The sequence below is a fragment of the Janthinobacterium sp. GW823-FHT03B06 genome (assembly GCF_058796955.1).
The window spans coordinates 1,006,997-1,064,667 of the sequence record NZ_JBXAJE010000001.1 but is presented as its reverse complement, the minus strand read 5'-3'; the positions used below and the strand labels follow the sequence as shown (position 1 = coordinate 1,064,667).

The following is a 57,671-nucleotide window of genomic DNA, read 5'->3' as shown; positions in this document are numbered from 1 at the left end:
TGGCCTTGCTCGGCGGCAGGGCCGGACGCGCTGATGACGACGGCCAGCAAGCCCGCCTGATTCGCGTCGAGCTGGCCCCGGTCGAAGACGAACTGCCCCCAGTGCTGTTGCTCTGGCGCATCGACGAGCGCGTAAAACGGCAAGTCCAGGCGTACGCTGGCGTCGTATTGCAGGTAACAGGTGCTGATGGCTTCCGGCGTGAAGGCCTGCATTTTGGTAATAACGTCATTGAGGCGCGGGTCGTGCACGCCTTGCAGCAGGCTGGCCGCTTGCACGGATGAGGTGGCGACGATGACGCCGTCATAGTGTTCGCCATCATCGACGCCATCATCGAGTCGCCAGCGGCCATCGGGCAAGGCGTGCAAGGCGGCCACCTTGGCGCCCGTGCGCACCGCGCCGCCATGCTGTTCCAGATAGCGGGCGGCCGCGTCCGGCAACAGGGTGGAGAGGTCCGCCTTCGGGATCAGCATGTCGGAGGCGCGGCGGCGCGATGCGCCCAGGCTGTCGCGCAGCACGTTGATGAAGACGCGGGCCGACGCGCGCTCGGGCGGCGTATTCAATGCTGCCAGGCACAGCGGATGCCACATCAGGCGGTTCAAGGTGTCCGTCTGGTCGAAGCGCTGCAGCAATTCGGTTACCGTGCAATCGTTGTACAACTGCCAGCCCATCCAGCGCATGGCCGTGGAAAAACGCATCAGGGACAGCTTGTCGGCGCGCTGCAGCCCCTTGGCGCGCAGCAAGGCCCATGCCAGGTGCAGCGGCGCAGGCAGGCGCGGCGCGAGAAAATCCATGCCTTTGGTGCCGGGCGGATAGCGCATCTGCAGGGGCAGGGTGAGGATCAGTTCGGCAGGGTCTTGCCCCGCCAGCTTGATCAGGCGCAAGGTTTCCGTGTACGCGCCCAGCAGGATGTGCTGGCCGTTGTCGAGCACCGTCTTTTCCCGTTCGACCCGGCGCGCGCGCCCGCCCAAGGTGCGCGCCGCCTCGTAGACGGTCACGGCATGGCCGGCGCGCGCCAGTTCCATGGCCGCCGCACAGCCGGCCCAGCCGGCGCCGATGACGGCGTAGCGTTGCTTCACGCTACTGTCAGCCACGAACCCAGGTCTTCCAGGCCAGCCACAGTTTGCGGATCGGCGTGAGCGAGATGCGCTGGTTCAGCACGTGATAGCCGTCGCGCTCGACTTCGTTGAGCAGGGTGCGGTAGATGGCGGCCATGATCAGGCCCGGGCGCTGGGCGCGGCGGTCTTCCGCCGGCAGCAGGGCGAACGCTTCGTCGTAGGCTTTTTGCGCGCGCGCCACCTGGAAGCGCATGAGGTTTTCAAAGTTTTCGCTGTGGCGCGCGTTCAGCAAATCGGCCGCCGTCACATTGAATTGCTGCAATTCGCTGATCGGCAGGTAGATGCGCCCCTTGCGCGCATCCTCGCCCACGTCGCGGATGATGTTGGTCAGTTGGAAGGCATGGCCCAGCTTTTCCGCGTACAGCAGGGTTTCCGGGCGGGTCGCGCCGAAGATGCTTGCCGACAAGATACCGACCACGCTGGCCACGTGCCAGCAATAGCGGCTCATGGCCTGGTAATCGAGGTAGCGGGTCTGGTTCAAGTCCATTTCCATGCCGTCGATGATGGCCTGCAAATGCTTTTCTTCCAGCTGATACATGTCCAGGTGCGGCTGCAGCGCGCGCATCACGGGATGTGTGGGGTTGCCCTCGTACATGGCCTTGACTTCCTTGCGCCACCAGACCAGCTTGGTGCGTGCCACGGCTTCGTCCGTGCATTCATCGACCGTATCGTCGACTTCGCGGCAGAAGGCGTACAGGGCCGTGATGGCCTTGCGGCGCTCGGCCGGCAGGAACAGGAAGCTGTAGTAGAAGCTGGAGCCGCTCTGGGCGGCCTTTTGTTGGCAGTATTCGTCGGGAGACATAGTCAAAAGAGCAAGGGTTGCAGATCGAAGCCGCTATTCTATCGTCTTACAGAGTGGGCGACGGGGGAAAAGCCGTTTTTACTTGTGTCTCTTGATGCAGGCTTTTGCGCGACATGCGCAGGGCGCGCCAGAAAATGATCAGCCAGTCACGTTTCTCCAGCTTGGGACGGCGTCGGAACACGTCGTAATTGACGGCTTCGATGCATTCGAGAATGCGCAAGCCCCCTTGCACCACCAGGCGCAGTTCCCAGCCGATGCGTCCGCGCAAGCGCAGGGCCAGCGGCGCGCCGGACAGCATCAGCGCGCGCGCGCGGGCCACTTCGAAGCGCATCAGGGCACTCCACTTGCCGTGCGCCTCGGGCCGCTCGAAGGCGGCGGCGGAGACGGCAAAGCGGCTCAAGTCTTCCATCGGCAGATAGATGCGCTCTTTTTGCTGGTCGATGGCAACGTCTTGCAAGAAATTAATTAGTTGCAAAGATGAACATATGGCATCGGAATCGCGTACATTCTGTTCATCGGCCGCACCGTACAGGTGCAGCATCAGCAGCCCCACGGGGTTGGCGGAGCGGGCGCAGTAATCGAGCACGTCGTCGTAGCTGGCGTAGCGCGTTGTTTCCACATCCTGCTTGAAGGCGGACAATAAATCGTGGAACGGCTTGAGCGGCAGCTGGAACTTGGCGATGACGGCGGCCAGGCGTTCGAACATGGCGGCGTTCTCGCCGGCATGGCCTTCCTGGCGGGCGATGCGGCCCAGCGCCTCTTCGTAGGCGTGTAGAAAGGCCAGGCGTTCGGCCGGTGTGGCGTCGCCTTCGTCGGCCAGGTCGTCGGCGCTGCGGGCGAAGGCATAGATGGCTTCGACGGCGGGCACCAGGCGGCGCGGCAGTAAAAATGATGCAACAGGAAAATTTTCGTAATGGTCTACAGGCATGAACACACTTCTCTAGTCTTGCGTTTGTCCGGCACTCCCGCAAACGCTGGAATGTGGCCGGACGTTGTACGTCTCAAGATTAATGACGCAAAAGTCACTAAAAACTTTTACGCACGATTATAATTAATAACCAGAAAGTCATTAGCGGAAAATCGTCCTCCGCTACGACCAAACTGATATTGTCACAAATTTAAGGATATAGCGTGCGAAAAAGTTTGGCTTGGCCCAAAGGACAGGCAAAAAGTTTCTCCGCATAAAAATATTGCAGCCCGCATAGTAAAGGAAAATACCTTGTTTGCCCTGAAAACCCTGCGCCGCGAGACCGGCGCATCCGCACTTCCTGCCTTGCGGCTGATTGCCGCCGCGGCCCTTGCGACTACCCTGGCGGCCTGTTCCAAGCCTGCCGTCAAAGTGGAAGACGTGCGTCCCGTCCGTGCCATCGTGTTGTCTAGTAGTAATGTTGACGTGAGTGCCGAGCTGTCGGGCGAGGTCGTGCCCCGCGTCGTGTCGCAGCTGGGTTTCCGCGTGGGCGGCAAGATCGTCGCGCGCAAGGTGGACGTGGGCGCCAGCGTGACAAAGGGGCAAGTGCTGATGCAGCTCGATCCCGCCGACTTGCAGCTGTCGCAGGCGCAGGCCAAGGCCTCGCTGGTGAGCGCGGAAACGAGCCGCGACCTGGCCCGCGCGGAACTGAAGCGCTACCAGGATTTGCGCGAGAAGAATTTCGTCAGCCAGGCCGTGCTCGATGGCAAGGATGCCACCTACAAGGCGGCCCAGGCGAACGTGGAAGCGGCGCAAGCCCTGTACCGTGGCCAGGCCAACCAGTCCGGCTATGCCAGCTTGGTGGCTGACGTCGATGGCGTCGTCACGCGCATCGAGGCCGAAGTGGGGCAGGTCGTGGCGCCAGGCGCGCCCGTGGTGCAGGTGGCCAAGAGCGGCGAGAAGGAAATCGTGATCGGCATTCCCGAAGACAAGGTCGAGACCTTGCGCAAGGTCAAGGATGTCACCGTGCGCCTGTGGGCCGACCCGAAGCAGGGTTTGCCGGGCAAGATACGCGAAGTGTCGCCCGTGGCCGATCCTGCCACGCGCACCTACCTGGCCAAGGTCAGCATCCCGGACGCGCCGCAAGCGCGCCTGGGCATGACGGCCGTGGTGCAGTTCGCCTCGCAGACGGCCATGCCGCAGATCAAGGTGCCGCTGACGGCCCTGTTCAATGAAAAGTCGCAAAGCTCCGTATGGGTGGTGGAAAACGGCGCCGTGAAGCTGGTGCCGGTGACGGTGGGCGGCGTGGCGGGCAATGAGCTGCTGCTGACATCGGGCGTGCAAGCGGGGCAGACGGTGGTTACGGCCGGCGTCAACCTGCTCAAGCCGGGCCAGAAAGTGACCATTCTCGGCGCCGAACTGGCCAGCAAGCCCGATGTCGCCGCTGCCGCCGTCAGCGTGGGTGCGGCCAAATGAAGGGCGGCTTCAATCTGTCGCGCTGGGCCCTCGAACACATCCCGCTGACGCGCTACCTGATGGCCGTGCTGCTGATCGGCGGCATGCTCAGCTACGCCAGCCTGGGCCAGGATGAAGATCCGCCGTTTACCTTCCGCGCCATGGTGCTGCAGGCGTACTGGCCCGGCGCCACGGCCTTGCAGATGGCCGAGCAGGTGACGGACAAGCTGGAAAAGAAGCTGCAGGAAACACCGTACATCAATGAAATCACCAGTTATTCGAAGCCGGGCGAAACCCTGATCCTGCTGGAGCTGCGCGAATCGGCGCCGCCCAAGGAAACGGCCGCCGCCTGGTACCAGGTGCGCAAGAAGATCGGCGACATCAAGGGTACCTTGCCGGCCGGCGTCGTGGGCCCGTTCTTCAATGACGAGTTCGGCGACACCTACGGTTCCATCTTCGCCCTGTCCGGCGACGGTTTTACGTATGCGGAAATGAAGGATTACGCGGACAAGGTGCGCCAGGAACTGCTGGCCGTGGGGCAGGTCTCGAAGGTGGAGCTGTTCGGCGTGCAAGATGAAAAGATCAATATCATCTTTTCCCATAAGAAATTTGCCCAACTGGGCATTCCCTTTGACGCCATCGTGCAGCAATTATCCGAGCAAAACAGCATCAACGCCACGGGCGTGCTGGTGACGCCGACGGACAACCTGCAGGTGCGCGTGACGGGCGCCATGCTTACCGTCAAGGACTTGGAAAACCTGGAATTGCGCGCCAACGGCACCACTTTCCGCCTCGGCGACTTTGCCACCGTGAAACGTGAATTCGTCGATCCGCCGAAGGACAAGATGCGCTTCAACGGCAAGGAAGTGATCGGCCTGGGCGTATCGATGGAAAAGGGCGGCAACATCATCGACATGGGCAAGGCATTGCAGGCAACCGTCACGCGCATGAAGAGCGAATTGCCGGTTGGCATAGAATTGCAGCGCGTGTCGAACCAGCCGGAAGCCGTATCGGCCTCCGTGGGCGAGTTCGTGCACACCCTGATCGAAGCCATTTTGATCGTGCTGGCCGTCAGCTTTGTCGCGCTGGGCTTGCACACGAAGCCGCTGCGCATCGACGTGCGCCCAGGCCTGGTGGTGGCGCTGACCATCCCGCTGGTGCTGGCCGTCACCTTCCTGTTCATGCGCCTGCTCGACATCGACTTGCACAAGATCTCGCTCGGCGCGCTGATCATCGCGCTGGGCTTGCTGGTCGACGACGCCATCATTGCCGTCGAGATGATGGTGCGCAAGATGGAAGAGGGCATGTCGCGTTTCGACGCTGCCACGTTCGCCTACACGTCGACGGCCATGCCCATGCTGACGGGCACCCTGATCACGGTGGCAGGCTTTTTGCCCATCGGCCTGGCCAAGTCGGCCGCCGGCGAATACACGTTTTCCCTGTTCTCCGTCAATGCGCTGGCCCTGATCATTTCGTGGGTGGTTGCCGTCGTCTTCACGCCCTACATCGGCTACGTCTTGTTGAAGGTCAAGCCGCACGCGCATAACGACCATGAATTGTTCGATACGCCAAACTTCCGCCGCTTCCGCCGCACCGTGGCCTGGTGCGTGGAATGGCGCAAGACGACGATTGCCGCCACCCTGGCCATCTTCGCGCTGGGCATTTACGGCTTCAACTTTATTGAAAAGCAATTCTTTCCCGATTCCAGCCGTCCGGAACTGATGGTGGAACTGTGGTCGCCCGAAGGCACGACGTTTGCCGCGAATGAAAAGCAGGTCAAGAAGTTCGAAGCGTTCGTCGGCAAGCTCGACGGCGTGGAAAGCGTGACCAGCTACGTGGGCACGGGCAGTCCCCGTTTCTATTTGCCGCTGGATCAGATCTTCCCGCAGACCAACGTGTCGCAAGTAGTGATCCTGCCGAAGAGCCTGGCGGACCGCGAGCAGCTGCGCCAGAAGATCATCGACGTCTTCAAGAAGGATTTCCCGGAAGTGCGGGGCAGGGTAAAACTGTTGCCGAACGGACCACCGGTGCCGTATCCCGTGCAATTTCGCGTCACGGGGCCGGAAGTGGCGGGCGTGCGCGCCATTGCCGACCAGGTCAAGGATATCCTGCGGGCCAATCCGAACACCGTGGGCGTCAATGACAACTGGAATGAATCGGTGAAAGTGCTGCGCCTGGACCTGGACCAGGACAAGATGCGCGCGCTGGGCGTCACCTCGAAAACGGTGATGCAGGCGGCCAATACCATCCTGTCGGGCACCGTCATCGGCCAGTTCCGCGAAGACAACAAGCTGATCGATATCCAGGTGCGCCAGCCGCTGGAGGAACGGGCGACGATTTCCGTGCTGAACGACACGAATATCCCGACGTCAACGGGCAAGTCCGTGCCCATCTCGCAGCTGGCCCGCGTGCATTTTGTGTGGGAGCCGGGCGTCGTCTGGCGCGACAAGCGCGAATGGGCCATTACCGTGCAATCGGACGTGGTCGACGGCATCCAGGGCGCCACCGTATCGACGCAACTGGCGCCGCAGCTCGACGCCTTGCGGGCCAAAATGCCGGACGGCTACCGCATCACCGTGAAAGGCGTGGCGGCCGACAGCGGCGAGGCGGAAGCGTCGATCGCGGCGAACTTGCCGCTGGCCATCTTCATCATCTTCACCTTGCTGATGCTGCAGCTGCACAGTTTCTCGCGTTCCTTGCTGGTGTTCCTGACGGGCCCGCTGGGCGTGGCGGGCGCCGCGTTTGCCTTGCTGCTGCTGCACCGTCCGCTGGGTTTCGTGGCCAACCTGGGCGTCATCGCGCTGTTCGGGATGATCATCCGCAACTCCGTGATCCTCGTCGACCAGATCGAGCAAGACATCAAGGATGGCTCCACGCCGTGGGACGCCATCATCGACTCGGCCGTGCGCCGCTGCCGCCCCATCGTGCTGACGGCCGCCGCCGCGGCGCTGGCCATGATCCCGCTGTCGCGTTCGGTCTTCTGGGGACCGATGGCGGTCGCCATCATGGGGGGATTGATCCTGGCAACGGCCTTGACCTTGCTGTTCCTGCCGGCCCTGTATGCGGCCTGGTTCCGGGTCAAGAAGCCGGAGCCTGCGACAAGGGAAGCGGGTACGCCGGCTGTGTAGTGCCCTGGCGGGTGGCCGCATGCTGCATACGCCATGTACCCGAACGGCGAAAATGCCGGGGTCGTACCCTGAGGGTGCGACCCCAGTGCTTGCTTTAGGGTAAAAATGCCGCCAACTGGCCGGTGGCGCGCTCTGAGGCGCAGCAAAAAAAAGGCGGCATCCCTCTGGGAAATCCAGTAGAATGCCGCCTTTGCTTTACCGCAAGCTTGTCCTGCAAGTCCAAGGTAGCCAGATCGCTCCCGAGTTGTTAAAATCAGGGGCGGCAGCAAAGTGGTATGTACAAGCTGCGTACAAAAGATGCGGATGTGGTGGAATTGGTAGACACGCTGGTCTTAGAAGCCAGTGCTTCGGCTTGGGAGTTCGAGTCTCCCCATCCGCACCAATCCGGGTTGTTCCAGCCCGGAAGTGCAGCACCATCAAAATTTTCCCTGAACTAATTTCATCAGCCCAGTTTCATCAGCCCAGTGCGCCGAGTGCGCCCAGTTGCCGGCTCGACTGTTGCACCATCTGCGCAATCAGTGCCTGCGCCTGCGGGTAGCCGCTTCTTTCCATTAATTTATCATCTTCAGTCAGCGGCCAAAGTGCCTGCAAGACGCGCTGCCGTGCCTGCGGCCAGTTGTACTCCTGCGCATGGGTTGACTGCGGTGCTTCCTGATCCAGCAGGTACAGCGCCTCGCGCGTCATCGCCACCTCTTGCTGCGCCTGGGCGGCCAGCATGTCGCTGCGGGGCGGCGGCTGCCGCGCGAGGAAAGTGTCGAGCTTGCGGCTCTGGCGTTCGTACAGGTCGAGCAGCAGGTGCAAGGTGGCGCCGTCGGGCCGCCGTTGCGTGTCGAGCGCGTCGAGCACGTCCAGCAGCCAGTGCGTCATCTGGCGCCCGGCCAATCCCAGTTCCGGCCAGGTGGTGCTGTGCAATTGTTCGCCCAGGTAGCGGGCGCGGTCGATGGCGCGCCGGCTGCCGCTCATGTGCTGGCCGATGGGGCCGTACTGTGGCGCCAGCGCCGCTTCCTGGCGCTCGGCCAGCAGGCACAGCAACGCCAGGTGGACATATACATGAAAGGCGGCCAGGGTGCGATGGGCATCCCAGTAGTGATTGCCTTCAATATCTGGCGCATTCCACAGCGAACAGACCTTGGCGCCGTCGTCGCGCGCATAGTCGGGCGCCAGCAGGCTGTGGCCGTGGCGGAAGTCGTACAGTTTCTGGTGCAGCGACTCGTGTAGCAAGTGTTCGGCCAGCCACCAGGGGTTGCCGATCAGCTCCTGGTTCAGGAACACGCTGCCATTGACGCGAAATTGCGAGCTGGACGCCTTGCCGCGCCACGTGCCCAGCTTGGGAAACAGGGCGATCAATTGCACGTGAGACAGCGCGCTGGCCGTCAGGCGGGGCAGCAGGGTTTCCAGCAAGCCTAGCCCGCGGCGCAGCAGCGCCCGTTCCTGCGGCGTAGGGGTGGCCAGCGGCGCGCCGTAGTTATCGTCCATCACGGCAAGAAAGGCGCGCGCATACGGCGTGCCTTCCTGCCAGGCATGCCATATGTAGGTGTCACATTCGGTGTCCGCTTCTTCCATGGTGCGCCCCTCGTGCAAGCGTGCCACGGGCGGCAGATGGGCCACCAGCGGGCCGCCGGGCAGGCCCGCGTCCAGGTGCTCGCTGGCCGCCTGGAACAGTGCCGCGCATTGCGGCAGGGGCAGTCCGTACTCGTCACCCAAGTGCAGCTGGCGCATGGCGTGCTGGACGGCGCAGCGCAGCACCGTGTCGCCCAGCAACTGGCGTTGGCGCGCGGGCGGCGCCGTATCGAGCGCGCCGGCCAGCCGTTCGGCCTCGGGCAGGGTGCCGCCCAGCTTGTGCAAGCGCCGCCGGTAGGCGACGGCCAGCTGGTCGCGGATGTAGCCGCTGTCGCCAAAGGCGCGGTGGGTCACCAGCGCCGTTTCCACGGCGGCCAGCACGTCCGCATCCGGTGGAGCGGCTCGCAGGGTAGGCGCAGCCACTGCCGGGTCAGGCGACGGTAGGGTGGTCGTGGTCGTGGTGGCCATCGCCCTTCATGCGCAATTCCATTTCATCGACTTCCGTCTGGATTTTTTGCAGATCGTCGTCCGTGACGCCGTCGAGCAGGCGGCTGAGGACCATTTGCAGCTTGGCTTTGGCGTTGCTGGAACTGCCGGGTGTGCTATCGCTCATGATGTTTTCTCCTTTAAATTCACTTGGAGAGGGGATGCGCGGCTTAGGTTTGCCTGAAAAATGGCCAAATTGAGGTAAATCAAAGGTTTTTTGGCCGAAATCTTCGCCAGGAGCGCATTTCTTTGTTTCGGACGGGGCGCCAGTTCGCATATACTAATGAACGAAGCAGGCTGGAAAGCCTGTCTCTGGCGAAATAAAGAATGCCGGGGCAAGAGTAAAGACAGGGCCATCCAGGCTGTAGCGATTCGTTCGCCGCCGCCGGTATCCTCTGTGGCGTGGCTGCAAAGCCAGCCACTTTCCCGAAGTCCTTTGTTATAATGCCACGCTTTACCGAATGATGGCCGGCCCTGCATTTACTGAGAAGCAGGGTTGGACGCTCGGAGCCCTGTCGCAGTACTGGAAGCGGCGGATTGTTTGGTGCCTGGTGCGGGTTTTTCCCTCCGCCGGGTAGACCAGGTCCATCGTCCTGTTTTCAGTGCTTTTACAGATGAATATGCGAGCGAGTGAAGCTGGACCCATGTCTTGCGCCAGTGATGGCGCAAGGGGTCGGGTCTTCTTTTCTCGCACCAACAGTGTTTATTTTTTGGACGATTTTTTACATGGCAACTGCAGTCGAAACCTTGGGCAAACTCGAACGTCGTATCACGATCTCCTTCCCGCTGACGGACGTCCGCACGGAAGTTGAGAAGCGCCTGAAAGTGCAAGCCCGTACGGCTAAGGCACCGGGCTTCCGTCCGGGCAAAGTGCCGTTGAAAATGGTCGCAGCACAATACGGCTACCAAATTGAATCCGAAGTGCTGAATGACAAAGTCGGCCGCGCGTTCAACGACGCCGCCAACGAAAACAATCTGCGCGTGGCCGGTTTCCCGAACATCGTGCCGAAAGAAGAAGCCGCCGAAGGCCAGCTGGCTTTCGACGCCACGTTCGAAGTGTATCCGGAAGTCGCCATCGGCGACCTGACGGCCGTTGAAATCGAAACCGTGCAAGCCGACGTGTCGGAAGCCGAAATCGACAAGACCATCGACATCCTGCGCAAGCAGCGCGTGCACTTCCACACCAAGGGCGAAGCTGGCGAACACGGCGACGGCGGTGAGGCTATCGCTGCCAACGGCGACCGCGTGACCGTCGACTTCGTCGGCTCGATCGACGGTGTTGAATTCCCAGGCGGCAAAGCTGAAGGCTACGCTTTCGTGCTGGGCGAAGGCCGCATGCTGCCGGAATTCGAAGCAGCGACCCTGGGCCTGAAAGTGGGCGAGTCGAAGACTTTCCCGTTGTCGTTCCCAGAGGACTACCATGGTAAAGACGTGGCCGGCAAAACCGCTTCGTTCACCATCACGCTGCAAAAGCTGGAATGGGCGCACCTGCCGGAAGTCGATGCCGAATTCGCCAAATCGCTGGGCGTTGCCGATGGCGACCTGGCCAAAATGCGCGAAGACATCAAAGTCAACCTGCAGCGCGAAGTCGCTGGCCGCGTAAAAGCACGCAACAAGGAAGCCGTCATGGACGCGCTGATCAAAGTTGCTGAGCTGGAAGTGCCAAAAACGCTGATCGCCCAGGATTCCGAGCGCCTGGCCGAAATGACCCGCCAGGACATGGCGCAGCGCGGCATGAACGTCAAGGACGTGCCTTTCCCAGCAGAACTGTTCGCGGAAAAAGCCGAGCGTCGCGTACGCCTGGGCCTGATCCTGTCGCAACTGGTGGGCGATAACAACCTGCAGGCTACGCCTGAGCAAGTCAAGGCGCAGATCGAAGATTTCGCCCAAAGCTACGAAGATCCGCGCGAAGTGCTGAAGTACTACTACAGCGACCGTCGTCGTCTGGGTGAGATCGAAGCCCTTGTATTGGAAGAAAACGTCGTCACTTACGTGTTGGGCCTGTCGAAAGTCACGACGAAAGCAGTTGCTTTCGACGAACTGATGGGAAGCAACGCACAAGCGTAAACCAGTTGGTATCCGGATGCCGCTCCCGGCCGTCAGGCCGGGGCGGCGCCCTCTAACTGCTTCACAAGGAAATGAAATGACAGGTATGAACCGTAATCCGGCGCTGGACACAGAGATGCTCGGCCTGGTGCCGATGGTGGTGGAACAAAGCGGTCGCGGCGAGCGCTCGTATGATATTTACTCGCGCCTGCTGAAGGAACGCTTGATTTTCATGGTCGGCCCGGTCAATGACCAGATGGCCAACCTGGTTGTCGCCCAGCTGCTGTTCCTGGAAAGCGAAAATCCGGAAAAGGAAATCTCGCTCTACATCAACTCGCCAGGTGGTTCGGTCTCGGCCGGCATGGCCATTTACGACACCATGCAGTTCATCAAGCCGGACGTCTCGACCCTGTGCACGGGCATGGCTGCTTCGATGGGCGCTTTCCTGCTGGCCGCTGGCGCCAAGGGCAAGCGTTTCTCGCTGCCGAACTCGCGCATCATGATTCACCAGCCGTCCGGTGGTTCGCAAGGCATGGCGTCCGACATCGAGATCCAGGCGAAGGAAATCCTTTACCTGCGCACCCGCTTGAACGGCATCATGGCCGAGCGCACGGGCCAGACGATCGAACAGATCGCCAAGGACACCGACCGCGACCGTTTCATGTCCGCCGACGAGGCCGTTGAGTATGGTTTGATCGACAAAGTGTTGACCAGCCGCGCTTGATGAGCCCCTACCGGTATTGCTAAGCAAGTAAGTAAACGCCCGGGCGATCAAACGTTCGGGCGTTTCGCTTTTATTTCGGGTAGCATGGAGCTTGTGCACGTTGTTGACTTGCGCCATGGGTAGCTGCCTTTCCGGCAACTACCGCACTCCGGCTTGCGATTTTGCAATATTGTTAATGCAGTTCCAACCAAAATGCCTTATGTCAGACAAAAAATCCTCTAGCGGCGAAAAATTACTGTATTGCTCGTTCTGCGGCAAAAGCCAGCACGAGGTGAAGAAACTCATCGCCGGCCCGTCCGTGTTCATTTGCGACGAGTGCATCGACCTGTGCAACGACATCATCCGTGATGAAACGTCGAGCATCGAGACGGTGACCGGTACCAAATCCGACCTGCCGACGCCGCAAGAAATTGCCGCCTTGCTCGATCAGTACGTGATCGGCCAGCAGACTGCCAAGCGCATCCTGTCGGTGGCGGTGTACAACCATTACAAGCGCCTCAAGCACCTGGGCAAGAAAGACGACATCGAACTGGCCAAGAGCAACATCTTGCTGGTCGGTCCTACCGGCTCGGGCAAGACCCTGCTGGCACAGACCCTGGCGCGCATGCTCAACGTGCCGTTCGTGATCGCCGACGCCACCACCCTGACCGAAGCCGGTTACGTGGGTGAGGACGTGGAAAACATCATCCAGAAGCTGCTGCAAAGCTGCAACTATGACGTCGAGAAAGCCCAGCGCGGCATCGTCTACATCGATGAAATCGACAAGATTTCGCGCAAGTCCGACAATCCGTCCATCACGCGCGACGTGTCGGGCGAGGGCGTGCAGCAAGCCTTGTTGAAACTCATCGAAGGCACGATGGCTTCCGTGCCGCCACAAGGCGGCCGCAAGCACCCGAACCAGGATTTCGTGCAGATCGACACGACCAACATCATGTTCATCTGCGGCGGCGCCTTTGACGGCCTGTCGAAAGTGATCGCCAACCGTTCCGAAAAGAGCGGCATCGGTTTCTCGGCCACCGTGCGCAGCAAGTCGCAAAGCTCGGCCAGCGAACTGATGTTGCAAGCGGAACCGGAAGATCTGGTCAAGTTCGGCCTGATCCCGGAACTGGTCGGCCGTCTGCCCGTCATCGCCACCCTGGCGGAATTGACGGAAGAGGCGCTGATCCAGATCCTCGTCGAGCCGAAGAATGCGCTGATCAAGCAGTATTCGAAGCTGCTCGAGATGGAAGGCGCGGAACTGGAGATTCGTCCGGCCGCCCTGCATGCGATCGCCAAGAAGGCGCTGGCGCGCAAGACCGGTGCCCGTGGCCTGCGTTCCATCCTGGAACATGCTTTGCTGGACGTCATGTACGAACTGCCGAGCGAACAAAATGTGGTGAAGGTCGTCATCGACGAAAATACCATCACCAGTGGCGCCAAACCTTTGTTGATTTATCAAGAGACTGCCAAGGCCTCCGGAGAAAATTGATTACTGCCGAGACAAATGCATAAAAAGGATTTTGATTCCTTAATGCATGGCAGTACAATTTAAATCAATGAGTGCAGGCTTCAATCGGAAAGCCACTCGCGGCGCTTAGCTGCGCGTGGCTTTTTTACTGTGAAAACTGCATTTATTACCGTCATGCGGGTGTGTTTTGCGAAATAGACAGAAAAATGTTTGTTTCACAGAATTATTTATTCTCGCCGGTCTTGTGTTTTGGCAGCGAGCGCCAACATCGTAAACACGCTTTCTATAAGGTACGCCATGACAACTTCCAAATTAACTGAGCAAACTCAACTGCCGTTATTGCCGTTGCGGGATGTCGTCGTTTTCCCGCATATGGTGATACCGCTGTTCGTTGGCCGTCCAAAGTCGATCAAGGCGCTGGAAGCTGCGATGGAGCAGGGCAAGAGCATCATGCTTGCCGCTCAAAAAGCAGCCGCGAAGGACGAGCCGTCTCCTTCGGATATCTATGAAATTGGCTGTGTTGCCAATATTCTGCAAATGCTGAAGCTGCCCGATGGCACTGTCAAGGTGCTGGTCGAAGGCGCGCAGCGTGCCCGTATCAACCACATCAGCGATGCGCCGACGCACTTCATCGCCGACCTGACGCCGCTCGAGTCCGAGCCGGGCGACGAGTCGGAAGTCGAAGCCATGCGCCGCGCGATCGTGCAGCAGTTCGACCAGTACGTCAAACTGAACAAAAAGATCCCGCCCGAAATCCTGGCATCCTTGTCGGGCATCGACGATGCCGGCCGCCTGGCCGACACGGTGGCTGCGCATCTGCCCCTGAAACTGGAGCAAAAACAAGTCATCCTGGAAATTTTCAGCGTGGCCAAGCGCCTCGAGCACCTGCTGGGCCAGCTCGAAGGCGAGCTCGACATCCTGCAGGTGGAAAAACGCATCCGCGGCAGAGTCAAGCGCCAGATGGAAAAGTCGCAGCGCGAGTACTACCTGAACGAGCAAGTCAAGGCGATCCAGAAAGAACTGGGCGAGGGCGAAGATGGTGCCGACCTCGACGAGCTGGAGAAAAAAGTCGCTTCGGCCAAGATGCCGAAGGAAGCGCTCGACAAGGCCACCAACGAGTTGAAAAAACTCAAGCTGATGTCGCCGATGTCGGCCGAAGCCACCGTTGTGCGCAACTACATCGACACCCTCGTCAACTTGCCTTGGAAAAAGAAATCCAAGGTCAATAACGACTTGTCGAATGCGGAAAAAGTGCTCGAAGGCGACCACTACGGCCTCGACAAGGTCAAGGAACGCATCCTGGAGTACCTCGCGGTGCAACAGCGCGTCGACAAGCTCAAAGCGCCTATCCTGTGCTTCGTCGGTCCTCCGGGCGTGGGCAAGACCTCGCTGGGCCAGTCCATCGCCCGCGCGACGAACCGCAAGTTCGTGCGCATGGCCCTGGGCGGCGTGCGCGACGAAGCCGAGATCCGCGGCCACCGCCGCACTTATATCGGCTCGATGCCGGGCAAGATCCTGCAATCGCTGTCGAAAGTCGGCGTGCGCAATCCTTTGTTCCTGCTTGATGAAGTCGACAAGATGGGCGCCGATTTCCGCGGCGATCCTTCGTCGGCCCTGCTGGAAGTGTTGGACCCGGAACAGAACCACACGTTCTCCGACCATTACATCGAAGTCGATTTCGACCTCTCCGACGTGATGTTCGTGGCCACGTCGAACTCGTACAACATTCCGCCAGCCTTGCTTGACCGCATGGAAGTGATCCGTCTGTCCGGTTACACGGAAGATGAAAAGACCAGCATCGCGCAGCGTTACCTGCTGCCGAAGCAGATCAAGAACAATGGCTTGAAGGAAGAGGAAATCTCGGTGGCCGAGTCGGCCTTGCGCGACATCATCCGCTACTACACGCGGGAAGCCGGTGTGCGTTCGCTCGAGCGTGAAGTGTCGAAGATCTGCCGCAAGGTGGTCAAGATGCTGCTGCTGAAGAAGTCCGACAAGAAAGTCATCGTCAACTCGAAGAACCTGGACAAGTTCCTCGGCGTGCGCCGCTATGATTTCGGTGTCGCAGAGAAAGAAAACCAGGTGGGCCAGGTGGTCGGTCTGGCATGGACGGAAGTGGGCGGCGATCTGCTGACCATCGAAGCCGTGTCGATGCCGGGCAAGGGCGGCATCATCCGCACGGGGACCCTGGGCGACGTCATGAAAGAGTCGATCGAGGCAGCCCGCACGGTGGTGCGCAGCCGGGCACAGCGCCTGGGCATCAAGGCGGACGTGTTCGAAAAGAGCGACATCCACATCCACGTGCCGGAAGGCGCGACACCGAAGGATGGTCCTTCGGCTGGCGCGGCCATGACGGTGGCGATGGTCTCGGTCTTCACGGGCATTCCCGTGCGCGCCGACGTGGCGATGACGGGCGAGATCACCTTGCGCGGCGAAGTGTTGCCGATCGGCGGCCTGAAGGAAAAGCTGCTGGCGGCCCATCGCGGCGGCATCAAGACGGTCCTGATTCCAGAGCAGAATGTGAAAGACTTGGCCGATATTCCGGACAACGTCAAGAACAAGCTGGAGATCGTGCCCGTGCGCTGGATCGACAAAGTGCTGGAAATCGCCCTCGAACGCATGCCTGAAGCGTTGGCGGACGTCGCTGCGGTGGAGGCTGTCACGGCCGCCGCGGCCAAGCCTGACGCGGCCGGCGAGGTAGTAAAACACTAACGTTTTACCCCTGTTTTCCCCAAACAAGCGCTTTTAGAGCGCTTGTTTTATATTGAAACGTGAATTGCGCCCCCAAAGCGCTTGACACATATACAGTGTGGCTTGTTTAATACGCCTGCACATTTTTTTCGCCGGACAGCTGTGGTGCCAAAAGTGCCGCAACGATACGGTAAACGTTTTATACCTTTGTAATTGGGGATGCTAGTGAACAAGACTGAATTGATCGACCACATTGCTGAAAAAGCTGACATTTCCAAAGCCGCCGCTGCGCGCGCACTCGACGCTGTTATCGGCGGCGTGACGGAAACTTTGAAAAACAACGACAGCGTAACGCTGGTTGGTTTTGGCACTTTCTCGGTCAGCGAACGCGCTGAACGTACCGGCCGCAATCCGCGTACCAAAGAAGCGATCACGATCGAAGCAGCAAAAGTTCCAAAATTTAAAGCTGGTAAAGCTTTGAAGGATGCTGTAAACTAACGGACTTCGGTGAGGTGACAATCACCGGAAACATTTGGCGGCGCCTTCGGGTGCCGCGATTTCAAGGTTGAAGTTCTGCGAATCGCAGCCTTGAATGCAAATGCAAGCAGTACTGTGTATTTTTCGGAGTGGTAGTTCAGTTGGTTAGAATGCCGGCCTGTCACGTCGGAGGTCGCGGGTTCGAGTCCCGTCCGCTCCGCCAAAAAAATACGCTCTTAAGGAGTGGTAGTTCAGTTGGTTAGAATACCGGCCTGTCACGTCGGGGGTCGCGGGTTCGAGTCCCGTCCGCTCCGCCAGAATATAGAAGCCCGCGCTGCTGAATAAGTAGCGCGGGTTTTTCTTTTTCAGCGCCAGATTATCTCGGTGCGACGTCTTTTAGAATCCCGTCCTGCCGTTTTGAATAAAACGCACCTCGATTTAAATCCGCTTTAAGCTGCGCCCGGTTTAATGCCTGCCCTGGCGCCTTGCCGTTCAGGCGGCGCCAGGGCAGGGCGCGCGCCCTGATTTACCCTTGCTATAGCGCTATGGGCATTGTAGAATCAGGAGATAATGGCTTGGGCGTCAGAATCCTGCTTTAGTTCCAGCGCCAAGTTGTTGAATCTAAAGGGGAAGTGGACATCTGTCCCGTCCATTCCGCCGAAGAAATCAAGGCGAACGCATGTTCGCCTTTTTTTATAGTGATCCACTCATCCCGAATTGGCTGACCATGTTTGAATTTATTCGTACCCATCGACGCTTGATGCAGTTTCTTCTGATGCTGGTCATCGTCCCGTCTTTTGCACTGGTCGGTATCAGCGGCTACCAAAGCTTCGGCGATGGCGCGAACACCATCGCCAAGGTCGGCGACCAGGTCGTTACGCAGCAGCAATATGAAGAAGCGCAACGCCAGCAGATCGACCGCTACCGCCAGATGATGGGCGAGCAGTTCGACCAGAAAATGTTTGACACGCCGGAAGCCCGCAAGAGCATCCTCGACAACCTGATCGCCGAGCGCGCCGTGGCCGCCGAAGTGGGCCGTAGCCGCCTGGTCATCAGCGATGCCGTGCTGCAAAAGGAAGTGCTGGAAATCCCAGGCTTGACCTTGCCGGACGGTAAATTCGACCTGGAACGCTACAAGGCCATGCTGGCCGCCCAAGGCATGTCCCCACAGCAGTACGATGCGCGCCGCCGCAGCGACCTGGCCCTGCAGCAACTGGCGGGCGCCGTGCAAGGTACGGCCTTCGCCCCGAACACCGTGTCCAAGCGCCTGTCCGACATCACCTCGGAAGAGCGTGAAGTGCAGGAACTGCTGTTGCCGATCGCCCAGTACGTGCCGGAAGTCAAAGTGACGGACGCCATGATCAAGGCCTTCTATGACAAGAACAGCAAGTTCTTCGAAATCCCGGAACAAGCCAAGATCGAATACGTCGTGCTCGACGACAGCGCTGCGGGCGAGCAAGTCGACGTCAGCGACGCCGACGTGACTGCCTACTACGCGAAGAACCAGAAAGCCTACACGACGCCAGAGGCGCGCCAGGCCAGCCACATCCTGGTCGCCGTCAAGAAAGATGCATCGGCCGCCGACAAGGCCGCCGCCAAGGCCAAGGCCGAAGCGATCCTGGCGGAAGTACGCAAGGCGCCTGCCAGCTTCGCCGCCGTGGCGAAAGCCAAGTCGGAAGATCCGGCATCCGCCGAACAGGGCGGCGATCTGGGCGTGATCGGCAAGGATGGCTTGCCGGCACCGCTGCTGAGCGCTGTCGCGAAACTCAAGCAAGGCGAAATCAGCGATGTCGTCGCTTCCGATTTCGGCTACCACATCCTGACGATCACCTCGCTCAAGCCGCAGCACGTGCGTGCGCTCGATGAAGTACGCGGCGAAATCACGGCCGACCTGCGCAAGCAATTTGCCGCCAAGAAGTATTCGGAAATGGCTACCGTCTTTACCGAGACTGTGTATGACCAATCGGACAGCCTGAAACCGGTGGCCGACAAGCTGAAGCTGAAAGTGGAAACCGCCGCCAACCTGTCGCGCACGCCGTCGCCGGCACTGGGCAAGGCGCCGTTCAACAACGCCAAGTTCCTCACCGCCATCTTCTCGAACGACTCGCTGAAAGACAAGCGCAACACGGAAGCCGTCACCGTCGCGCCGAACGTGCTGATCGCCGGCCGCGTGGTAGAATTCAAGCCCGCCTCGAAGCGTCCGCTGGCCGAAGTCGAAGCGATGATCCGTCAGCGCGTGACCATGGAAGAAGCGGAAAAGCTGGCCAGGAAAGCGGGCGAGACCAAGCTCGCCGCCTTGAAAGCCTCGGGTGATGCGAGCGGTTTCGGCGCGGCGCAATGGGTGTCGCGCAGCAAGCTGGACGGTATCAACCGCGCCGCCATCGCGCAAGTCATGAAGGCGGACACGAGCAAGCTGCCAGCGTACGTGGGCGTGGACTTGCCAGCCCTGGGTTACGGCATCTACCGCATCGCCAAGGTGCAGCAGCCGGCGCAAGTGGACGCGGCGCGCCGCCAGCAAGAGAAAGACCAGATCAGCGGCATCCTGGCGCAACAGGAAATGTTCGACTACGTCGAATACCTGAAAGCCAAGGCCAAGGTGAAGATCGTCAAACCGGTCACCGCACCAGCGGCCCCAGCGCCAGCGCCGTAAGATTTAGTTTTCACGCATAAAAATAGCCGCTTTCGAGCGGCTATTTTTTTGTCTGCGAGTCGGGAACTTTATTTAACCCACAGGCGTAAGACTGGGGTCGGACCCTCAGGGTCCGACCCCGGCAGTTCGGTTTTCGGGGTGAAAATTGAGTGAACTTATGAACCGGTTTACTTCGCCCCCAGCAACGGCGCCAGCCGCGGCCAGATATTTTTCAAAATGGTCGGGTGCGCCTGCGCATTCGGGTGCATGCGGTCGGCCTGGAACAGCTGCGGCTGGTCGGCGATGCCCTCGAACATGAAGGGCACGAGCGGCGCCTTCCATTCCTTGGCCAGCTTGCCGTACACGCCATAAAATTGTTCACCGTAGGCGCGGCCATAGTTGGGCGGCATGCGCATGCCCACCAGCACCACCTGCGCCCCCGTCTTTTTCACGGCGTCGCCCATGGCGCGCAGGTTCGCTTCGGCGGCCGCCACGGGCAAGCCGCGCAAGCCGTCGTTGGCGCCCAGTTCGATCAGCACGACGTCGGGCTGGTGCTTGGCCAGCAGGCCGGGCAGGCGCGCGCGGCCGCCGCTGGTGGTCTCGCCGCTGATGCTGGCGTTGACGATGCGCGTGTCGTTCTTTTGCGCTTGCAGCCGCTGTTCCAGCAGCGCCACCCAGCCAGTACCGCGTGCCAGCCCATACTCGGCCGAGAGACTATCGCCGAGCACCAGCAGCGTTTTTGGTGCAGAATAGGCGTTCGTCATGCCTGACACCAGCAGCAGGGCTGCCGCAGGAAGCAGGGACAGCGTGCGCCGCCGCAGGCGGTTGCCGCCCTTGACACTTATTTGTTCACGAAATTTTTTAAGATAGATCAGCATGCCCGAATTCCCTAAAGCGACTTCCACCAGTTTTCTTCCGTCCGACGCGGCGGCCCAGCGGCCCGCCGCACTCAACAGTCAAAACAGCCAAAATGCCCGGCCGGCCATCGAAGTGGTCCAGCTGGCCAAGCGCGTACCCGATGCCGATGGTGAGCTGACCATCCTGCATCAAGTCGATTTTACCGTGCAAACGGCGGAGACGCTGGCCATCGTCGGCGCCTCCGGTTCCGGCAAGTCGACGTTGCTCGGCTTGCTGGCGGGACTGGACACGCCCAGCGACGGCAAGGTGGTGCTTGACGGCACCGATATCTTCGCCCTCGATGAAGACGGCCGCGCCGGTTTCCGCAAGGAAAAGCTCGGTTTCGTGTTCCAGTCCTTCCAGCTGCTGGCCCACCTGACGGCGCTGGAAAACGTCATGCTGCCGCTGGAATTGCGGGGCGACGCCGATGCGAAGGAAAAGGCGCAAGCCATGCTGGGCAGAGTCAACCTGGGTAGCCGCCTGAAACACTATCCGAAATACCTGTCCGGCGGCGAGCAACAGCGCGTGGCCCTGGCCCGCGCGTTCGTGACGGAGCCGCCGCTGCTGTTTGCCGATGAACCGACGGGCAGCCTGGACGCCGCCACGGGCGAGGCCGTGATCCAGCTGATGTTCGAGCTGAACCGCGAACGGGGTTCGACCCTGGTGCTCGTCACGCACGACAGTTCAATTGCGGCCCGTTGCGGCCGCACCATCACGATTGCGGCGGGCAGGTTGGTGTGATTGCTGGTGGTGATTGTCGGATTACGCGCTGCGCGCTAATCCGACCTACCCGACTTCCGGGCCGTAGGTTGGATTAGCGCAGCGTAATCCAACGCCACCACACCGCATGCCTATGCCGACAAGGCATTGATCAAGCTGCGTATCGCCGGGATCAATTCCCCCGCCGTCAAGCCGATCGGGCCGCTGCCTGCCGCCACCAGCGCATCGGCCGCCGCGCCGTGCAGCCAGACGGCGCCGAGCGCCGCTTCCCATTCCGGCCAGCCCTGGGCCAGCAGGCTGCCGCACAGGCCGGACAGCACGTCGCCCGTGCCGGCCGTCGCCAGGGCGGGGCCGCCCGTGTTGTTGACGACCACCTGGCCATCGGGCGCGGCGATCACCGTGCCCGACCCTTTCAATACGACGATCACGCCCAGCTGCGCCGCCAGCTGGCGCGCCGCGCCCAGGCGGTCGGCCTGCACCTCGGCTACTGTCATGTCCAGCAGCCGGGCCGCTTCCAGCGGATGCGGCGTCAATATCGTCGCGCCCGCGCCCGTGCGCACGGCCAGCGCCGATTGCAGCTCCGGCTCGGCCGCCATCAGGTTCAGCGCGTCCGCGTCCAGCAGCAGCGGGCTGTCGCTGTCAATGGCACGCTGCAGCAGTTCCACCGTATCGGCGTCGTCGCCCAGGCCCGGACCCGCCACCAGCGCGGCAAAGTGCAGGCCCGAGAAATCCACGTCCTGCGCGCGGCGGCACATCAGTTCCGGCTGGCCGCTGTCGAAGGCGGGCGGTACATCGGGAAAGGCGATGTAGACTCTTCCCGCGCCCGCATGCAGGGCCGTACGGGCCGCCAGGATGGGCGCGCCGGCCATGCCTTGCGCGCCGCCGATGACGGCCACGCTGCCGTAGCTGCCCTTGTGCGTATTTTGCCGGCGCGGCTGCAACTGGCGCGCGAACAGGTGCAGGCCGCCCAGCTGGGCCCTGGCTTCCGGCAGCAGGGACGGATCGATGGCCAGCGCCGCCACTTCCACTTCGCCCGCGTAGTCGCGGCCATTCGCCGTGTGCAGGCCCGGCTTGTCGCCGATGAAGGTGAGCGTGTGCGTGGCGCGGATGGCGACGCCGTCGACGGCGCCCGTGTCCGCATGCAGGCCGCTGGGCACGTCGAGCGCCAGCACGGGGCAATCGAGATTGTTGACCAGCTGCGCCATGTCGCGGCATTCGCCTTCCAGGGGGCGCGACGCGCCGATGCCGAACAGGCCATCGATGACCAGGTGCCACGGCGCGGCGCCCACGGCGGCCGAGGCCATGGACGTTGCCGCCTCCATGAAGCGCACGGCGCTGTTGCGGGCGCGGCTCAGGGCCTGTTCGCGTTCGGGCGACGTGGCCGGTGCTTCGGGCGCCAGCCAGACGAGCACTTCGAGGCCGCTGGCGGCCAGGTGCGCGGCCGCTTCCAGCGCATCGCCGCCGTTGTCGCCGGGGCCGGCCAGCACCAGCACGCGCCGGTGGCCCGTCTCGTCGCCATCCTCCTGGGCGTGCAGCAGCTTCAGGGCGGCGCTGGCGGCGGCCTGGCCCGCGCGCTGCATCAGCAGCCCTTGCGGCAGGTCGCGCAGGGCCGCTTGTTCGATGGCGCGTAGTTCGGCGATGGAGTACAGCGCGAGGGTGTTACCGGCAGAGTCGATCAGGGTCATGGGGTGTTCCGTTAGTCAGCATGTCTTCAACATAAGGCCGAAGCGGGCGAAAGGCAAGGCGCGCACGCCTGAAACGCGCCCCTGTTTGGCGGCTACAATAGCCATCTCACATAAGCGCGGGGGCAGGGCGATGGACTGGCAATTCTGGATCGACCGGGGCGGCACCTTTACGGACATCGTGGCGCGCCGTCCTGACGGCAGCCTGGCCACGCATAAACTGCTGTCGGAGAACCCGGGCCAGTACCGCGATGCGGCGCTGGCCGGCATGCGCCAGCTGATGGATCTTGCGCCCGGCGCGCCCTTGCCCGTCGAACAGGTGGGCGCCATCAAGATGGGCACGACGGTGGCCACCAATGCGCTGCTCGAACGCAAGGGCGAGCCCACCGTGCTGGCCATCACGCGCGGCTTTCGCGACGCGCTGCGCATCGCCTACCAGAACCGTCCGCAGCTGTTCGCGCGCCAGATCATCCTGCCGGAACTGCTGTACGGCGACGTGATCGAGATCGATGAACGCCTGGGCGCCCATGGTGAAGTGGTCGCGCCGCTCGACGAGGCGGCTGCCCGCGCCGCGCTGGCACACGCGCATGCGCGCGGCGTGCGCGCCATCGCCATCGTGCTGATGCACGGCTACCGCTACCACGCGCACGAGGCGCGGCTGGCGCAGCTGGCGCGCGAAACGGGCTTTACGCAGGTGTCCGTGTCGCACGAGGTCAGCCCCATGATGAAGCTGGTGGCGCGCGGCGACACCACGGTCGTCGACGCCTACCTGTCGCCGATCCTGCGCCGCTACGTCGACCAGCTGGCGATGGAGCTGCCCGGCGTGCACCTGCAATTCATGCAGTCGAACGGTGGCTTGACGGATGCGCGTGCCTTCCAGGGCAAGGACAGCATTTTGTCCGGCCCCGCCGGCGGCATCGTCGGCATGGTGCGCGCCAGCGCGCTGGCCGGCTTCGATAAAGTCATCGGCTTCGACATGGGCGGCACCTCGACGGACGTGTCGCATTACGCGGGCGAGTTCGAGCGCGTGTTCGAGACGCAGATCGCCGGCGTGCGCATGCGCGCCCCCATGATGAGCATCCACACGGTGGCGGCGGGCGGCGGCTCCATCCTGCATTTCGACGGCGCCCGCTACAAGGTGGGGCCGGACAGCGCGGGCGCCAATCCCGGCCCCGCCAGCTACCGGCGCGGCGGCCCGCTGGCCGTCACCGACTGCAACGTCATGCTGGGCAAGCTGCAGCCCGCCTTCTTCCCCCGCGTCTTCGGCCCCGACGCCGATGAAGCGCTGGATGCGGCCACGGTGCGCGCCCAGTTTGAAGCGCTGGCGCGCACGGTGGACTCGACGCCGGAACAGGTGGCCGAAGGTTATATTGCCATCGCCGTGGGCAATATGGCCAACGCCATCAAGCAGATTTCGGTGCAGCGCGGTCACGACGTCACCGACTATACGCTCACCAGCTTTGGCGGCGCGGGCGGCCAGCATGCCTGCCTCGTGGCCGACGCGCTGGGCATGCGCACGGTCTTCATCCACAGCCTGGCGGGCGTGATGTCGGCCTACGGCATGGGCCTGGCCGACCAGAGCGCGATGCGCGAACGGGCCGTCGAGGCGGCCTTGGGCAAGGACTTGGCAAGCGATTTCGCGGTCCTGGGCGTCCTGGCGCGGGGCGACTTGCTGCGCCAGGGCGTGGCGGGGGAGCGCATCGCGCTCGTGCATCGCGTGCACCTGCGCTACGAAGGCACGGATACGGCCCTCGTCGTGCTGTTCGATACGGCCGCCGGCATGCAGGCGCAATTCGAAACTGCATACAAAAAACGCTTTTCCTTTTTGATGCCGGCGCGCGCCCTGATTGTCGAAGCCATTTCCGTGGAAGCCATCGGCGCGTCTGATGCGCCGGAAGCGGCCGCGCCCGCGTATGCGCCCCGTGAAGGCGCTCTGGCGCCCGTGCAGACGGTGGCCATGTACTGCGCCGGCGCCTGGCGCGACAGCGGCCTGTATGGGGCGGACAGCCTGCGTCCCGGCGATACTATCGACGGCCCGGCCATCGTCAGCGACGCCAACGCCACCACCGTCATCGAACCTGGCTGGCGCGCGGACGTGACGGCGCACGGCCATTTGATCTTGCGCAGAGTCGTCGCCGTGCCGGAACGTGTCGCCATCGGGACCAATGCCGACCCCGTGATGCTGGAAATTTTCAATAATCTGTTCATGTCGATCGCCGAGCAGATGGGACTGCGCCTGCAGAACACGGCCCATTCCGTCAACATCAAGGAGCGGCTCGATTTCAGCTGCGCCATCTTCGACGCCCAGGGCCACCTGATCGCCAACGCGCCGCACATGCCCGTGCACCTCGGTTCCATGGGCGAGAGCATTCGCACCGTCATGACGCGCAATGCGGGCGCCATGCGGCCCGGCGACGTCTTCATGCTGAACGACCCGTATCACGGCGGCACGCATCTGCCCGACGTGACGGTGATCTCGCCCGTCTTCGATGAAAACGGCGCGGCCATCCTGTTCTACGTGGGTTCGCGCGGCCACCATGCCGATATCGGCGGCACCACGCCCGGCTCCATGCCGCCCGATTCCACGCGCATCGAGGAAGAGGGCGTCCTGATCGACAATTTCAAGCTGGTCGACGGCGCCACCGGTTTGCTGCGCGAAGCGGAAACACTGGCCCTGCTGGCGGGCGCCAGCTGGCCCGCCCGCAATCCCCGGCAAAACCTGGCGGATCTGCGCGCCCAGGTGGCGGCCAACCAGAAGGGGGCCGACGAACTGCATAACATGGTCGCGCATTTCGGCTTGCCTGTCGTGCAAGCCTACATGGGCCACGTGCAGGACAACGCCGAGGAAGCCGTGCGGCGCGTGATCGGCACCCTGAAGGATGGCGCATACGCGCTGGACCTGGATAACGGCGCGCGCATCGAGGTGGCGATCAAGGTGGACGTGGCGCAGCGCAGCGCCGTCATCGACTTCACGGGGACGTCCGTCCAGCTGCCGAACAATTTCAATGCGCCGTCCGCCGTCTGCATGGCGGCCGTGCTGTACGTGTTCCGTACCCTCGTCGACGACGAGATTCCCCTGAATGCGGGCTGCCTGAAGCCTTTGACCGTTGTTATCCCGACCGGCTCCATGCTCAATCCGCAGTACCCGGCCTCCGTCGTCTCGGGCAACGTGGAAACCTCGACCTGCATCACCAACGCCCTGTACGGCGCGCTGGGGGCGATGGCCGCCTCGCAAGGCACGATGAACAATTTCACGTTCGGCAGCGAGCAATATCAGTATTACGAGACGATATCGGGCGGCTCGGGCGCCGGTCCCGGTTTCGACGGCACGGACGTGGTGCAGACGAACATGACCAATTCGCGCCTGACGGACCCGGAAATCCTCGAGTGGCGCTTCCCCGTGCGCCTCGACAGCTACGGCATCCGCGCCGGTTCCGGCGGCGCGGGGCGCTGGCACGGCGGCAATGGCGGCGTGCGCCGGGTGCGCTTTCTGGAACCGATGACGGCGGCGATTTTGTCGAACAACCGCATTATTCCGCCGTTCGGCATGGACGGCGGCGCGCCAGGCGCGCTGGGGAGCAACTACGTCGAGCGCGCGGACGGCATGGTGGAGAAGCTCGCGCATATCGGCAAGACCGCCATGCTTCCTGGCGACGTGTTCGTGATCGAGACGCCGGGCGGCGGCGGTTACGGCAAGACGGAATAGGCCAGGTCAGCGCTGGCACTGGCTCCGCTCAGCTGCGCGCGCACCTGACCCACGTCGCGCATGGGTGCGCGGCCGAACTGGCGGCTGTATTCGCGGCTGAACTGCGACTCGCTGGCGTAGCCGACGCGGTAGCCGGCCGTGCCCGCGTCGATCTGCTCGACCAGCATGAGGCGCCGCGCTTCCTGCAGGCGCAGCAGCTTCTGGTACTGCATCGGCGTCATGGCCGTAATCGCCTTGAAGTGGTGGTGCAGCGACGACATGCTCATGTTCGCCATGCCGGCCAGGTGCTCGATGCGCAGCGGCTGCGCGTAGTGGTGCTTGATCCAGTCGATGGCTTGCGCCACCTGGTGCGACTGGCTGCTGGCCAGCGCCATGTGGCGCAGGCGCGCGCCGACGGGACCATTGAGCAGGCGGTAGGTCAGCTCGCGGCGGATCAAGGGCGCCAAGGTGGCGATTTCCTCCGGCTTGTCGAGCAGGCGCACGAGGCGCAGCATGGCGTCGAGCAGTTCGACCGACACGTCGCTGACGGAAATGCCGCGCGTGGCGGGCAGGATTTTCTGCTGCGCCGCGCCGGCTGCGCCGCTGGCGCTTTCGCTGTCGAGCAGCGCGGCCACGTCGGCGATGTCGATGCCCAGCACCACGCACAGGTGCGGCTGCTCCACGCTCGCCTCCACCACGCGCACCTGCACCGGCAAGTCGACGGACGTCAGCAGATACTGCATGCGGCTGTAGTGGAAGGTTTCGCTGCCCAGGGTGACGTCCTTCGCGCCTTGCGCGATGATGGCCACGCTGGGGCGCGCCGCATGGAACAGCGATTCCGTGACGGACGACTGGCGGTGGAAGGTCAGGTTGCCGATGGCCGTCGTGAAGTCGCCCGTGCGCGGCGCGTGGCGGATGATCAGGGCGGCGATTTCATCTTGCGGAGTAAGTGGCGTGGGCATGGAGGTCAGTATGCGTGAGGCGAGGGAGGGCAGGGGCTGATCTTACGCAGATTTGGAGGATCGTGCAAAGGTCTTGCAGGATCGCGGTAACGGCGGCGCAGCATCTCGGGCACACTTGTGCAATCGCATGCACGGCACGCGTCACCCCTCGCCACACATTACAGATACAGGAGTTTTCATGACCACCATCGCCAAAGGCTACGCCGCACTGGGCCCGACTTCCGCACTGCAACCGTTCACGTTCGAGCGCCGCGCCCCGCGCGAAGACGACGTGGCCATCTCGATCAAATACTGCGGCGTATGCCATTCCGACATCCACCAGGCGCGCGACGAATGGGGCGGTGCCGCCTTCCCCATGGTGCCCGGCCATGAAATCGCGGGCGTCGTCACGGCCGTCGGCGCCAATGTGAGCAAGTTCAATGTGGGCGACCACGTGGGCGTGGGCTGCTTCGTCGATTCCTGCACCACCTGCAAAACGCGCAACGTGGATCTGGAGCAGTACATGCCGGGCCTGATCCAGACCTATAACGGCCTGGAAGCGGACGGCAAGACGGCCACGCAGGGCGGCTACTCGGACAGCATCGTCGTCAAGGAAGGTTATGTGCTGTCGATTCCCGACAACCTGCCGCTGGACGCGGCCGCGCCGCTGCTGTGCGCCGGCATCACCCTGTACTCGCCGCTGAACCACTGGAAGGCCGGCCCCGGCAAGCAGGTCGCCATCCTGGGCATGGGCGGCCTTGGCCACATGGGCGTCAAGATCGCCCACGCCATGGGCGCCGAAGTGACGGTGCTGAGCCAGACCCTGTCGAAGCGCGAAGACGGCCTGCGCCTGGGCGCCGACCATTACTACGCCACCAACGACGCGGAAACGTTCAGCAAGCTGGCCGGCACCTTCGATCTGATCATTTGCACGGTGGGCGCGGCCATCGACTGGAACCAGTACATCAACTTGCTGAAAGTCGATGGCAACATGGTCATCGTCGGCATCCCGGATGGCGCCGTGCCGCCCGTGAACGCCTTCGGCCTGGTGGGCGCGCGCCGCAGCCTGTCCGGCTCCATGATCGGTTCGATCAAGGAAACCCAGGAAATGCTCGATTTCTGCGGCAAGCACAATATCGTGTCCGACATCGAGATCATCCGCATCCAGGATATCAATGAGGCGTTTGAGCGCGTGGTCAAGAGCGACGTCAGGTATCGTTTTGTGATCGACATGGCATCCCTGTAACACCCGGCGCCCCCGTGTTTGTTGGATTACGCGCTTTGCGCTAATCCAACCTACGCATGTCCAGCATTCCGGTAGGTCGGATTAGCGCGTACGCGCGTAATCCGACAACCCCGCCAGCTCTCCATCCCCGCCCAAAATCAAGCACCCATGTCAATTTTTCTTTCCTTGCATCAAAAATCGGCATAAAATGAAACCGTACAGTACAGTTTCACTACGTAGATTTAAAAAACCAGCCATCCCCGGCGTGCTTGCCTGGGCAGGGGAGGCGTCATGGATAAAAAATGGACACTTCAGTAAATAAAGGCGCGCCGGCGATCCCGGCGGTCTTCAGGGGCAAGCGGCTTGCCCTGACGGTTTTCGGTATCTTTCTTGGTTTTTCCGGCCTGGCCCTGGCGGCGGGCGGCATCGAACTCATCACCCTTGGCGGTTCCTGGTATTACCTGCCGGCCGGCCTGGGCCTCATCCTCGCCGGCGTGCTGTATCTGCGCCGCAAACCGCTGGCCAGTGCCGTCGTCGCCGCGCTGCTCGTCGCGACACTGAGCTGGGCCGTGTGGGAAATCGGCTTTGCCTTCTGGCCGATGGTGCCGCGCCTGGCGCCTTTCCTCGTCATCGGCCTCGTGGCCGCCTTGCTGCATCCGTGGCTGGCGGGGCGTTCACACAGTGGCCAGTCGCGCGGTTTCGCTGCCCTGTTTGCCGTCGTGCTGGCGGCTGGTTTCGCCTCGATGTTCAAGCCGCATGGCGTGACGGAGGCCACGGCGCAGCCGCAGCAGGATGCGGTGGCGGCCATCAATGACGGCAGCGCCAACTGGGCGCATTACGGCTATGGACCGTCGGGCACGCGCTTCGCGCCGTACACGCAGATCGGCAAGGCCAACGTCGAGCAGCTGCAAGTGGCGTGGACCTACCGCTCGGGCGAACTGGCCGAAGGGGCGTCCGAATCGCAAAACACGCCGCTGCAGATCGGCGACACCATTTATACCTGCACGCCGACGAGCAAGGTCATCGCGCTCGATGCGGACACGGGCAAGGAACGCTGGACCTTCGATCCGAAGCCGGCCAACACGAAGACGTGGAACCGCTGCCGCGGCGTCGGCTACTACGAGCCGGCGAAAGTGACAAAGCCGTTCCAGTTCGAGGGCATGCAGGCGGCCAGCGCGCCGGTGGCGGGCGCGTGCGCCAAGCGCATCGTGCAGGTGACCATGGATGCGCGCCTGATCGAAATCGACGCGCAGACGGGCAAGCAGTGCGAGGGTTTTGGCGACAAGGGCTCCGTCGACCTGACGGTTGGCCTGGGCAAGGTCAAGATGAACGTGCCGTACTACGCCTATACGTCCGCGCCCACCGTGGCGCGCAACCTGATCATCCTTGGCGGCTGGGTCTTCGACGGCCGCTCGACCGATGAACCGTCGGGCGTCGTGCGCGCCTACAGCGCCGACACGGGGGAACTGGTGTGGGCATGGGACCTCGGTAATCCGGCCATCACGAAGCTGCCGTCGGAAGGGCAGACCTACACGCGCAGCACGCCGAACATGTGGTCGGCGCCCGCGTTCGATGATGCGCTGGGCCTGGTCTACCTGCCGACGGGGAACGAGCAGCCGGACTTCTGGGGCGGCAAGCGTCCGCCGCTGACAGAGAAGTATTCGTCGGCCATCGTCGCCCTCGACATGGCCACGGGCCGCGAGCGCTGGACGTATCAAACCGTTCACCACGATATCTGGGATTACGACGTGGCCGCGCAGCCCGCCCTGTACGACGTCCCGGACGGCAAGGGTGGAAAAATTCCCGCGCTGGTGCAGCTGACCAAACGGGGCCAGATATTCATGCTGGACCGCCGCACGGGCAAGCCGATTGCGGACGTGGTGGAAAAGCCCGTGCCGCAAGAGCATGCGGCCGGCGACTGGGTCTCCAAAACGCAGCCATATTCGACCGGCATGCCGGCCCTCGGCGCGGAAACGCTGACGGAGCGCGACATGTGGGGCGCCACCTTCTTCGACCAGCTGGCTTGCCGCATCAGCTTCCGCAAGCTCAATTACAAAGGGGAGTTCACAGCGCCAAGCACGCAAGAGACCTTGATTTATCCAGGCTACTACGGCGGCTTCAACTGGGGCGGCGCGGCCGTCGATGAAAGCAACGGCTATATGTTCGTCAACGATATCCGCATGCCGCAGGTGGTCAGGCTGGTGCCGCGCGAAACGGTGGACGTGGCCAAGCTGACGTCGGGCCACGGCGTGGGCAGCACCTATCCGATGGATGGCACGCCGTTTGTCATCGACCACAAGGCCTTCAATTCGCCGCTGGGCATACCGTGCCAAAGCCCGCCCTGGGGCGTGTTTGCCGCCATTGACCTGAAAACGCGCACGAAAGTGTGGGAGCGCCCGGCCGGCACGGTGCGCGATGCCGTCATCCACGGCGTGCGCGCAAGCCTGCCCATCCCGCTGGGCATGCCGACACTGGGCGGCGGCGTCAGTACGGCGTCCGGCCTGGTGTTTTATGCGGGCACGCAGGATTACTATTTGCGCGCCATGGATATCGCCACCGGCCGTGAAGTGTGGAAGGCGCGGATGCCCGTCGGTTCGCAAGGCACGCCGATGACGTATGTGTCGCCCACGTCGGGCCGCCAGTACGTCGTGGTGGTGGCGGGCGGCGCCCGCCAGAGCCCGGACCGGGGGGATTACGTGATAGCATACGCGCTTCCCAAGACACAGTAAGAGTTTGCTTCATGCCCCAGTTGCGTACCGTTCCCGCTTCCCCGAGTACCCGAAGCGAGGAGCGGCGGCGCAAGCTGCTGGTGGCGGCGGCTGACCTCTTCCTCGCCTCCGGTTACGACGGCGTCAGCATGGACGCCATCGTGGCCGAGGCGGGCGGCTCGAAAGCCACCGCCTACCGCTACTTCGGCAGCAAGCAGGAATTGCTGGTGGCCGTGGTCGAGTACCTGTGCGCCGACTTCATCATCGCGCTGCGCCAGCTCGATACGTCGCAGGCGGGCCTGGAGCAGGGTTTGCAGCTGATCCTCGATGAACTGGTGGCGGTCGTCACCAGCCCCCGCCATGTAGACTTTTATCGCCTCGTCGTCACGGGTGCGGCCGCCGTGCCGGCCGTGGGCCAGACCTGGTACGAGCACGGCCCGCAAGTGTGGCACGCCCTGATCCTGCGCCTGCTGGAACAGCAGCGCACGCAGGGCCGCATCGCGCCCGACACCTCGTTTTCCAATCTGCCGCAAATCCTGTTCGACGCCGTCTTCTCGCACCTGACCACGCGCACCGTGATGCTGGGGCAGGGCGGCGATGCCGCCACGTTCCGGCCCTTGATCGCGGAGCTGATCGAGCTGGTGGTGGCGAGGGTGGAGCGCAGGTAAGCGGCGAAAAGAGACTTGAGCCCATCGGGCAGCATGCTTTAGCCATAGCATCACTCCTGCCAAGAACCTGCCGGTCATCCTGTCGCTGACTGTCGTGTCGCTGACTGCCGTGTACGTCCGCTATCGCCCCAAAGCAGCCGTTATACGCGAATGCGTGATCAAGACTAGAAATAGCTGCGTAAGTTCGCTTTTGAATTGATTTATACTATTTATCATATTGCATGACGATGAACTTCGCACGCTCATACAATTCGTCAAAGGTGAAAATTTCGGGGCTGGTAGTGTTCTGCCTGAATAGCTCAAAGGAGCGATATCGTTCTTCGCTTACCCCTTTGTCGGTGCTGAACTCTTGCAAGCTGCCGATGACCATAAATGCTTTTGGTGTGTAGTTGTACGCTACTTCGCCGGTAGGATCGCCATTATCGTCATTCATTGCCAGCTTGTGACGCAGCGTGTCACTTGCCATTGCGACAGTGCCTTGAACTTGCGAAACACCTCCTGCAAGGTCTTCGGATGGTGCCCAGCAACCTCCACGGTACGCGGTCTTCTGTAACAGGGGTGTCTTATGGGTTTTAATCTCTGCAAAGCACAGGCTAGAGATGGCGCCTCGTGTTCGCAAAAGTGCGTCCACCCGCTTGCCATGATGGGCGACGGTAAATCCTTGGACGTACTGCTCCAGCTTGTTGTCGTCCAGTGAGGATAGATACAGATAGCTCAAGCCGTAACCAAAAATCCAGGGATTTTTCTCAAAATATTTTTGCCAAACCGCCTCGTCTTTGCACCCTTTCTGCTTTTTGACCTCTTCAAAGTAGCCGGGATCTTCCAGCAGGCGCTTGAACGTTTGCAGTTGCCTCTTTCTATAGCCCACGGCAATGACGTCGTCTTTCGTGATTGCTGATCTAATGACCTCAGCAAAAAGCTCTTGGTTGTCCTTGTACAGCGACTCTGCTTGTGTGCTTGAAAGGATCAGACGCCTCAAGGCTTCGTCTGTGATTTTCTTTGGGCCATTCCCCTCAAGCGGCATGGCTTGAATATGGTGAAGGAATTCCACGAGCTTGCCAATCTCTTCACCTATGAAGGAGAAGCTGGCATTGTGAGGCTTGTCTGTGGCGACGGTGTAGCCCTGAATACTTAGGACAAACATCTTCCTGTCGTCTTCAAAAAACTTCGCAGTAATACAGCTTTTTGCATCTTCCTTATGGCGAAGAACAACTTCGTCTTTAACGTGGGCGAAAGCGTAGCTGACAGGACTTTCAATCAGTTTGGTCGCTATTCGTACCATTCGGCTCTTATCATCGAAGTCGGGAAGGCCAGGGCTTATGTAGGTCTTGCCAGGCTCGGGGTCTAGATAGCTGTCCATATCGTCACTTTCAGATTTATTTTTGTTGCCTCTTGTTGCTCAATCTTAGATTGCTTGAAGTTGTGGCGGTGTGAATGACAATCATTGATTCCGAAAGGCTACTTCTGGCCGAACGCGGCCGAACAGGTGAGGATAGCATCTTGCCTTCGTGCAAAGCTCACGGTTTGTCACCATGAGGCAGAAGCCGCCCCATTGCAGACGTTGCAGTAGCTGAGCCGTAGCTTCGATAGCTTGCCTTAGAGTGCTTAAGGGGTATCGGACTTGAGCGCCGGATGTGCAGCGAACTCTTCTGGATACCATTTCTCAAGCAACGCAAGCGTAAGCTCCCCAATCGACTGCGCAGCCTTCTCGCGACCTTTGCCTGCCAGTTCTGTAAGTGGCAATTCCATTTCAAGCGGATGCTGTCGATTTGCGTCTCGCTGATGAGTTATGACAAGTTCGCCAGCTTGGTTAATGCAGAACGCTAGGTATGGATGATGCATGTTATTGCTTCCGTGGCAGGCTAATCTTAACCCGTGGTTGTCTTGAAACTGCGCCCTGAGTCTGGACGTCCGCTTTTGGCCGATTTTACGCGGTCGCACGGCCGGTGCCATTGGTACTTGGCGCCATGAATCCGCCACCTCTCTAAGGCCGCTACTATAGCAATGCTTCGTATGCACAAGCCTCTGGTTACTGCTGTTACACGTAGTACGGCAGCCTCTCCTATGGCGTCAACTCGCTCGACTTTGCCCGCAACCGCGCAGCGTGCCCAAGATCGGTGCTCTCCGCTGCTAATTTTTCAAGCGCCAATTTGTGTGCTGTCACGAGTGTTTGGCTAATTGGCACGTTGATATCGGGCGTGACGCCAACGCCTTCCCAGTTAGTCTTCGTAATGGGATTGATGGCGCGTCCATTGGGGATGAATGCGACGAAGTATGGACTTAGTTCTCGCATACGCCCCGGATTGGCACCTCCGCCAGTCACTTCCCCCACCAGCGTCGCACGCCTCAGTTGCTGGAGGTTGTAGCTGAACTCCTCTCCGGCAGAGAAAGTACGCGGACCGGTCAGCACGTAGACCGCTTTCTGTTGACCGTAGTGCTTTCCTGGAACGTTAGTATCAGTCCAGAACTCAACAATGCGGTCGCCATCGCGCCAATACAGATCATTCAGATGGGTGCGCTGGTCGAACAAGTAGCTGCTCAGAAAGGCGACGCCAGCCGGGTCCCCGCCGCCATTGTTGCGTACATCGACAATGAGAGCATCGCAGTCTGCCAGCTGCATCATTGCCGCCGTGATCGCCGGCGCAGCCTCACTAACGCGGTCAAAGCCGTGTACGTCGAGATAGCCTACGTTGCCTGCGAGAATCTCAATCTTCGCGATGCCATAGCCACGAGCAACCATCTGCTTGAGCATTTCTTCCCGTTGCTCCGGCGCCGGCGAACTTGCGATAGAGCGCGGTGTTTCACGGGCTTTCACACGCAGATGCTTATCGTGACCAGCCTCACGGAGGTCAGCGGTAAGCACGTTGGCAAATACTTCCGCATCAGTGATGCTGTCGTAGCCGCCGTGCTTTTGCTTCGCACGCAAAGTCGTACTGATTCTTCCCGCCACTTCTGGGAACACGTAATAGTCATTCAACTGCTTGAGCAACACGTCGATGACCCTCTGGCGTACGGTGGCATCGATGGAGAGAGCTTCTGCATGAGCGGCCACCTGTAAAAAACAAATAGCGAGCAAAGAAGCCGCTGCAGCGTGGAACCGTGCCATCGATATTTCCTCGAATTTGATAGTACATCGGTTGAATGGAAAACTATATTCCATTGAGGACAGTTTGATCTGACGGCTGCCGCCGCACTGACGCTATCACTTGCGCAAACTTGGACGGCCGCTTCTGGCCGCCAGCGGCCCACGAGCATAACGAATTATCAAGCGAGAAAAGTCACGCATTGTCACCTCAACGTGAATGGCCGTTTGTGGCGGCGGATTCTATCGGTGGTCGCAGCACCTTGGAGTACGCTAAAGTCAAGCGGCCAGCGCAAGCTTCTGCTTGGGCCAGACGCCAGACGCCATGTCGCGCCGATTCTGATGGCAACTGCATCATCAGCATGCAAAATCGCCGGTCCCATCGAGCGCTCCCGGCAGAAGATGGGCCAGGCTGTTGTCGCCAACTGTGACGTTATCACGCGCAGAAACAGGCGCTCTGCCGCGGCTGCTCCGGCCGGGGCGATGGACTCGTTCCGCCTCCGGGTCGCGTTGCGCCAGGGGCGAATGATATAGTGGCGGAAATGTATACACTGAAAGAAACTACCATGAAAAACGATGCAAGCACTCGCCCGCCAGCCAGCCAGGCACCTGCCAGGCTCAGCAAAGGGGACTTCGTCACCGCACTGCGCAAGCAGCTGCAAGAAGAAGGAAAGGCCGGCAAGTCCAGCGTGGACGTACGCGCTGCGACCCTGCACACGGACGTTGGCGTGTATCCGGCGCGCGGCCACTCGATGCCGACCTGTTGCACGGTGATGTATGAAGAGATGCAGCCCGGTGACGAGATTCTGCTGACGCCATCCGGCGGCAAGGGACCGACGCTGCTGGTACGGTATAAACTCCCGCGCTGATCGAACCTTGCCCTGTGCCGTGAACGGGTGTTCACGGCACCGCTCTGGCTTGCGGCGGCAAGCGGCGGACAGAGGCTGCTCAGCGGATGTTCAGTGCCGGTACCTTTGAAAACGCTTCAGCGATGAAGTCCATGAACACGACGGCCCGCGTTGGCAGCAGCCTGTTTGCGACATAGACGATTTGAACCGGGACGGGCAGGGCAGTGTGCGCCGTCAGGAGCAGCTGCAAATTGCCATTCCTGAGTCCTTCCTCGAACAGCCACTGCGGCCCATGTCCGATACCGAGTCCCGCATTGACCAGTTCGCGCACGGCCTCGGGTGAGTTTACCCGTACCTTTCCCGATACTGCTACTTCCGTATCGCGGAAGCGCCATGTGGCACCCGACGACAGCAGGGTGTAGATCACGCAATCGTGCCCGCGCAGATCATCGGGCGTGACTGGCACGCCGCGTTTGGCGAGATAACCCTTGCTGGCGACGAACACGCGCTCGAACAGGCCGATGCGCCGCGCGCGCAGGGCGCTGTCTTCCAGATGGCCGATCCGAATTGCCAGTTCCGCTCCTTCATCGACCAGACCCACATAGCGATCATTGATCTGGAGATCGAGCGCCAGGCCGGGATAGCGCTCCAGGAAGGCGGGGACATGCGGCAACACAAATGCATGCGCCAGAGCGGTCGGACACGCGACGCGCAGCAATCCGGACGGATCGACGTTCTCCCTGAAGGACGATTCGGACTCGTCGACGGCGTCAAGGATGCGCCGCACTTCCGCATAGTAGCGTTCCCCTTCGGGCGTGAGGGCAAGCTTGCGCGTTGAGCGGTGCAGCAGCCGCGTCTGCAGATGCTCTTCCAATGCCGCCACATGACGGCTGACGTTGGGCTGCCCCAGGCCCAGGTCGCGGCCGGCAGCGGAGAAGCTCCCCGTCTCCACAGCGCGCGCGAAGCATGTCATCAAAAGAAACCGGTCCAAAGTTACTCTCCCCGATTCATGCAATTGGAGCATGAATTATATGCAAAGATACGATCTTATCGAATTTCAAGCATGGGCGCATAGTTCTTCCCACGGCAGGTCAGCCAATGCTGGCTGACCCTGAATCACCTACAGGAGAATTTTATGTCCCGCTTGCAAGGAAAACGTACTCTTATCACCGGCGGCACCAGCGGCATCGGCCTCGAAACAGCCAGGCAGTTTCTCGCCGAAGGCGCACGCGTCATCGTCACCGGCGTCACTCCGGAATCCATCGAGAAGGCCAGGAAAGAACTTGGCGCCGAGGTTCTCGTGCTACGCGCCGATTCCGCCAATGTCGCCGCCCAACAGGAGTTGGCGCGCGCCGTCCAGGCGCACTACGGCCAGCTCGATATCGCCTTTCTCAACGCCGGCGTATCCGTCTGGACGCCGATCGAAGCGTGGACGGAGGAAATGTTCGACCGATCGTTCGACATCAACGTCAAGGGTCCCTATTTCCTGATCCAGGCGCTGCTGCCAGTGTTCGCGAACCCCGCATCGGTGGTGCTCAACACATCGGTCAGCGCGCACGTGGGCTCGGCGCATTCATCGGTATATGCCGCAACCAAGGCCGCATTCCTGAACTTGTCGAAAACGCTGTCGGGCGAACTGCTGGCACGCGGCATTCGCGTCAACGCCGTCAGTCCCGGCCCCGTCGAAACGCCGCTGTACGACAAGCTCGGCATCCCGGATGCCTACCGCGATCAACTCAACAAGGACATTGTCGCAACGATTCCGTTCGGCCGCTTCGGCACGCCGGAGGAAGTGGCCAAGGCGGTGTTGTACCTTGCTTCCGACGAGTCCCGCTGGACCGTCGGCTCCGAAATCATCGTTGACGGCGGCCGTACGCTTAACGGCTGACGTCACACAACTGCCGAACTATACGGATGCGCCCGCTCCGAATGCGTGAGCGGGCTTCATTTTGAAAGAGAGTATTCCAATTGCGCAAACGGCGGCGATGGGACGGCCCACCTTGTCGAACGGCTTGTTGTCGATTGACAAGCAGGGCACAGGCAAGAGTCAGGTCGCAATACCATACTTGTGCTGCGTAGCCGCATACTGCTGCTTGAGCGACTCCAGCTGCGGATGCCTGGGGTCGATCTTGCGGATCACCTGCATCTGGTGCTGCGCCTGTTCAGCGAGCGGGGCTTCCCAGCCCAGCATGTTGAGCTGGCGCAGGATGGCCTCGACGGAGGCGAACAGCACGGGCAGGTTGCCCGGCGTCTTGCGCAGGGCCTGGCGCAGCACGAAGACGGCGCCCTTGAGTTCTCCGCTTTCCGCCTTGCTGGCCGCATCCTGCATCAATTCCTGCACCTGGTTCGTGATCTGCTGACCCATGCCTTGCGCCAGGTCGTGGCGGCCCGCTTTTTCAAAGACATCGACGGCCGCTTCCATCGTCACGTCGCTGTCGGCTTCGTTGACGAGTTTCATCATGACGTCGGACGCGGCCTGTTCCAGGTTGTTCTTCAGGCAGCTTTGCACGAGGCCTACCTTCAGCTGCGTCGACAGGCCCCGCGCGTCGTCCAGGGCGGCGGCGGCCAGTTGCAGTTCGGTGGCGGCGGCGATGTCGTTGCCCGACAGTTCATGCAGCATGGCGGCCGAGATGGCGCGGCATGCTTCCACGTTGGCGCTGCCCCGCAGGGAGCGCTCCATGTCGCGCAGCACGCCGCTCGCTTGCGGCGCGTCGCCCTTTTTTACCAGCGTTTTTACCAGGTTGACGTGGTCTTCCGGGTCGCGGAATTCGGAGTACTTCGCTTTCGTCACGACCTGCTTGTAGGCCCGTTCGGCCGCGCCGATGTCGCCCGTGTCGAAGGCGATGCCGCCCAGGTGGCGCAAGCGGCGCACCATGTGCGGCGAGATGGCCACCGCGTCCTCGAGGATTTTCTTGGCCTGCAGTTGCTGGCCCATGGCTTCATGGTTTTGCGCCAGCAAGTCGTAGGCGGCCATGAAGCGGGGATAGGTCTCCACCAGTTCCAGCAGCGCTTCCTGCGCATCCTCGTGGCGCTGCTGTTCGAACAGGGTGCGCGCCAGGCCCAGGTGCGCCCAGGCCATGGGCCGCGTGGCCAGCATGTCGGCGTAGAGCTGTTCCGCTTCCTTCCATTCGTCCAGGCTGATGTGCAGTTCGGCGCGCAGGCGGGCGAAATCGGCCGCCAGGCGCGGGTGCTGCAGTTCGGCCGCGCGGCAGCTTTTCACGGCTTCGCGCAGGTCGCCCTTGTCGATCAGCTGATACGTGGGCAGAAAAACGGCGCGCCGCTCGATGGCGCGCGCGATGCGGCCGCTCAGCACGTCGACGGTGAACGGTTTTAATATGTAGTCGGACGGGGTCAGCTCCGCTGCGCTGATCACCTTGCTGTGGATGGCCTCCGAGGTCAGCATGATGAAGATCGTCCACAGGCCGATCAGCTTATGGTGGCGCAAGTCTTCCAGCAATTGCTGGCCATCCTGGCCATCCGTGCCGCTGCCAAGGTCGTATTCGCACAAGATGATGTCGAACGGTTTCTTCATCAGCAAGCGGATGGCCGTGCCGGCATTGACGGCATATTCCACCTTGGTGATGGCGGCCTGGTTCAGCATATTGTGTAGATTGCCCCGCATGCTGGGGTTCGGGTCGACGATCAGGACAGATAAGTCGCTAGTTTCTGGCATGGTTCAGCTCTCGTTCATCTGTTCGGTCATTTGCGGGAACTCTTCTTATATGTAGCTGCCTGGCAGTATTGTTTTTTATCAGCATACTGCAAAGCCGCCCGACACTGCCAGCAAAATGCATGCAATCGGGTGCCGTGCGCAAGGGCAGGCGCGTCCAGCGCCGTCCGGCGTTGTATTTCATGACACGAGCGCCCCTTGCGACAGTGCGGGCGCCTGTTTTTCCGGCCATTCCCTGACTACCGTGATAGTATTCTAAAATGCAACACCTGTTGCATGCCGCACCACGTCGCGGCAAGGCATGCGCAAGGCTTTAACGGGCGCTTTATCCCTCTCTGGTGTCGATACCCGTCATGCGCGTTCCTGAACTGTCTACCTTGCGGCGCATTGCCGTTCCCCTTGCCTTTGGCGGCAACAGCGAACAGCAGCATACGTATTTTGCGGAATTGCACCGGGTCGGCCTGATCACGCAAGTGATGGGCATCATCGCCTTCAGCCTGGCCTGGCTGCTGATGCCGCCGGCCTACCATCCGAACCTGACGCACGCCGTGCTGGCCTTGCTGGGCATGTTGGCGAGCCTGGCCGTGCGCGCCCGCTGCACCACCTTGCCCGTGCTGACCATGACGGGGGCCTGCGCCGTGCTGGCACTGACCTTCGGCTTGCGCACCATGGCCGATGCTGTCCACCACGCCAGCTTCTGGGTCTTGCCCGTGGGTGTCTTCATGACCCTGGCCATCGCTTCCATCTTCAATGGCGGTCTCAGCTACTTGGCCGTGGTGGCGGGCGTGTGGTGGAACGTGGGCCACGGCCTGTATCCCGTCAACGCTGGCTTGCCCGACCAGCCCTGGGTGCCGTTGATGATCGCCGTCAGCGTGCTGTTCGGGCTGGCGCTGAACGTCAGCTTCAGCTTATTGCGCCTGCGTAACTATCACGCCAAGGTGGAATTGACGCGGCTGGCCTTCCAGGACAGCCTGACGCGCTTGAACAACCGCCGCATGTTCACGCAGCGGGCCCAGCAGATGCATGGCGCAAGCCACGGCGGCATGCTGCATTTCCTGATGATCGACATCGACGATTTCAAGATCATCAACGACCAGCAGGGCCACGATGCGGGCGACGCGGTGCTCATGCGCACGGCCGCCATCATCGCGGATAAGGCGCAAAGCCATCTGTGCGGACGCCTGGGCGGCGAGGAATTCGGCATCGTCTACGCGGGTGACCGCGAGGCCGTGCGCGCCTTCGCTGGCGCCCTGGTCGCCGCCGTCAGCCAGGCTTTCCATGCGGCACAGTTCGTGTCGATCAGCGTGGGCGTGGCCGAGCTGGACCGGGACAAGGAGCTGAGCCACAGTTACCGGCTGGCCGACGAGGCGCTGTACCTGGCCAAGCGCCAGGGCAAGAACCGCTATGTGATTGCCTGAACCTGTTGTTGCAAGTTGGCAAAAACTGCCGGTTTCAGGGGCAAAATGGCCGGAAAGCCATAAGTTCCGGTAATAAAGAAGGGGTAAAACGGGTATAATGCGCGCAAAGGAAATTTGCCGTACGAAAGATATTGTCATACCTACCTTTAACCCGCAGCCACGCTGCATCAACCACCTTCCAATCATGTTGATACTGCCGGGTTCCAATGCCCTGTCCCATTTCCGTAGCCACCGTCTGTTAAGCCAACTGCAAGCCGTCTCGCCTGCGATCGTTGCCGTGCAAGCACGCTATGTCCATTTCATCGATGCCAGCGCGCCCCTCACGGCCGACGACAGCACGCGCCTTGGCGCCTTGCTGACGTACGGCGAGCCGGCCCAGGCTGACAATACGGAAGGCGCTGCCGAAGAATTCTTCGTCATCCCCCGTTTCGGCACGATTTCGCCGTGGGCTTCGAAAGCCACCGACATCGCGCACAACTGCGGCATGGCGCACATCAAGCGCGTCGAACGCGGCATCGCTTTCCGCATCAACCTGAAATCGGGCATCCTGGGCAGCGCCATCGGCGCCGGCAAACTGACGGACGAGCAAGTACAGGCCGTGGCCGACCTGCTGCACGACCGCATGACGGAATCCGTGCTGCGCAGCGCCGACGACGCCAAGGACTTGTTCCGCACCCTGGAAGCGCGTCCGCTGGAATCGATCGACTTGCTGGGGCAGGGCAAGCGCGCGCTGGAAACGGCGAACACGGAACTGGGTCTGGCGATGTCGGAAGACGAAATCGACTACCTGGATGCCGCCTTCACCAAGGCCGGCCGCAATCCGACGGACGTGGAACTGATGATGTTCGCGCAGGCGAACAGCGAGCATTGCCGCCACAAGATCTTCAACGCCGACTGGACCATCGACGGCGTGGCGCAGCCCAAGTCGCTGTTCGGCATGATCAAGAACACGCACGAACTGCAGCCGAAGGGCACCGTCGTCGCCTACAGCGACAACTCGTCCATCATGGAAGGCGCCACCGTCTCGCGCTTCTACCCGCGCGGTGCGAACCACGAATACGCGGCATCGACGGAACTGACGCACACCCTGATGAAGGTGGAAACGCATAACCATCCGACGGCCATCTCTCCTTTCCCTGGCGCCTCCACGGGCGCGGGCGGCGAGATCCGCGACGAAGGCGCGACGGGCCGCGGCGCCAAGCCGAAGGCTGGCCTGACCGGTTTCACCGTGTCGAACCTGTCGCTGCCGGACGCCGTGCGCAGCTGGGAAACGGCAGCTTCCGTGACGGCGCCGCTGGCTGGCCGTGCGGACGCGGAGCAATACGGCAAGCCGGAACGCATCGCGTCGCCGCTGCAAATCATGATCGAAGGCCCGCTGGGCGGCGCCGCGTTCTCGAACGAATTCGGCCGTCCGGTACTGGGCGGTTACTTCCGCACGTATGAGCAGAACGTCGGCGCAGACAAAGACGCCGTGTTCGGCTACCACAAGCCCATCATGATCGCGGGCGGCATCGGCAATATCTCGGCGCAGCACACGCACAAGAACGATATCCCCGTCGGCAGCCTGCTGGTGCAGCTGGGCGGCCCGGGCATGCGCATCGGCATGGGCGGCAGCGCCGCCTCGTCGATGACCACCGGCAGCAACACGGCCGACCTGGACTTCGATTCCGTCCAGCGCGGCAATCCTGAAATGGAACGCCGCGCCCAGGAAGTCATCAACGCCTGCTGGCAAATGGGTGCGGACAATCCAATCATCTCGATCCACGACGTGGGTGCGGGCGGCTTGTCGAATGCTTTCCCGGAAATCACCAACGACGCCAAGCGCGGCGCGATTTTCGACTTGCGCAAGATCCCGTTGGAAGAATCGGGCATGGCGCCGAAGGAAATCTGGAGCAATGAATCGCAGGAACGCTACGTCCTGGCCATCGCGCCGGAAAGCCTGCCGCTGTTCAAAGCCATGTGCGAACGCGAACGCTGCCTGTTCGCCGCCGTGGGCGTGGCCACCGAAGAACGTCAACTGAAGTTGATCGACCCGGAACTGGGCAACGAACCGGTCGACATGCCGATGGACGTCTTGCTGGGCAAGCCGCCGAAGATGCAGCGCGATGTGGTCCATGTGGCCAACGATTTCCCGGCCATCGACCTGACGGGCATGGACCTGGTTGATGTCGCGCAAAAAGTGCTGCTGCTGCCGACCGTGGCCGACAAATCGTTCCTGATCACCATCGGCGACCGCAGCGTGGGCGGCATGACCGTGCGCGACCAGATGGTGGGACCGTGGCAAGTGCCGGTGGCCGATTGCGCCGTCACCACCATGAGCTTTGAAGGTTATCTGGGCGAAGCGATGGCCATGGGCGAACGCACGCCGCTGGCCGTCATCGACGCGGCAGCTTCCGGCCGCATGGCCGTGGGCGAAGCCGTCACCAACATCGCCGCTGCCGCGATTGCCGACATTTCCGACATCAAGCTGTCCGCCAACTGGATGGCCGCCTGCGGCCAGCCTGGCCAGGACGCGGCCCTGTACGACACGGTGAAAGCCGTCGGCATGGACCTGTGCCCGGCGCTGGGCATCAGCATCCCCGTCGGCAAGGATTCGCTGTCGATGCGCACGACCTGGAAAGACGAGAACACGGGCGCGGCGAAATCCGTCACCTCGCCGGTGTCGCTGATCGTTTCCTCGTTCGCGCCAGTCACGGACGTGCGCAAGTCGCTCACGCCGCAGCTGAAAACGGACCAGGGCGATACGTCCTTGATCCTGATCGACCTCGGTCGTGGCAAGAACCGCCTGGGCGCCTCCGCCCTGGCGCAAGTGTTGCAGCAGCTGGGCAATGAAACGCCGGACGTGGACAGCGCGGAAGACCTGAAAGGCTTCTTCGCCGCCATCCAAAAGCTCAACAGCGACGACAAGCTGCTGGCCTACCATGATCGTTCGGACGGCGGCCTGTACGCCACCCTGACGGAAATGGCCTTCGCCGGTCACACGGGCATGTCCGTCAACCTGGACATGCTGACCATGGAAGGCGAGCACTCGAGCGACTGGGGCGACGCCAAGAACTGGGCCGGCCAGGTGGCGGAACGCCGCAACGAACTGACCCTGCGTGCCTTGTTCAGCGAAGAGCTGGGCGCCGTCATCCAGGTGCGCGCGGAAGAAAAGTCGCTCGTCATGGACGTGCTGCGCACGTTTAACTTGGGCGCCTGCAGCCATATCATCGGCAAATTGAACGACCGCGACGTGATCGAATTCACGCGCGACGCCAAGCTCATTTACACCCAGCCGCGCGCGGACCTGCACCGCCTGTGGAGCGAAACGAGCTGGCGCATCGCCCGCCTGCGCGACAATCCGGCCTGCGCGGACGCCGAATACGACCGCCTGCTGGACGTGCAAGACCCGGGCATGTCGCCGATCGTCACGTTTGACCAGAACGACAACATCGCCGCGCCATTCATCGCCACCGGCGTGCGTCCCCGTGTCGCCATCCTGCGCGAGCAGGGCGTCAACTCGCATATCGAGACGGCGTACGTGATGCACCAGGCAGGCTTTACGGCCGTCGACGTGCACATGAGCGACCTGATTGCGGGCCGCGTGAAACTGGACGATTTCCAGGGCATCATCGCGGTGGGCGGCTTCTCGTACGGCGACGTGCTGGGCGCGGGCGAAGGCTGGGCGAAGACGATTCTGTTCAACGCCAGCCTGGCGGAACAGTTCGCGCGCTTCTTCAACCGCACGGACAGCTTCGGCCTCGGCATCTGCAACGGCTGCCAGATGATGAGCAACCTGAAATCCATCATCCCCGGCGCCCACGCGTGGCCCAAGTTCACGCGCAACAAGTCGGAGAAATTCGAAGGCCGCTTTGCCATGGTCGAAGTGATGGATTCCCCATCGATCTTCTTCAACGGCATGGCCGGCACGCAAGCAGGCATCGCCATCGCCCACGGCGAAGGCTACGCCGACTTCTCGCAAACGGGCGACATCACCCAGGTCACGAAAGCCATGCGTTTTGTGGACAACAAGGGCGCCGCCACCGAAGCGTATCCGTACAACCCGAACGGCTCGCCGGAAGGCATCACCTCCGTCACCACGCCAGACGGCCGCTTCACCGTGCTGATGCCGCACGCGGAGCGCGTGTTCCGCAGCGTCCAGCAGTCGTACCACCCTGAAGCGTGGGGCGAGGATTCGCCGTGGATGCGCATGTTCAGGAATGCACGGAAGTTTGTGGGGTAATTAGTTCGCTTGCAGGGCAGCGCTAGGGTTCAAGGCGCTGCTGCTGGGGTCGGAATGAGAAAGCCGCTGTCGGGAGACAGCGGCTTTTTATTTTTTTGAAGTCATTTTTCATCGTATTATTCAACTGCCTGACTATCTTGTCCAAAGCTCCCTGATATGTTTTTAATGAAAATATCATTTTCCAAGGATAAAATATTTTTAAAAAAAGGCTTTTTCTCTTCTTTTGCTATGTGAATATCAACCATTTTCGCTATTTGTCTTTTCTCCCACAAGTCTGCTCGCGAGTAATAATCTCTTATTTCTAATACTTCTCCACGATTTACGAGAGGCTCTAACTGTTCTAGTACTGCTCTCCCTATGTAGCTTCCCTCGTTTCTACGGAGTGATCGAAAATATTCAAACAGAATTTCTTTGTTTGTAAATCTTCCACGCCCGAAAAAACGAACAATATACACTAATATAAATTCAGATGAGTTCCAATCTGTAAGCCATTTTCTTAATTTTTTTGATATTTCGGAAATTGTCTCATCTGATATGTCATTCTCATTTTTCGCGATAGCGTCAAGGGTATATGGAATGAATTGAGGAAATTTATTAAGTATTGATACAACATTGCTCAAAATATGAAATTTCTTTTGGGCTATGCTTACTTTAATTATTTGAATAAATCTTTTTGGATCGACTACCATCGAGTTTGTTGTTTCTTCTAATAGTATTTGTATATTAATATTGCTTGATTTTTTTATTTCATTTGTGGTAAGTTTTCTGAATTTCGTGGGTATTAATCCAGAATAGCCTCGAATGATTTTTGATATGTTCTGATTGCTAGGTAAATCTTCTGTGTCATTTTGATTTTTTTGTGTTTCTGCAGGTTGTGTAGGAGCAGAAACTGGGGGCGGCATAGGCATAGGCATAGGCATAGGCATAGGCATAGAAATGGACGTCGAGGTAGTTGCGATAAAAAGCTTTTGCTGTTTATTTTCTGATGCCATCCTTTCAGATGGTGGCCTTCTGAAAAATATATTTGCATCATCACTATCTGTGTTTGAGACATCTTTAATTTCAGTCTTGCTTGTATTAATAAAGAAACCCTCTTTGTTTAGCCTATCCACAAGTAGTGATAGCCAATGGTGAGCAATTGCCGCATCGGATGCAAAGAAACGATAATCATCAACAAAACGGCAAAAATCCACTTTTTTTGAAATTAAATAATTATCAACTTCTATCAAGGCCGCTTCCGCTAGTATTCTACTTGCATTGGAGCCTACAGGAAGGCCATAAGAGTCCCTATTTGACCAAAAAAGTAAAAGTTCGTTAATTTGTTTTACTACTTTTTTGTTTGTTTCAGGGAGTGATGTAAGTATCGATTCTAAGCGATGTAAATTTAGGCGATCATAAAAATTTGAAATATCACAAGATACCATCACGTTGATATTTTTTTGTTTTGTTTTTCTTGATACGTGCTCTCTAAATGATGTGTAGTTATAATTTGAGTCAAATAGATTTCCTTTTTGCGGGTGGAACCTATATGAGAATATGTATTTTTTATCTTTGCATATTCTCATGTTCTCAATTTTTACTGCTAATTGAAGCACTAGGGATAGGTATTTCATTTCATCTAGTGGTTGTACATGCGCACACTTCCTAAAATCAAATAATTCTTTTTTAGGAAATAAAATGTGGGTTATTGGTGAGACTTTTAAAGATTGTAGTGAGTTGTGATTAAGTGACTCCTTTATTTCTTGGGCGATTTTTTCGCGCAAATCTCCTTTTATCATAGATAGTTCAAATGGCGTTGCGAAAACATCGACATCTGTTAACCCATCCTTTTGAATGTTGTCGATAGCAAGGTTTATTGCTGATGTTATGTCCATTATTTTATTTTATCTATTTCAAGTATTAATTGTTAAAGATGTCAGTCATGAAATTAAATTCCCTTCGCCACCCCCACAATCACCACCGCCGACGGCACCAATAAAAACTGCGCAATCAGCGTCCCCGCCAATCTGCTTCCCACCAGCCACACCACCGCGCGCCTGAACTGCGATTCTTCGATCTTGCCTTCGATGACGTCATCCGTCATGCCCGACATGTGCGGGTCGATGAAGACGGCCATCATGATGGTGGCGCCGCCGTTGATGATGGAGGACAGGGTGCTGGAGGTGACACGCACGCTGGGGTCGAGCACGCCCGCGTACAACGCCGCGAAGACACCGACCGTCCACAGGGCTGTGGCGATGACGTTCATGGCTGTCATAGAGACGGAAACGCCAGATTTTTCGCGCAGGCCCGTGACGTTGGCGGGTTTGGGCAGGCTGGCGGAGGTCTTGAGGTAGGACAAGCCGCCCTTGAAGACGGCGTGCAGCAGCAGTTTCGGCACCGATCTGTGCACCTGGAAATGCTCGACGGCGCGGCAGAAGGCGCGCTGGAAGGTGGGGATCAGGATCGCGCCCAGTAGCGTCGCCAGGCTGGCGGAGAACAGCAGCCAGCGGAAGTCCAGCAATAGCGTGCCGGCGGCAACATGCTGGTCGATGCCCGTTTCCACGCGCTTGGCGAGGAAGGGCCCCAGGAAGGAATTCGACGTGCGCGACAGCAGCATCAGAATGCTGAACAGGGCCAGCGAGACGGCGATGCGCCGCGTGCGGATGCCGGCGATGCGCACGGAGTAGGCGAGGGTGGCGATGATGTGGATGATGAACGTCAGCGCGCAAATCAACAGCAATTGCTTGTCCATCACAACCTTGCAGTATGGAAAATGTAATTCCATGCTGCCATGAAATTATTTATTTTTCAACTGCAAATAAGGCAATTTTCAAGTTAATTCGTTTTCGTCATGTTTTGTGTGTTTGTATGCTGACGGCAGTTTTTCACCCCAAGGCAGAAACTGGGGTCAGACCCGACGGGTCTGACCCCGGCACTTGTTCTGGGTTTGGCCATGCTTTTATCGGAGGCAAGGCTCGTTCCCGCCGCTTGCATTTGAGGCATGTGCCCTCAGTTGGGTGGGAGTGGCAACGTAGAGCGCTGCCGCACCCACACCAACCCGGAGGTACGCCATGAGTTTCCCTTTTTGAGCAAGCTGAAGTCCAAGGCAAGTGAACTGAAAACCGAGGCACTGAAGTACAAGAACAAGGATTTCCTGAACGCCGCGATGGCCGGATCGGCCCTGATCGCCATGGCCGACGGCAGCGTCAGTGCGGAAGAGAAGCAGAAGATGGTGAAGTTTATTGAAAGCAATGATGCGCTATCCGTGTTTACCGCCACGGACGTGATCAAGGCTTTCCAGGACTATGTCGGCCAGCTGGAGTTCGACAAGGATATCGGCGAAGCCAAGGCGTATCAGGCGCTGGGCAAGATGAAGTCGAATGTGGAGGCGTCGCGCTTGCTGGTGCGCATGATTATCGCCGTCGCTTCGTCGGACGGCAATTTCGACGCCAATGAGCAGCGCGTTGCCAGCAAGATCGCGCGCGAGCTGGGCTTGACTCCAGCGGAGTTCGAGTTGCAGTAAAGCCAGGCCAGCCGGCCCCGGCTGGCTTAACTCTTGTCCCACCACGGCGGCGTGCCCGACGACCAGGGGCACGCCATGTCCACTTCGCGTATCCTGTAGCGGATCTCGATCACCTGGCCGGGGCTGAAGGGACCGCGCTTCCAGTCGCCGGAATCAAAGACGTAGCCTTTGCCCTTGATGCAATGCGTGGTCGGATTGTTGCCGATGGGACCGGTAGAGTGCAGGGTAACGCGCACTTCGCCGTTGGCGTCCAGCGGGGCGTCGCCGCCCATGAACAGTGGATCCGAGCCGACGTCGCAGACAGTGGTGCTGCCTATCTTGCTGCAGCGCTTGATGTATGTTTCCTGGCGCGCCTGGGCCAGGTAATCGTCATGCCGCATCGGCTTGCCGTCGTCATAGGTAAAGCGCAGGACGACTTGCGTGGGCTCGCTGGCCGGATGGCGCGTGGTGCTGGTGCAGGCGGCGCTGACCAGAGCCAGCAGGGGCCAGGCCAGCAGGCGCAGGCCACCGCGCAGCAGCGTCGAGAGCGGATTGTTGCCGGGTGAGTGTTGCATGTGCCGTTGCCATCTGTCTCATGATCGGGGCGCCGATCATAGCATGTGCCGGCAGCGGTTCGGCTAGGGCGCGCCGCGATTCAATTCCTGCAGCACTTTCTTGCACAACACCCCATAGCCCACGCCCGTGCCGCGCTTGTGTGGGGCCAAGTCAAATCTGGCGCTGATGTCGTCCCACGCCACGCTGCCAGGCAAGGGACGCAGGTCGTCGTCGAGGTCCATTTCGAAATGGATGAAGCGGCCATCGGCGCTCAGCAGCTTGCCGCAGACGAGGGGGAGGTCGGGGAAGGCCAGTTGCAGGTCGAGCATGATAGCCGCGTCCAGCGCCACGCCATGGCTGGCCGCGCACTGGCGCAAGGCGTCGGGCAGGGGGCGGGCGCGCCACCAGGCCGCTGTCTGTTTGATGGCGGCCAAGGTCAGCGCGTTTTGCTGTTGCACAGAATATTGCTTGCTCATGGCTGTCACCCATGCGGAAGGCGGCTTGCTGCGTCAACGCGAAGCCAGGCTCATGCTTTGAACATGGGCGGGCACGATGTCGCCGCTGGCCAGTTTTTCGGCCGGCACCACCATCAGCACTTCGCCGCCCACGCTGCCATCGTCGCGCAAGTCGATGCGCATGGCCAGTTGCCGGTCGAGCGCCACGAAGCTGTTGCTGCCGCTGGCGACGATGCGGTGTTCTTCCTGGTCATCGATGCGCGCATACATCATGGCGCCGATGCTGCCTATATTGCGCAGGTACAGTACCTTGCCGTTCGACAGCTCATAGCCGCCGCGGAACGGAGAAAATTCTTGCGCGCTCATGAAGTGCCTGTGGGCGGGCAGTTCGATAGTCTGCATGCGCCCGCCTGGAATGACGACGGTCTGGCTGTCGGGAAGCGTTTGTGCATTTGCCAGCAGGGCGCAGATGCCCAAGGTGCCGGCCAAGATCCATGTTTTCATTTTTTTACCCATCCTTGAACTTTGATGCCGTCCGCTGCCGGCGCGGCGATATTGTTGTCGATGCCAGGGAAATCACGCCGGGTGGCCCGCATGCGCCGTGGTGACCTTGGCAAGGCGGGGGCGCCCGGTCTTTCCAGTGTAGGCAGGCAAGATGCCGCGCACATCATCCGATCGGATGACACGGCCTCAGGCATCCAACACGGTCAGGTGCGCCGTCGCGCCGTGGATCAGCGCGATCAGCTCGCCCTGGCGGCGCGTGTCGGTCTTCAAATAGGTGTGGTGCAGATGCGTCTTGACGGTATTGACGCTGATGCCGCCGCGCGCGGCGATTTCTTCGATGGTGGCCCCTTGCGCCAGTGCCTTGCCCACTTGCGCTTCGGCTTGCGTCAAGTCGAACAGCTGCCGCAAGGCAGTGACAGACGTGCTCGCTTGGGTGGGATCGCGCGCGATCAGCAGCGCGCATGGGGGCTGGCAATCGGCAAGCGGGGTGACTGTCAGGGCCAGGGGACCTTGCTGCTTGCGCGCCAGGCGCAGCGACTGGCATTGCGCTGCGCCGCCGGTGCTGGCGATGACCATGCGCACGGCGCGCGCCAGGTCGGGCGGCGCGGCGTGCGCCAGTTGCGCCGCATGCAAGGCGTGGCCGGCGGGCGTGGCGAAACGCAGTCCGAGGTTGGCGTCGAGCACCAGCACGATGGCGCCCATGGCGTCGAGCGCCGCCAGCGCGCAGTGGCTGGCCAGTTGGGCTTCGCGCAGGCGCTGCTGCAGGCACAGGGCGCGTTGCAGATGCGGCAAGAGTTCCTGCCATTGCTGGCCGCTCAGGTCAAAGCTGTCGAGCTGCGGCCAGTCGCCCGCGCCGCAGGCCGAGTCGTACATGGCGGCGATCAGTTTCCCCACATCCGCCGTTGCTGTACCTGTGTCCATGCTTGCCCCCAATCCTGACTACATCAATGTGCCGCAGGCGCGCAGGTGCGGAACTGGGTAAGGGCGGTGTGGCGCAGCGATTCGCCCTACCTTTGTGAGGAAGGTCTGTTCGCTGCCTTCTGTCCTGGGCAACTATCAAGATAGTACAAACGCTGCCCCACCGCAATGCGCCGCCGCCGATGTAATCGTGCTCCCGGATTAACATTCCCCGATACAATAAAATATTGTCATAAATATAAACTCAGGGCATGGGACCGGAGTCGCATGCCATGCTGATCGAGGAAGTCATATGACCAGCAGTATTTTTTCGATGAGACCGCTTTTGATCGGTTTCCTGTGTCTTTGCATGGCGGTTTCACAGGCGGCAATGGGCAAGGAAAGCCATGAGTTGACGGTGAATTTAAGCGGCTACAACCATACCGATCACGGGATAGGCAGTTATGAGGTGACCTTGCAGAATGGCGCCACTGCGGAAGCGGGCTATCTGGACGCTGGCCAGGGCGGCGGCTATACCTGTGCCTTGCCATTCCCCGCGTGTGGCAAGCGGGAATGACGGCGAATATCGTCATTCATACGGTAAAAGACGGCAAGGATGTCCGCGTCGAGCAAAACGTGGAGGTTCCCCCGTATGCTCCCGCCGATGCTGGCCGGTTCGTCGTAATCTTCTGTTTCTCGCGGACAGAATTTAAGTTCCAGCAACGCAACGGTTTTCGCTGTCAAAGCACGCCGTTGCATTTCGGACAGGAGCTTGACACTTTCCCTTAACTCCCTGGCGAAACAGCTCTTGATGCGTTTCCCGAAGGGCATGTTCGTCCAAGTTGGCGAGAGGTATCATCATCAAGTTTGCTTATTGCAATGGCAGGCCAGGAGAGGCCGGCACTGCAGCGGTCTTGCGCCGTATCACCACCGTATCAGCGATCTTGTCATGCCACCCCTGCTTGCGCGAGTCCTTGCCAATCCAAAAGAACCCCAGGTAAAGCGGTAGCGCGGACAGGTAAGAACTGAGACAGCGTTTGACACACTGGCCGGCAGAAGGCTTGTTGCCCGTCTTCGCATCGACAATGATCGCGCCGATGGCCATCTTGCCAGGTGTTGTAGACAAGGTAATCCAAAACGCCAATTGAATCAGTGGCGGCATGACACATGAAATCATGAAGTGGGCCGGGCCACGAAACAAGGAATCGGTCGAAAAGTAGCTTCGGCCATATATGGCTATCAGCATCGGCATGATGATAATCAGCAAGAGCAAGCTGTCGATCAACGTCGCGCCAACGCGTGGCCAAAAGCCGACATAGTCCATTTCAGGATTCTGTTGCATTATTTTTCCAAAACGTCAGTAAATGGGTGGCCGCCAGCGTCGGGGCAGAATGGCGCAGTGTACGACCTTGTTGCTTTCATTGCAAGCTAGAGCTTTTGTCAGGTATTTGATAGCGCAGGGTGTCATCCGCAGCAATCGGACGCATGGAAAACATATCCATAGGGTAAGCTTCGGGCCTAGGCTATTTTGCAACTCTATCAAAAGTACATGACATCCATAATGATCCCTGACGTCGCCCTGGTCGACAACACCGAACAACGCACGCCGCTGGTGCTCGTGCTCGACTGCTCCGGCAGCATGGCGGGCGAACCCGTCTCGCTGCTCAACGATGGCCTGGCCTTGCTGGAACAGGAACTCAAGTCCGATGTGATCGCCGCCAAGCGCGTGCGCATCCTCGTGATTCAATACGGCGCCCACGATGAAGCCGTGGTGGCCAGCACCTGGTGCGACGCCATGGATTTCACGGCGCCCGTTTTGTCCGCGAACGGCACCACGCCGACCGGGGCGGCCGTCGAACTGGCCCTGGCCGAAATCGAGCAGGAAAAGCAGCGTTTCCGCGCGGCGGGTGTGGCGTACACGCGGCCGTGGCTGTTTTTGATGTCGGACGGCGAGCCGACGGACCGCTGGCAGCGCGGCGCCGAGCAGGCGCGCGCGGCTGAACAGGCGAATAAAGTGGCGATCTTCCCCATCGCCGTGGGCGACCATGCGAACATCGATACGCTGGGGCAGTTTTCCAGCCGTGGCGAACGGGGCGTGAAGCAGCTGAAAGGCTTGCAATTCCGCGAGCTGTTCCTGTGGCTGAGCGCCAGCATGCAGGTGGTGTCGCAGTCGCGCCCCGGCGCGCAGGCGCAGCTGGCTTCGACGGACGGCTGGTCTGTCGTGAGTACGTGAAAGCCCGTTGATCCATGGCGATAGCAAATCAGCATTGGCGCGTGTTCGGCGCGTCCGTCACGGGCAAGGCACACCTGGATAAAGACATTCCTTGCCAGGACGCGCACGCGCACGCCGTCGTGAACGACGTTTTGGTGGCCGTCGTCTGCGACGGCGCCGGTTCGGCCAGGCTCAGCGAGCAGGGCGCGCAGTTTGTTGCCGCGCAAACCGTGCAGGCGCTGGCCGGACGGCTGGAGCAGGGCGCCACCGTGCAGGATCTGCATGACGGCGCGCTGGCGGCTACCCTGGCGCAGATCCGCGCCGCGCTCGACGACATCGCCCGCGCCGCCAACGCCACCCTGGACGACTACGCCAGCACGGTGGTGGGCGTGGTCATGGGGCAAGAGGCCGGCTTCTTCTTCCACCTGGGCGATGGCCTGGGCGTGGCGCAACTGATGGACGGTGGCGAACTGATCTCGCTGCCCGCGAACGGCGAATACGCCAACGAAACATATTTCATCAGTGGCGAGCGCTGGCGCGAACAGCTGCGCCTGCTGGCGATTCCGCAAGCCGTGCGCGGCGTCGTGCTGATGTCGGATGGCTGCATGCCCTTTGCCATGAGCAAGAACAATGCAGCGCTGTACGCGCCGTTCATGGATGCCGTGCAAGGCTATCTGCGCACGGTCGAGAGCAGCGAGCTGGGCAATACGGCGCTGGCGTCCACCCTGGCCGACCCGCGCACGCACCAGATCACGGGCGACGACAAGACCCTGCTGCTGGCCTTGCGCGCATGAGCCGGAAGCAGGGAGTCACGCCCGGTCTGAGTCCGGGCGGCAAGATATGGCTCGATAAAGTCCGCAGCCTGGTACTGGGCAAACTGATTAAAAGCGGCGGGGCGGGCAGCGTGTATCTGCTGCCCGGCGCGCCCGCGCAGGTGGCCAAGCTGTACCATCCGCACCTGGACCGGGCCGCCAACCGGCGCAAGCTCGAAGCGATGCTGGAACTGTCGCCCGAATTGCCCGACCAATTGGAAAACGGCAAGCGCTACGTGCAGATCGCCTGGCCGCAAGCGGCCGTGTTCGACGGCCAGGGCGGCTTCGCCGGTTTCGTCATGCCCCTGCTTGACATGGCGCAAACGGCGGAACTGGAACAGATCATGCAGGAGCGGCAAGCGCGCGCGGCCGGCTTGCCCACGGGACTCGGTCCCAAGCTGACCCTGGCCGCCAACCTGGCCGCCGTCCTCGACGCGCTGCACCAGCAGCAGCATTACGTGGTCGACTTAAAACCCGTGAACCTGCGCTTTTACCGCGATTCGCTGTACATCGCCATGCTCGATTGCGACGGTTTCAGCATCCAGGGCCATGCGGAACGTTTTCCTGCCGAGCAATTCACGGCCGACTACCTGGCGCCGGAATTCCAGCGCAAGGGCATGCCTGCGGGCACGGAAATGGCACAGGACCGTTTCGCCCTGGCCGTCGTCATCTTTCAGTTGCTGAACTTCGGCATCCACCCGTACAGCGGGCGGCCCGGCAATGCGCAGGTGGCCACCGATATTCCCGGCCGCATCCGCGACGGTTATTACGCGTATGGCGCCAAGCGCCACAAGCTGCTGGCGCCGAACGCCACCAGTGGCCACGCGCTGATGCCGCCCGAGCTGCGCGCCATGTTCGACCGCGCGTTTTCCCAGTCGCCAAACTCCCAGCGGCCATCGGCGGCCGACTGGGCGCAATTGCTGCGCGGTTATGCGCAGCGCAGTGGCGGCAAGTTGACAGTGTGCGCCGTGAATCCCGAACACCAGCATTTTGCGGGCCACGGTTGCGCGGCCTGCGCGCGCGACAAGGTCATCGCCTCGGCCGCGCAAGCGTCCGTGCAGGCGCAGCAGATGCAACTGCAACAGCCATCGTTGCCGCAGCAGCGCGGCGCGCACCATACGGCGCCGGGCCAGGCGCCGGTCTTCATCCCCGTGGCGGGCAACACGGGGGGCGGCATCACGGGCAAGGGCTGGGCCGTTGTGGTGCTGCTGATCGTGCTGTTCCTGATCGGCTTTACGGCCTGGACCTCGTCGCCCGACGAGGCGAAGGACAAGGCCGCGATGCAGGCCCAAGCCGAGCAGGCGGCCGGCCTGGAAGTATTCAGCTGGCGCCCCCGCAAGGCGGCCGGTTTCCAGCCGTCCGATGCGCGCAAGGCCGTGCGCAGCCTGTCGCAAGCGGTCAGCAAGGGCGACGATGACGCCGTCACGCGGGGCTTGCAGCTGTTGTACCGTGCCGGAGAGCAAAAATCGTCTGTCTACGGCGGCGACCCCGTCCAGGCGCAGCTGCGCGCGTCCTTGCTGGAAGGCCTGGGCTGGGTGCCCGGCTATGAGCCTTCGCTGGTGGCCAGCTATCTTGACTTGCTGCAAGCGAACCCGCGCGACCATCTGGTGGCGGCGGCCATGGGGCGCATGCACCTGAGCCTGAACGAACCGCAGGCGGCGCGCCAGTACTTCGAGCAAGCCTTGTGGGCACGCCCGACCGATGGCACGGCCTGGCTGGGCATCGCGGCGACGGCGCTGCTGCGTGGCGGCGACGAGCGCGATGCCGTCAACATGGTGGCGCTGGCGCAGCTGACGGCCTACCGTTATGCCGTGCAGAACGCCTTGCCCGCCGAGCCGGGCCAGCCGTCCGACAATGGCGTCGCCCGCACGATGCAACGCATGGACCTGAACGCCAAGATGCTGCGTCTGGTTCAGGGGTGGGATTACCAGAAGCGCTGGGACAAGGCGCTGGCCGATGGCGCGCTGCTGGCGGCCAGGCTCAAGGCCATGCCACCGCTGCGGGACCAGGTCGGCGGCGTGCAGCGCGAGACGATGACGACCGTGACTTACGGCGTGCTGGACGAACAGCATGCAACGGGTGAAAACCGCCTGACCCTGACCATTGCGGCCGACGGCACGCTCAGCTATGCGGCGGCCGAGTTGCCGATGGAGCCGATGCTCAACAAGGTGCTGCTCGACAGCGTGAAGCGCTGGACCTACTTGCCGGCCGTGCAGCACGGTCAATTGCGGGAGGCCAAGGTGGTGGTGCTGGTGCGCTATCGTAACGGCCGGGTCAGCTTCGTGCCGGCCGGCGTGGCCGCCACGACGGAAAATTAAAGGAATACCATGAAAATCAAGACCTTATGCGCGCTGCTTGGCGCTTGCCTGCTGACCCCGGGTCTGGCGCAGGCGGACATCGTGCAGCGTCAACTGCTGACAAGCATGGCCGTCGAACCCGACAGCGAAGGCGGCGACGTGTTCACGATTGCCGGCACGACGGCCTGCGGCGGCAAGCAGATCCGCATGGATGCCCGCTCGGTCAATCTGGACGAGGCGCCGTACGACGCGCTGAAAGCCGATCTGGCCCGGCACATCCGCAGCAAGACGCCCATGCGCGTCACCCTGAAAAAATGCCCCGAGGATGCAAGCGTGCCCATCGTGCGCCAGATCGCCGCCTGCACGCCAGCCGCCTGTGCCGATGGCCGGGCGCGGCTGTACCTGCACGAAGGTTTCTACCCCGTCGAGCAGGAAAAAGCGCCCAACGTGCTGCTGTTGCCCTTGCCGAAAGGCAAGCTGCCAGGCACATGGAAGGTCGATATTTATAGCGTCGCCGACCACAAGTTGCGCCTGTCCGGCCAGGTCAACCGCGCCGATTATGCCTCCGGCGAGCTGGTGGGCGGCTATGTGACGTATTTCCCCAATGGCAAAGTCGAGAAACAGGTGGCGCAGGATGGGCAAGGCCGGCAACACGGCATCGGCAGCAAGTACTATCCCGACGGCACGCTGGAGCTGCGCGGCAACTGGCGCCATGGCATGCCCGAGGGCGAGCACCAGCGCTATCACGCGACGGGCAAGCTGAGCGAGACGAGCCGCTACCGCGACGGCCAGCGCCTGGACGGGCCCGTGCAAACCTTCGATGAAAATGGCAAGCCCGGCACCAGCTACACTTTGCGTGGCGGCAAGATGGAAGGCGAGATGCTCACGTATTTCCCGGATGGAAAAATCTCCAGCCGTTCAGAAATGAAGGACGGCAAGTCCAATGGCGTGACGACGAATTACTACCCCGATGGCGCCGTGCACGCCAGGATGACGCAGGTCGACGATTTGCCGGTCGGGGAAGCGCTGGAGTTCTATCCCGACGGCAAGGTGCAAAGCCGCCAGCGGTACGGCGACAAGGGCGGGCTGCTGAGCCTGCAGCGCTACAGTCCGCAGGGCGTGCTGGTGCTGGAACGACGCTGGGATGCCCAATGGCGCGAGCAGGGCACGTCGCGCTCGTGGTACGAAAGCGGCAAGCCCGAGCAAGCCATCGAGTATGTGAACG

44 protein-coding genes and 3 tRNA genes (2 of these 47 running past the window's edge) are annotated in these 57,671 nt (G+C 61.0%); 27 read left to right on the top strand and 20 right to left on the bottom strand.

Features of this window, described 5'->3' with window-relative positions; all coding sequences use genetic code 11:
- The 3 genes in view from hpnE to hpnC are tightly spaced (at most 46 nt apart) and all read right to left on the bottom strand, a layout consistent with a single transcriptional unit that may run on beyond the window.
- A protein-coding gene (gene hpnE, locus AC1RBA_RS04875) for a hydroxysqualene dehydroxylase HpnE (RefSeq protein WP_492416922.1) crosses the window boundary here: on the bottom strand, positions 1–1,076 show its 5' portion. The gene continues 295 nt to the left of window position 1, outside the view; only the first 1,076 of its 1,371 coding nucleotides appear in the window; the start codon lies at positions 1,074–1,076; its stop codon lies beyond the left edge, outside the window.
- A 7-nt stretch (positions 1,077–1,083) separates the two neighbouring features.
- The gene (gene hpnD / locus AC1RBA_RS04870) at positions 1,084–1,917 is read right to left on the bottom strand and encodes a presqualene diphosphate synthase HpnD (RefSeq protein WP_070311986.1); all 834 of its coding nucleotides are present in this window, start codon (positions 1,915–1,917) and stop codon (positions 1,084–1,086) included.
- Positions 1,918–1,963: 46 nt separating this feature from the next.
- The gene (gene hpnC, locus AC1RBA_RS04865) at positions 1,964–2,845 is read right to left on the bottom strand and encodes a squalene synthase HpnC (protein ID WP_492416920.1); all 882 of its coding nucleotides are present in this window, start codon (positions 2,843–2,845) and stop codon (positions 1,964–1,966) included.
- A 291-nt stretch (positions 2,846–3,136) separates the two neighbouring features.
- Here hpnC and AC1RBA_RS04860 point away from each other — a divergent pair, with 291 nt between their 5' ends.
- The 3 genes from AC1RBA_RS04860 (at position 3,137) to AC1RBA_RS04850 (ending at position 7,789) form a co-directional block, all read left to right on the top strand.
- The gene (locus AC1RBA_RS04860) at positions 3,137–4,300 is read left to right on the top strand and encodes an efflux RND transporter periplasmic adaptor subunit (RefSeq protein ID WP_492416918.1); all 1,164 of its coding nucleotides are present in this window, start codon (positions 3,137–3,139) and stop codon (positions 4,298–4,300) included.
- Positions 4,297–7,407, top strand: a complete 3,111-nt coding sequence (locus AC1RBA_RS04855; RefSeq protein ID WP_492416916.1) for an efflux RND transporter permease subunit — start codon at positions 4,297–4,299, stop codon at positions 7,405–7,407. Before AC1RBA_RS04860 ends, AC1RBA_RS04855 begins: the two co-directional genes overlap by 4 nt.
- A gap of 299 nt (positions 7,408–7,706) precedes the next feature.
- A tRNA-Leu gene (locus tag AC1RBA_RS04850) sits at positions 7,707–7,789 on the top strand.
- 74 nt (positions 7,790–7,863) lie between these two features.
- On the opposite strand, the gene AC1RBA_RS04845 is transcribed toward AC1RBA_RS04850, so the two are convergent.
- Both AC1RBA_RS04845 and AC1RBA_RS04840 read right to left on the bottom strand, forming a co-directional pair.
- Positions 7,864–9,435: a hypothetical protein gene (locus AC1RBA_RS04845; RefSeq protein WP_492416914.1), complete on the bottom strand. Its 1,572-nt coding sequence runs from the start codon at positions 9,433–9,435 to the stop codon at positions 7,864–7,866.
- Entirely contained in the window at positions 9,398–9,580 is a 183-nt protein-coding gene (locus tag AC1RBA_RS04840) for a hypothetical protein (RefSeq protein ID WP_070288232.1), read from the bottom strand. Before AC1RBA_RS04840 ends, AC1RBA_RS04845 begins: the two co-directional genes overlap by 38 nt.
- A 599-nt stretch (positions 9,581–10,179) precedes the next feature.
- Between AC1RBA_RS04840 and tig the strand changes: the two genes are divergently transcribed.
- The 8 genes from tig to AC1RBA_RS04800 all read left to right on the top strand — a co-directional run bounded on the left by tig (position 10,180) and on the right by AC1RBA_RS04800 (position 19,485).
- Complete coding sequence (gene tig, locus AC1RBA_RS04835; protein ID WP_046685568.1) at positions 10,180–11,520, top strand: trigger factor; 1,341 nt, start codon at positions 10,180–10,182, stop codon at positions 11,518–11,520.
- Positions 11,521–11,605: 85 nt separating this feature from the next.
- Entirely contained in the window at positions 11,606–12,223 is a 618-nt protein-coding gene (clpP, locus tag AC1RBA_RS04830; protein ID WP_369811567.1) for an ATP-dependent Clp endopeptidase proteolytic subunit ClpP, read from the top strand.
- Between the two features lie 199 nt (positions 12,224–12,422).
- Complete coding sequence (clpX, locus tag AC1RBA_RS04825; protein WP_010398446.1) at positions 12,423–13,691, top strand: ATP-dependent Clp protease ATP-binding subunit ClpX; 1,269 nt, start codon at positions 12,423–12,425, stop codon at positions 13,689–13,691.
- Between the two features lie 276 nt (positions 13,692–13,967).
- The gene (lon, locus tag AC1RBA_RS04820; RefSeq protein WP_034751007.1) at positions 13,968–16,379 is read left to right on the top strand and encodes an endopeptidase La; all 2,412 of its coding nucleotides are present in this window, start codon (positions 13,968–13,970) and stop codon (positions 16,377–16,379) included.
- Positions 16,380–16,583: 204 nt separating this feature from the next.
- Positions 16,584–16,856 (top strand): HU family DNA-binding protein, encoded by a 273-nt coding sequence (locus AC1RBA_RS04815; protein ID WP_010398442.1) that lies wholly within the window; start codon positions 16,584–16,586, stop codon positions 16,854–16,856.
- Between the two features lie 125 nt (positions 16,857–16,981).
- Positions 16,982–17,058 (top strand) — tRNA-Asp (locus AC1RBA_RS04810).
- Positions 17,059–17,075: 17 nt separating this feature from the next.
- Positions 17,076–17,152: transfer RNA gene (locus AC1RBA_RS04805), tRNA-Asp, on the top strand.
- Positions 17,153–17,562: 410 nt separating this feature from the next.
- Positions 17,563–19,485 carry a SurA N-terminal domain-containing protein gene (locus AC1RBA_RS04800; RefSeq protein WP_492416913.1) on the top strand — a complete coding sequence of 641 codons (1,923 nt, stop codon included), beginning with the start codon at positions 17,563–17,565 and terminating at the stop codon, positions 19,483–19,485.
- A 167-nt stretch (positions 19,486–19,652) separates the two neighbouring features.
- On the opposite strand, the gene AC1RBA_RS04795 is transcribed toward AC1RBA_RS04800, so the two are convergent.
- Entirely contained in the window at positions 19,653–20,342 is a 690-nt protein-coding gene (locus tag AC1RBA_RS04795; protein WP_083287533.1) for an arylesterase, read from the bottom strand.
- Here AC1RBA_RS04795 and AC1RBA_RS04790 point away from each other — a divergent pair.
- On the top strand, positions 20,341–21,102 hold the full coding sequence (locus AC1RBA_RS04790; protein ID WP_492416911.1) for an ABC transporter ATP-binding protein: 762 nt from the start codon (positions 20,341–20,343) through the stop codon (positions 21,100–21,102). The two genes, AC1RBA_RS04795 and AC1RBA_RS04790, sit on opposite strands and share 2 nt — an antisense overlap.
- A gap of 110 nt (positions 21,103–21,212) precedes the next feature.
- On the opposite strand, the gene AC1RBA_RS04785 is transcribed toward AC1RBA_RS04790, so the two are convergent.
- Positions 21,213–22,766 carry an NAD(P)H-hydrate dehydratase gene (locus tag AC1RBA_RS04785; protein WP_492416909.1) on the bottom strand — a complete coding sequence of 518 codons (1,554 nt, stop codon included), beginning with the start codon at positions 22,764–22,766 and terminating at the stop codon, positions 21,213–21,215.
- A gap of 130 nt (positions 22,767–22,896) precedes the next feature.
- Here AC1RBA_RS04785 and AC1RBA_RS04780 point away from each other — a divergent pair, with 130 nt between their 5' ends.
- A complete protein-coding gene (locus tag AC1RBA_RS04780; protein WP_070288236.1) occupies positions 22,897–26,469 on the top strand; it encodes a hydantoinase B/oxoprolinase family protein in 3,573 nt (1,190 codons plus the stop codon).
- Here the strand turns inward: AC1RBA_RS04780 and AC1RBA_RS04775 are convergent.
- Positions 26,451–27,410, bottom strand: coding sequence for an AraC family transcriptional regulator (locus tag AC1RBA_RS04775; protein WP_492416907.1), 960 nt, complete (start codon positions 27,408–27,410; stop codon positions 26,451–26,453). The two genes, AC1RBA_RS04780 and AC1RBA_RS04775, sit on opposite strands and share 19 nt — an antisense overlap.
- Before the next feature lie 178 nt (positions 27,411–27,588).
- On the opposite strand from AC1RBA_RS04775, the gene AC1RBA_RS04770 reads away from it, so the two are divergent.
- The 3 genes from AC1RBA_RS04770 (at position 27,589) to AC1RBA_RS04760 (ending at position 31,990) form a co-directional block, all read left to right on the top strand.
- Positions 27,589–28,635, top strand: coding sequence for an NAD(P)-dependent alcohol dehydrogenase (locus AC1RBA_RS04770; protein WP_492416906.1), 1,047 nt, complete (start codon positions 27,589–27,591; stop codon positions 28,633–28,635).
- 281 nt (positions 28,636–28,916) lie between these two features.
- The gene (locus tag AC1RBA_RS04765) at positions 28,917–31,343 is read left to right on the top strand and encodes a membrane-bound PQQ-dependent dehydrogenase, glucose/quinate/shikimate family (RefSeq protein ID WP_492416904.1); all 2,427 of its coding nucleotides are present in this window, start codon (positions 28,917–28,919) and stop codon (positions 31,341–31,343) included.
- Positions 31,344–31,354: 11 nt separating this feature from the next.
- On the top strand, positions 31,355–31,990 hold the full coding sequence (locus AC1RBA_RS04760) for a TetR/AcrR family transcriptional regulator (protein WP_071650149.1): 636 nt from the start codon (positions 31,355–31,357) through the stop codon (positions 31,988–31,990).
- 205 nt (positions 31,991–32,195) lie between these two features.
- Here the strand turns inward: AC1RBA_RS04760 and AC1RBA_RS04755 are convergent, their stop codons facing one another.
- From AC1RBA_RS04755 to AC1RBA_RS04745, 3 genes are all read right to left on the bottom strand, one after another.
- Positions 32,196–33,350, bottom strand: a complete 1,155-nt coding sequence (locus AC1RBA_RS04755) for a Shedu immune nuclease family protein (RefSeq protein WP_099408344.1) — start codon at positions 33,348–33,350, stop codon at positions 32,196–32,198.
- Positions 33,351–33,595: 245 nt separating this feature from the next.
- Entirely contained in the window at positions 33,596–33,832 is a 237-nt protein-coding gene (locus AC1RBA_RS04750; protein WP_157750989.1) for a hypothetical protein, read from the bottom strand.
- 220 nt (positions 33,833–34,052) lie between these two features.
- Positions 34,053–35,096 (bottom strand): S41 family peptidase, encoded by a 1,044-nt coding sequence (locus tag AC1RBA_RS04745; RefSeq protein WP_492416901.1) that lies wholly within the window; start codon positions 35,094–35,096, stop codon positions 34,053–34,055.
- Positions 35,097–35,638: 542 nt separating this feature from the next.
- Between AC1RBA_RS04745 and AC1RBA_RS04740 the strand changes: the two genes are divergently transcribed.
- A complete protein-coding gene (locus tag AC1RBA_RS04740; protein WP_070310833.1) occupies positions 35,639–35,941 on the top strand; it encodes an HNH endonuclease in 303 nt (100 codons plus the stop codon).
- Positions 35,942–36,020: 79 nt separating this feature from the next.
- Here AC1RBA_RS04740 and AC1RBA_RS04735 read toward each other — a convergent pair whose 3' ends face one another.
- On the bottom strand, positions 36,021–36,911 hold the full coding sequence (locus AC1RBA_RS04735; RefSeq protein ID WP_070218680.1) for a LysR family transcriptional regulator: 891 nt from the start codon (positions 36,909–36,911) through the stop codon (positions 36,021–36,023).
- Positions 36,912–37,055: 144 nt separating this feature from the next.
- On the opposite strand from AC1RBA_RS04735, the gene AC1RBA_RS04730 reads away from it, so the two are divergent.
- Complete coding sequence (locus AC1RBA_RS04730) at positions 37,056–37,808, top strand: SDR family oxidoreductase (protein WP_121669342.1); 753 nt, start codon at positions 37,056–37,058, stop codon at positions 37,806–37,808.
- Between the two features lie 159 nt (positions 37,809–37,967).
- On the opposite strand, the gene AC1RBA_RS04725 is transcribed toward AC1RBA_RS04730, so the two are convergent.
- On the bottom strand, positions 37,968–39,593 hold the full coding sequence (locus tag AC1RBA_RS04725) for a response regulator (protein WP_070288250.1): 1,626 nt from the start codon (positions 39,591–39,593) through the stop codon (positions 37,968–37,970).
- Between the two features lie 350 nt (positions 39,594–39,943).
- Between AC1RBA_RS04725 and AC1RBA_RS04720 the strand changes: the two genes are divergently transcribed.
- Positions 39,944–41,008: a GGDEF domain-containing protein gene (locus AC1RBA_RS04720; protein WP_492416898.1), complete on the top strand. Its 1,065-nt coding sequence runs from the start codon at positions 39,944–39,946 to the stop codon at positions 41,006–41,008.
- A gap of 184 nt (positions 41,009–41,192) precedes the next feature.
- Entirely contained in the window at positions 41,193–45,230 is a 4,038-nt protein-coding gene (gene purL, locus AC1RBA_RS04715) for a phosphoribosylformylglycinamidine synthase (RefSeq protein WP_492416897.1), read from the top strand.
- A 116-nt stretch (positions 45,231–45,346) separates the two neighbouring features.
- Here purL and AC1RBA_RS04710 read toward each other — a convergent pair whose 3' ends face one another.
- Positions 45,347–47,104, bottom strand: a complete 1,758-nt coding sequence (locus tag AC1RBA_RS04710; protein ID WP_492416895.1) for an RNA-directed DNA polymerase — start codon at positions 47,102–47,104, stop codon at positions 45,347–45,349.
- A gap of 53 nt (positions 47,105–47,157) precedes the next feature.
- A complete protein-coding gene (locus AC1RBA_RS04705; protein WP_492416894.1) occupies positions 47,158–47,964 on the bottom strand; it encodes a lipid II flippase Amj family protein in 807 nt (268 codons plus the stop codon).
- Positions 47,965–48,297: 333 nt separating this feature from the next.
- On the opposite strand from AC1RBA_RS04705, the gene AC1RBA_RS04700 reads away from it, so the two are divergent.
- Positions 48,298–48,735 (top strand): tellurite resistance TerB family protein, encoded by a 438-nt coding sequence (locus AC1RBA_RS04700; protein ID WP_492416892.1) that lies wholly within the window; start codon positions 48,298–48,300, stop codon positions 48,733–48,735.
- A gap of 26 nt (positions 48,736–48,761) precedes the next feature.
- Here the strand turns inward: AC1RBA_RS04700 and AC1RBA_RS04695 are convergent, their stop codons facing one another.
- The 4 genes from AC1RBA_RS04695 to AC1RBA_RS04680 form a co-directional block, all read right to left on the bottom strand.
- Entirely contained in the window at positions 48,762–49,289 is a 528-nt protein-coding gene (locus tag AC1RBA_RS04695) for a hypothetical protein (RefSeq protein WP_492416890.1), read from the bottom strand.
- Between the two features lie 63 nt (positions 49,290–49,352).
- Complete coding sequence (locus AC1RBA_RS04690) at positions 49,353–49,745, bottom strand: hypothetical protein (RefSeq protein WP_492416888.1); 393 nt, start codon at positions 49,743–49,745, stop codon at positions 49,353–49,355.
- 33 nt (positions 49,746–49,778) lie between these two features.
- Positions 49,779–50,228: a hypothetical protein gene (locus tag AC1RBA_RS04685; protein ID WP_230503452.1), complete on the bottom strand. Its 450-nt coding sequence runs from the start codon at positions 50,226–50,228 to the stop codon at positions 49,779–49,781.
- A gap of 186 nt (positions 50,229–50,414) precedes the next feature.
- The gene (locus tag AC1RBA_RS04680) at positions 50,415–51,149 is read right to left on the bottom strand and encodes a helix-turn-helix transcriptional regulator (protein WP_083287099.1); all 735 of its coding nucleotides are present in this window, start codon (positions 51,147–51,149) and stop codon (positions 50,415–50,417) included.
- Between the two features lie 289 nt (positions 51,150–51,438).
- Here AC1RBA_RS04680 and AC1RBA_RS04675 point away from each other — a divergent pair, with 289 nt between their 5' ends.
- Positions 51,439–51,702 (top strand): hypothetical protein, encoded by a 264-nt coding sequence (locus tag AC1RBA_RS04675; protein WP_492416886.1) that lies wholly within the window; start codon positions 51,439–51,441, stop codon positions 51,700–51,702.
- Positions 51,699–51,914, top strand: a complete 216-nt coding sequence (locus tag AC1RBA_RS04670; RefSeq protein ID WP_230503447.1) for a hypothetical protein — start codon at positions 51,699–51,701, stop codon at positions 51,912–51,914. The genes AC1RBA_RS04675 and AC1RBA_RS04670 overlap by 4 nt, the downstream gene beginning before the upstream one ends.
- Positions 51,915–51,996: 82 nt before the next feature.
- Here the strand turns inward: AC1RBA_RS04670 and AC1RBA_RS04665 are convergent, their stop codons facing one another.
- Complete coding sequence (locus AC1RBA_RS04665; RefSeq protein WP_230503445.1) at positions 51,997–52,467, bottom strand: RDD family protein; 471 nt, start codon at positions 52,465–52,467, stop codon at positions 51,997–51,999.
- 207 nt (positions 52,468–52,674) lie between these two features.
- On the opposite strand from AC1RBA_RS04665, the gene AC1RBA_RS04660 reads away from it, so the two are divergent.
- The 4 genes in view from AC1RBA_RS04660 to AC1RBA_RS04645 are tightly spaced (at most 14 nt apart) and all read left to right on the top strand, a layout consistent with a single transcriptional unit that may run on beyond the window.
- Positions 52,675–53,358 carry a vWA domain-containing protein gene (locus AC1RBA_RS04660; protein WP_492416884.1) on the top strand — a complete coding sequence of 228 codons (684 nt, stop codon included), beginning with the start codon at positions 52,675–52,677 and terminating at the stop codon, positions 53,356–53,358.
- A 14-nt stretch (positions 53,359–53,372) separates the two neighbouring features.
- On the top strand, positions 53,373–54,131 hold the full coding sequence (locus AC1RBA_RS04655) for a PP2C family serine/threonine-protein phosphatase (RefSeq protein WP_492416882.1): 759 nt from the start codon (positions 53,373–53,375) through the stop codon (positions 54,129–54,131).
- Positions 54,128–56,467 (top strand): hypothetical protein, encoded by a 2,340-nt coding sequence (locus tag AC1RBA_RS04650; protein WP_492416880.1) that lies wholly within the window; start codon positions 54,128–54,130, stop codon positions 56,465–56,467. Before AC1RBA_RS04655 ends, AC1RBA_RS04650 begins: the two co-directional genes overlap by 4 nt.
- Positions 56,468–56,476: 9 nt before the next feature.
- On the top strand, positions 56,477–57,671 hold the 5' portion of the coding sequence (locus AC1RBA_RS04645) for a toxin-antitoxin system YwqK family antitoxin (protein WP_492416879.1). 152 nt of this gene lie beyond the right edge of the window; the window shows 1,195 of its 1,347 coding nt (coding positions 1–1,195); its start codon is at positions 56,477–56,479; its stop codon lies beyond the right edge, outside the window.

Excerpts from the sequence above, each read along its gene's own strand:
- AC1RBA_RS04670 (WP_230503447.1), top strand. The coding sequence starts at position 51,699 with ATGACGGCGAATATCGTCATTCATACGGTAAAAGACGGCAAGGATGTC.
- clpX (WP_010398446.1), top strand. The coding sequence starts at position 12,423 with ATGTCAGACAAAAAATCCTCTAGCGGCGAAAAATTACTGTATTGCTCG.
- AC1RBA_RS04660 (WP_492416884.1), top strand. The coding sequence starts at position 52,675 with ATGACATCCATAATGATCCCTGACGTCGCCCTGGTCGACAACACCGAA.
- AC1RBA_RS04855 (WP_492416916.1), top strand. The coding sequence starts at position 4,297 with ATGAAGGGCGGCTTCAATCTGTCGCGCTGGGCCCTCGAACACATCCCG.
- hpnC (WP_492416920.1), bottom strand. The coding sequence starts at position 2,845 with ATGCCTGTAGACCATTACGAAAATTTTCCTGTTGCATCATTTTTACTG.
- AC1RBA_RS04685 (WP_230503452.1), bottom strand. The coding sequence starts at position 50,228 with ATGAAAACATGGATCTTGGCCGGCACCTTGGGCATCTGCGCCCTGCTG.
- AC1RBA_RS04650 (WP_492416880.1), top strand. The coding sequence starts at position 54,128 with ATGAGCCGGAAGCAGGGAGTCACGCCCGGTCTGAGTCCGGGCGGCAAG.
- AC1RBA_RS04745 (WP_492416901.1), bottom strand. The coding sequence starts at position 35,096 with ATGGCACGGTTCCACGCTGCAGCGGCTTCTTTGCTCGCTATTTGTTTT.
- AC1RBA_RS04800 (WP_492416913.1), top strand. The coding sequence starts at position 17,563 with ATGTTTGAATTTATTCGTACCCATCGACGCTTGATGCAGTTTCTTCTG.
- AC1RBA_RS04710 (WP_492416895.1), bottom strand. The coding sequence starts at position 47,104 with ATGGACATAACATCAGCAATAAACCTTGCTATCGACAACATTCAAAAG.
- AC1RBA_RS04705 (WP_492416894.1), bottom strand. The coding sequence starts at position 47,964 with ATGGACAAGCAATTGCTGTTGATTTGCGCGCTGACGTTCATCATCCAC.
- AC1RBA_RS04775 (WP_492416907.1), bottom strand. The coding sequence starts at position 27,410 with ATGCCCACGCCACTTACTCCGCAAGATGAAATCGCCGCCCTGATCATC.
- AC1RBA_RS04665 (WP_230503445.1), bottom strand. The coding sequence starts at position 52,467 with ATGCAACAGAATCCTGAAATGGACTATGTCGGCTTTTGGCCACGCGTT.
- AC1RBA_RS04695 (WP_492416890.1), bottom strand. The coding sequence starts at position 49,289 with ATGCAACACTCACCCGGCAACAATCCGCTCTCGACGCTGCTGCGCGGT.
- hpnD (WP_070311986.1), bottom strand. The coding sequence starts at position 1,917 with ATGTCTCCCGACGAATACTGCCAACAAAAGGCCGCCCAGAGCGGCTCC.
- lon (WP_034751007.1), top strand. The coding sequence starts at position 13,968 with ATGACAACTTCCAAATTAACTGAGCAAACTCAACTGCCGTTATTGCCG.
- AC1RBA_RS04675 (WP_492416886.1), top strand. The coding sequence starts at position 51,439 with ATGACCAGCAGTATTTTTTCGATGAGACCGCTTTTGATCGGTTTCCTG.
- AC1RBA_RS04740 (WP_070310833.1), top strand. The coding sequence starts at position 35,639 with ATGAAAAACGATGCAAGCACTCGCCCGCCAGCCAGCCAGGCACCTGCC.
- AC1RBA_RS04790 (WP_492416911.1), top strand. The coding sequence starts at position 20,341 with ATGCCCGAATTCCCTAAAGCGACTTCCACCAGTTTTCTTCCGTCCGAC.
- AC1RBA_RS04770 (WP_492416906.1), top strand. The coding sequence starts at position 27,589 with ATGACCACCATCGCCAAAGGCTACGCCGCACTGGGCCCGACTTCCGCA.
- tig (WP_046685568.1), top strand. The coding sequence starts at position 10,180 with ATGGCAACTGCAGTCGAAACCTTGGGCAAACTCGAACGTCGTATCACG.
- AC1RBA_RS04690 (WP_492416888.1), bottom strand. The coding sequence starts at position 49,745 with ATGAGCAAGCAATATTCTGTGCAACAGCAAAACGCGCTGACCTTGGCC.
- AC1RBA_RS04795 (WP_083287533.1), bottom strand. The coding sequence starts at position 20,342 with ATGCTGATCTATCTTAAAAAATTTCGTGAACAAATAAGTGTCAAGGGC.
- purL (WP_492416897.1), top strand. The coding sequence starts at position 41,193 with ATGTTGATACTGCCGGGTTCCAATGCCCTGTCCCATTTCCGTAGCCAC.
- AC1RBA_RS04760 (WP_071650149.1), top strand. The coding sequence starts at position 31,355 with ATGCCCCAGTTGCGTACCGTTCCCGCTTCCCCGAGTACCCGAAGCGAG.
- AC1RBA_RS04845 (WP_492416914.1), bottom strand. The coding sequence starts at position 9,435 with ATGGCCACCACGACCACGACCACCCTACCGTCGCCTGACCCGGCAGTG.
- clpP (WP_369811567.1), top strand. The coding sequence starts at position 11,606 with ATGAACCGTAATCCGGCGCTGGACACAGAGATGCTCGGCCTGGTGCCG.
- AC1RBA_RS04720 (WP_492416898.1), top strand. The coding sequence starts at position 39,944 with ATGCGCGTTCCTGAACTGTCTACCTTGCGGCGCATTGCCGTTCCCCTT.
- AC1RBA_RS04755 (WP_099408344.1), bottom strand. The coding sequence starts at position 33,350 with ATGGACAGCTATCTAGACCCCGAGCCTGGCAAGACCTACATAAGCCCT.
- AC1RBA_RS04840 (WP_070288232.1), bottom strand. The coding sequence starts at position 9,580 with ATGAGCGATAGCACACCCGGCAGTTCCAGCAACGCCAAAGCCAAGCTG.
- AC1RBA_RS04655 (WP_492416882.1), top strand. The coding sequence starts at position 53,373 with ATGGCGATAGCAAATCAGCATTGGCGCGTGTTCGGCGCGTCCGTCACG.
- AC1RBA_RS04750 (WP_157750989.1), bottom strand. The coding sequence starts at position 33,832 with ATGCATCATCCATACCTAGCGTTCTGCATTAACCAAGCTGGCGAACTT.
- AC1RBA_RS04725 (WP_070288250.1), bottom strand. The coding sequence starts at position 39,593 with ATGCCAGAAACTAGCGACTTATCTGTCCTGATCGTCGACCCGAACCCC.
- AC1RBA_RS04680 (WP_083287099.1), bottom strand. The coding sequence starts at position 51,149 with ATGGACACAGGTACAGCAACGGCGGATGTGGGGAAACTGATCGCCGCC.
- AC1RBA_RS04780 (WP_070288236.1), top strand. The coding sequence starts at position 22,897 with ATGGACTGGCAATTCTGGATCGACCGGGGCGGCACCTTTACGGACATC.
- AC1RBA_RS04785 (WP_492416909.1), bottom strand. The coding sequence starts at position 22,766 with ATGACCCTGATCGACTCTGCCGGTAACACCCTCGCGCTGTACTCCATC.
- AC1RBA_RS04765 (WP_492416904.1), top strand. The coding sequence starts at position 28,917 with ATGGACACTTCAGTAAATAAAGGCGCGCCGGCGATCCCGGCGGTCTTC.
- AC1RBA_RS04730 (WP_121669342.1), top strand. The coding sequence starts at position 37,056 with ATGTCCCGCTTGCAAGGAAAACGTACTCTTATCACCGGCGGCACCAGC.